Genomic DNA, 42,986 nt, shown 5'->3' with positions numbered 1-42,986 from the left:
TGATGAACCAAGGGTTTGACTTGAACGAGTTTGTCGGTTAACATCAGGAATTAAAAGATATAAGGGCTGACGCCCTTATAATTATGCAAGAGGTCTAATGTTTGAGTTCTTAATTTTTCCAATGAAAATATTGGAACAATAGACCTTCGTAAGTTTTGATTTTCTCCCCCCTTTTTTTCGCTAATATATCATTAAAAGACATATTGCGCGCCTTTTGCGGATTTTGTCGCGATTAAGAATCATTTCGCCTTCTCAACTTCAGCAAGAACGCGCGTTATTTTTTCATTTTCTCGATGTATTTTTTCAGTTCGTCCTTAGAAATAACCCAATTTCTCGAGATTTTTATTGCGCCGAGTTTTCCGGTTCGCGCAAGAAGGCTCAGATATTCTGCGCTGTAAGGCGTTCCTTTTGCAGCTTCACTGAGCGGAATGAGCGCTTTTTCTTCACCTGATTTTGATGGTTCCAGAGCCTCTAAATACAAGTCAAGCGAGCGCTCGACAGATTGCGCCATCATATTTACAAATGGCATTAAATCGCCAGAATCCGCTTTTTTTAATCTGTCGCAGTATTTTTTCCTTTCAGCATTAAGAACTACTGCAGGCGGAAAACCGTTTTTCATTAATATCAGGTTCATCAGAAGTCTTGATGTTCTTCCATTTCCGTCGATAAAGGGATGTATTCGAACCAGTTTATAATGCGCTAAAGCAGCAACTTCTACAGTAGGTGATTTTTCATTTTTTAGCCAATTAATCAATTCGGACATGAGTGCAGGAATTTTTAGCGGGTCCGGCGGAGTGAATATTGCTTCAAGGATTCTGACGCGCACGCTGCGATAAATTCCTGCTTCAGAATCGTCTATTTCTTTCAATATTAAAGCATGCAGTTTTTTAATCAAGTCTTCAGTTATCGATTCTTTGTTTCCGGCAATGCTCTCAAGATGTGCTATTGCATTCTTATGATTTATTGCTTCAAAGTGCTCTCTTAAAGATTTGCCTTTTATGGTTAGTCCTCTTTCAAGAACAAGTTTTGTTTCGTTTAGCGTCAGCGTATTGCCTTCTATTGCATTTGAATTATAAGTCCATTCTACAACGAAACGTTCTTTTAGTTTTTCAAGTGCGGATTTTGAAAGAGGTCGTATATTGTCTAAACGGCGCTTCTTTTCTTCAATGCGCAGGAATATTAAATTATCGCGCAGTTCGTTTTGCATAAAATTCCTTCAATATCGGATAGTATATTTATTTTGTTATCCGATATTTATAAGCTTTCAAATTCAATATATCATTAAAAGATATTTATCAAACCTTTAAATACACCTTTCACGAATATATCTGTAAACACGGTTGTAATTGACGTTTGTCTTAAGTCCTATTGCTGCGTCTTTCGTAATTCAAAAATGTGATGCTTATGGTTCGCCCTCCAAAAGAAGTTGCTGATCTGACAAAGCGCTACATCAAGCCGCAGGACGACTATCGTGAACTTGAAGAGCCCGAGCCGCAGCAGTTTCTTGAAAAAGAGGAGCCCTATCTTGAAAAGGAGCCAAAAGAGAAGATAATCAAGGTGCGCGAAAGAGAAACAATGCCTCGTGCAGAAGACGAGGAAATAAAGTCGCTTCAGCGCATCAGCCCGATAATAATCGGAAATCTGTTTGACCGCGTGCGTTTCTTGGGCGAGCGAATCGCAGAATTGAAAACGGCTGTTGATGATAGAAAGCGCGTCAATCGCGAGATAATTGCCGAAGTGAATGAGGATATTGTGCAGAGAAAGGAGTTCATGCGCACGCTTTCGGAACTATCAGACAAGCGCGATTTTATGCTGGATATATCTCTTCTCGCACGAGAAAAACGCAAGGAAAACGTGCAATTCTGGCGCGACCTGCTTGAGATAACGACTGAACTGCGCGAGCTAGAGGAGCGGCATGAGATGGAGAGCAAGATTGCGGGAATTTTTGAAAGTATTGGGGTAAAGTGATGTTTATGGTTATAAGCGCAAAATATTCAAGATATCGAAGCCTTCCTTACTGTATATATTGCGACATAAAAGAGGATGTAGAAAAGGCCGTGCGCAAGCTCATAAATCGGCTAAAAGGAAAGAAGGAGGAAAAGCCTCCAAAGAAGAAAAACGATGGCTATCGCCGATGGGCAAGAACAGAGTGGGGCGGGGGAGAAGTTTGAACTATTCCTTATTTAATTCGCTATAGGCTTTTGAGCTTATCTGTTTTAAACAACGCAAAGATTTAAAATGTTTAAATACATTCGCTACGCTCTTGGCTTTAAAACTTCGCATTTGCGTTGGCGAAGTTTTAAATACTTCTATCCACAATATGTCTTAAGTCCTACTGTTATGTCTTTTGTAATATTGTGATTTTAACCCAATGCAGAGGTAAATGGTTAAAAATCCGTTCGCTCTCGGCTTTTTGAACGAATGTTCAAAAGCTTCGAATTCGCTGTCAGCGAACGAGATGATTTTTATCCAAATAAAATCCTTTCACTTCGTTCAAGGCTTTCAAACCCAATGAATATTGTGAATGGCTAAAAATGGAGAATGATAAAAAATGGCTGATTTTGTCCGCATCGAAATTGCAAACGAGATAAAAAAGCTCGTTCCTGTTCTTGGTAAAGATAACGCGCTCAAAATTGAGCAGGCGTATCTTTTGGGCGATGAAGAGACAAAAAAGCGCGTAATAGAAATGCTTGATGCGGTCAAAGCAGCAGCGTTTGCCGACGAAAGCTTAAAAGACAGCGTGCTGATTGAGGCGCCGTCGCGCGAAACAGCAGCAAAGGGCGATGTTTTTATAGGCACTGCGCTTTACGGAAAGCGGGCTCTTTATCCTTTTAATCTTGACAGCAGTATGTTCTTGACTCATATAGGTATTTTCGGCTCCTCGGGATATGGAAAAACTAATGTGGTTCACAGCCTTGTCAATCAGCTTTCGGAAAAAAGTGTGCCTGTTCTGATATTTGATTTCTCAAAAAGAAATTACCGCGATTTGATAAATATTCCGGAATTAAAGGACCGTGTCCAGATTTTCACTGTCGGAAGAAATCTTTCGCCTTTCAAGTTCAATCCGCTGCGCCCGCCGGCAGGCGTTGAAGTTTCGCAGTGGATAAAGGAGTTTGCAGAGATTTTTGACCATGCTTACTGGCTTTTGGGCGGCGGGAGGCACATCATATTAAAGGCTCTTGATACGGTTTTTAAGAACCCAAAATCATTTTCGATTGCAAATCGAAAAGCCGAGAGCGGAGCGAACGGATTTGATTTTCCGCAATTGCGCGGCGTAAAATATCTGCTTGACGAGCTTGAAAGCGATAAAAACTCGGCAAGAGAGCGGAATTGGATCGTGACTGCACAGAGGCCGCTTGAATCGCTTTGTTTCCGTGAAACGGGCGAGATTTTTGACACAAACGAAGGTGTTCTTCCATCGAGTTTTTTCGAAGGCAATAAAATTACTATTCTTGAGCTTGATTCTCTTGCAACGAACGACAAAACCTTTTTCATTGAAATCCTGCTGCAGTGGATCCGTGATTGGCTGATTGTAAGAAACACAAAGGAGCAGCTGCAGGGCGTGATTGTTTTGGAGGAGGCACACCATGTCCTGAATCGCGAGAAGTCGAAAAAGATGGGTACTGAAAGCGTTATTGACCTTGTTTTCCGCGAGGTAAGAGAGCTCGGAATGGGCATAATTTATGTTGACCAGCACCCGTCCCTTATTAGCTATCCTGCTCTTGGAAATACCAGCACTCATATTTACATGAACCTCGGGCTTGACACGCAGTATTCTTCAGACATTCAGGACGCATGCAGCATGCTTGGCCTCGATTACCGGACAGAGGGCACTTATCTGCGCCAGCTTCCTGTGGGCGACGGCTTTTTGCTTGCGCGCCGCCTTAGTTTTCCGCATCCATTCCTTATACGATTCCCGCATGCGAAAGTGAATAAAGGCACAATTACCGATGAAATGGTTGCGCAAATTGCGCCGGAGCTTCCTGAAGAAACTGTGATTGAGCCGCCGCTGTCTGAGGCCTCGCGCATAAGGGACCATATGAAAAGAAAAAAGCATCATCATGAAAAGCCGAAGCATGCCGAAACAGAGCCTGTTGAAATTATGGAAGAAAAAGAGGATGTTTCTTCACCGACTGCGCCGCAAATTCCGCGCGAGCAGTTGGAAATACGCGAACCGCAAGTGCAAAAGGATGCCGGGAAAATCGATTTGCCTGACGCATGCCTTAAGATTATGCGCGTTCTTGGCAGATTCGATGCATCCGCAACATCAGAGATTTACGGCGGAATTTCGATGTCGGGCAGCACATTCAAGAAGAATGCGAACCGCTTGGTATCTGACGGATATCTTGGATTCCGCAGCGCAAAAGTGTACCGCCAAAATTCTATTTTCTACTTTTTGACAAACAAAGGTGCTGCAGCATTTTCAAGGACTTTCGGGATGCCGCGTGAGGAAATCAACGCCGCGGAATTTGCCGTTGCAGCAGAAAAGCTTTTCAGGAGTGAAGGATGGGCAGTTAATCGGGCTGACAGTGTTTGGATTCTTTCAAAAAAAGACAGGCAGCTGAAAGCCGTTCTTGCGTCAAGCCTTGAGCGCGCCATGCTTGAGGGTAATGTGGCGAACGAGGGCGCATATTTTGTTGCAGCAAATGTGAGAGTTAAAAACGCGCTTATGCAGATGGCGGCAAAAAGGATTAGCGAAACAAACAGGCCGTTTGTGCTTTCTATTGCGGATTTTGAATCTTTGCACAAGGGCGAGAAGTTCAAAAAAATCGGGTTTGAGTAGCGACGTTGTGGCGCAATAGTGATAAAAACATTTTTATACTCCGGATGCCATAATATCAACTGTATTGGGTAGAACGCAATATTTGCCGAATTATTCGGTAATTTATTCATGTTTCAAAACACTTTTTTAAAAATAATGTCATTCAATTATTTTAATTGAACGCTTTGATGCTTGTCTTCACAAAAGACAGCAAGACATTGAGGATATTGTTATTCTTGTAAATTTCTTGTAATGCGCTTGCTCCGGCGTTTACATCCGAGAGTCGATGTGTCGGCATTGGCTCTCACGCGATTATTTTCAATCATCAAAACGCTTTTTGCGTTATGATGGGGCAACGATCTTTTTTAAAACCCCCACACTCCCGCTCAGTCTTCGCGGGTTGTCGTTGCCTGCTTACTAAGTAAGCTTCCCGCGGAGACACTATATTTATGTCCGCTTGCCGGTTCTTCCCATGCTCTTGGGTAGGTCTTACAGGCAGGCGGCTTATACTAGTATTTACTTTTTTATATTATGAGTCATTAAAAGATATATAATGCAATAACATATTTAAATCTTTGCAACCAAGATAATTTATGAAACGCGAAGAATCATTTATCACAAATCTCACAAAGCTTTATGTACTGTTTATTTTATCAAAAGGCCCTGCTCATGGCTATGACATAATGAAGGAGTTCAAAGCAGCAACAGGAAAGGTTCTCAGCCCCGGCCAGATATATCCGCTTCTTTCTGCAATGCAGAGAAAAGGATTTGTCGAGATGGCAACAAAAGTCGAGGGCAAGAGGCAGAGAAAAATATATGCTTTGAATGATAAAGGAAAAGAATTTGCAGGAAATTTGCGCGCAAAGATTGTAAGAGTTCTGGGGCTTTAACGCGCTATTTTAATATTTGTACTTCTCCTCCTCCCACTCTTTCGCCTTTCCTTTTTCATGCGCAGCCTTAGAAAAAACTCCGTGGTCGACTTCAGGCACCATTATCATGCCTTTTAGTGGGTCTAAGCCGTGGTTTCTTATTGCAACGTGCTGTGCAGCCCATAAAGTGTCGTCAATGCCATAGAATTCCTGCGGAAGGTCTTTCGGGCCCGTGCCTTTAGCAAGTTCAATAACCATATTTCTGAAAGCTATTGCGCTTTGGTCAATGCCAAATCCTCCCATTTCCCAGATGAAATATGCGTTCTTCATGCCTTTTTTTCGCAGATCAAAAAGCCATTCGTATATGACAAACATATCGTGCGACATGAGCGGTATGGGGGCGTGAGCTCCAATTATTGGTCTTGGAGCATTGATATGCATCATTTTGATGTATTTCGCATCGCCTTCTTTAAGGCTTTTTATATCATCCGTAACTCTCACAAAGTTTACTGTAAGATGCTCAAAGTCCATTGTATATCCGGTGATTTCGCCTTTGTCAAGATGCTTGACCAATGTAACATGGTCGTGCGCAGACATAATCCTTAGTTCTCCTTCCTGGCCTTCAGGCGGCATTGAGGTTTCGATGAAAATCATCATTTTTGCATCTTTTGTGTATTTGTAAACTGATTCGTCTTTTAGGTGCTTGAATTCAGGGAATTCAGCGGCCATGCCCAAGATATCGCCGCTGACATACAAATGCCCTTCAATATACTTGCAGGCGACTGCGGTGATCATCTTTTCAACAAGTTCATCGACAGTAGTTTTCTTTTTTTCGCTGTGGGATTTTTTTTCTTCAAAATGCTTTTTTTCACCGGTTATGTCAAATTCCTTGAAAATATCTTTGTTGTATTGTGATCTTCCTAAATCCGCACATTTTATTATGCTATCCGGATCGTAATCGCCTACGATGTCCATCCAAATAGGATCCTTTATCCAGTACATATATTTTGCTACAGCCCTGTATGCAACCTGTTCTTCACATTCAGAACCCTTTGTTGTCCAAAAATCGAATACTTTGTCAAAATCCGTACGCTGTACATAATGTATTACTTCTTGATAGGTCTGATGCTTTTTGTATCTTGGCGAGAGTTTTCCTAAAGTTTCGTCTGGGCGCACACCTTCATTTACCCATTGCGCCATTAGTTCTTCTTTTTCACGTTCTTGCTGGTAACCGAATGACAAATCTTTTTCATGCACTGCACGTTGTATTTCTCTGATTATTGGAATAGTTCCCTGAATCTGATCAAGAGCACTATTATATTCTCTATCGGTTCTTAGCTGCTGATCGATTACCTGCTCTAATTGGGCACCTGAGAACTGATTAGAATATAGCCTACGGTAATACTCTCTTCGGCTATTAATGATTGATTGCGCATTTTCTGCGTTTTCACTATATTTTTCAAGCATTTTGTTCTTCACAGTACTGAACCAAATTTTGTCGCGTAATATGCCCAGTTCTTTTCCAGCTTCTTCTGCACCTTTTCTAAAATCTTCATGCCTCTCAAGGAAAGTCAGCATCCCTACATCTCCTGCAAGCCCCATAACATGGAAAAGTACCTTTGTAAATCTCGCCTTGAACCATTGCTGCATGCTTTTTCCAGAAGGTAATTTTATATTGTTTCCGGTTTTTGGGTCCGTGAAATTGCCTTTGTCAACTTCACTCATCCACTGCCCGAGATTCATTCCGCTGAATGAATTCTGCTGCACACTATGTTCCTGATGCCCTACAGTAAACGTAACATGCGGCCTTATTCTTGATGATGTGTGGAATAGGAAGAATTTTGCGCCGATTACTTCTCTTGCCGAATATGCACCTTTGCGCAGAATTTCATGCATCTCTTTCCATTCGAATGCATTCGCTATGCAGAGATCCACTTTTACAGGAAGGTGAAGGCCGACCTCCATGTTCTGCACTTCCTTGACGTGTTTTATCAGCTTGTCGACATACGGTTCATACATTTCAGAAAGCGCTTCGTAATCGATTTCGGTGAAGTCGAAGCCAAGGCGCGCGGCTTTCACTATCTTTCTTGCCAAGCCCATGTTTATCAGGCGTTCTTCACCCTGTCCCATTTGCGAGAATCCCGGGCTTACTCCAAGAATATATCCGACAGGATGGTTTGTAGGATCCCATCTGCTACTTCCACCCTCTATTTCCGCCAATAAAGGATCCCATTTGCCAGCGGGTTTATTCGCGCCATGATTGCCGGAATGTTCGGACATAGTATACTATTGGTGAAGGTTGTATAAAAAAACGTTTGTGAAACATAGCTTTAAATAATTAGTCTTTAATAGTAATGACGATTCATCGCAGTTATGCTTTCACAAAATTCACTTTTTAAAACGAGGTATGCACTATCTTGTTTTTCGCTTTCGCGGTTTTTTTTGAGCCGTCTGAATCATTTTTGAATAAAGAATGAGGAAGGCGCGCAAGAGAAATCATGCCTTGCGGCAAGCTTTTCAGCCTTCGGCTGAAAAAGACAAAACAGATAGCATTGGCTTTGTTTTTATAAAATTAGGTGTCTTGCGTGAAATGAATTCTGAAAAGATAAAAATAAGGAAGGAGATGAAACATCTTGAAGAAAGAAATAGGTATGATATTGTTTGTGTTGCTTTTTGCAACATTTTTTCTGGTGGGGCTAAAAACACCTGTTGAAACGAACGTCTCGTCGCTAACGGTTACACCAACCGCGACACCAATCGCGATGTCGCCAAAGGTGGTAACATCAATCCCGAAACCAATTGGTTGGGGGCTCGAAACATGCGGCGTTTGGGCTCGCAATCCATCCAGCGATTTTGCAAGGATGGATTTATGGTTTGCGGGTACGAAGCTGTACCGCTTAGACCTTAACCCCAATGAAAAGAGAAGCGCAAGCTTCAATGAAATATTTGGGGGCAAAAAGGTTGATGGAGAACTTCTTGTAAAAGCCAACTTGCAAGAAGTCGCTCGTAAACTGGTGCAGTTTGACTGTACTAGCCACAGCGAGCGGTCTGTTGTGGCGCAGCAGCAGACAACAACAACAACACCAACGCCAACCCCCACAGGAACTCCGCCGAACCCAGTTCCTGAATTCCCAAATTTGGGGTTCGTGATACTCGGAATATTTAGTTTAGTTTTTCTTTTTCAGCGAAAGAAGAACTAATATTTTTTTTCTTTTCCAAATAGGTCATTAAAGGATATGTTATTCTCGCGAATCATTATATACTCGAAATTCCAATAATATCATTGGTGATATTATCGGAATTCTAGGTAAGCTAAAATCCAGTTTCGGTGGTGGTGGGGACAAAAACGATATTGATTCTAAAATCGATTCTGCTTTTTCGCGGCCTTCTGCATTTGGAAAGTCCTTTCAATCGCCTCAAGTAGGCATAGCCGGTTCATCTGTGTCTGAGCGCGTCCTTGCCGGACAGGAAAAATTCGGCAATCAGTTCAATCAAAGGCATGTTACTCAGGCACCCGCGCCTTCAACAGCCCAGTTTGGACGCACTGATGAATTCGGAAGATTTGGAGATCCCGACACAGAATTTAATGCAAACCCCCTTGATTTTAATGACGATCTCGATCGCATGGAACCTCCAAGACCGCCACCTCCATTGCAGGTAAGACAAGATGCTTTTGGACAGCAAGAAACTAGTTCAAATATGCCACCCCCATCTCAAGCGAGCAGCTTTCAGAATATGAATACGCCTGTCGGGTTTCCTGATTTAAATAGCAATATTCCTGAAAGAGCTGTTGATTCTGCAATAAATTCTAGCCGAGAATTGACATATACAGAGAAGCGGCTTTTTGACGAGATAGAGGATATACGTGCACAGAATAACGAAATTCTAAGAAGAATACAAAGGATGGAATCGAAATTACGATGAGGATGTCTTTATGAAAAAAACAGACCGGAAAGCAAGCAAAGGAACTGCAGCAAATGAAGGGCAAAAACCAATCAAAAGGTTATACCGTTCAGGAAAAGAGAAGATTCTTGGCGGCGTGTGCGGAGGGATTGCAGAATACTTGAATGTTGATCCCGTTATAATTCGGCTGATATGGGCGGTTTCAATATTGGTTTACGGCAGCGGTTTTTTGCTTTACATAATTGCGTGGATAATAATTCCGCGAAATCCTGAGCATAAATGGGGGGATTGAGGTTATTTATTTTTTAATGTGGCGCTTGTTTTGAAGATATGTGTCTATTAATGATATATTAAGGAAGAAAAAAATTAGCGACGGCGCAGCAAAAAAATAACTGCTGCCAAAACAATGCCGCCAAAAACATAGGGTATGTACTCCTCGGCAAATTCGCCTCCTCCAAAGTTTGTCAGGCTCCAGAAGAAAAGAAAAATGCCGAGAATTAGAACCAATAATGATTTTATGTTCACCTTTTCCTCCTTCCCCAGCGCTTTTTTCACCCAAAGTTTGGGTAAAAATTGAAAAAAGCTAACAAGCGGCTGAGGAGCCGCCGTGTTTATGTGTTATTCTTTCACTCCCTCAAAACCGCAAGCCAGACACGGCAGAATGCGCGCCTATTTTCAAATATTTTCAGAACTAGTGCGAGCGTCTTCAATGTCTTACAAGACGTGACGCCTAGCATATGCATAATTTGATTAAAAATCAGCATACGGCTTTGGATTAATGAGAGTTTGGAAAAAATGAATGTTTGTAATAATACATTGTTAGTACTATAACAAAGTACTACTATGCACCCAATAGTATTTAAATCTTTGGGTTGTTTATTACTCTATAGAAGTTATTACCTATTCAGTTAATAATCCAAAACTCACATTTGGCGTTTGATATGGATGAAAACTCAGATTTTTTGGAAAACTCCGTTAGAAAGTATCGCTATCAGACTCGCGATGGCGAACTGACGATTAAATTATTTTTCGACGGGCCTGCGATATATGTAATATCAGGGTGTTTTAAGCAAACGAATGCTTCAAAAACATCTGAATTCCGTTATCTTGGCGCGATTCCAAATGTTTTGCATCTTGGGACTCCGCTCAATCCCTTTTTATTTGTGTGCGATTTAGAAAGGCTTTTTGAACAGGATCCTTCAAAATACGGCTCTATTGGAGCTAAGGAGCGCACGTATTTGGATGAAGTTCTTGAAAACGGCAAGATGTTCAATCCGGATAATCGTTTGTTTTTAGAATGTTATAATGAAGTTAAGCCAAAAGAAAAAAAGCCTTAAGACATTTGTCTTTGCGGCCTAAGAAATAAATGATTGGTGTGGAGAGTAAGCCCCCTTTTGTTCAATCCGTCTTTACATCCGGCGCAATTGCCGGTGCTGATAGATTTTATCGCATTAGACTCCCTCATTTTCAACCATGGGTTGAAAAGCTTGAAACACTCACTTTCGCAAGGTTTCAAGACTTTCTGAGGACGCGAATTGCTTCGCGCGCGTCGTTCGACTTGCACGCATGGACGTTACGTTTCATCAGAATGGCAGAAACGTCATAAACATTCATCCTTAACTGCCTTCTGTATCGTTTCTAATACGTTGCCGCGCCTCCCGGCGCCCTAGTTTTCTGGGATTAAATGCATCTCTGCATCCGTGGGGGGACTTTCCTCAATCTTTGATATGAATAATCGCTAACATGCGCTATGAACGCATGCATGCGACAAGACACACAAAAACCATAGCAATCCTTCCACACCACGCCCTTATTGTTTCTTCAAGTATTTAAATGTTTTTTTTCTCAATGCGTTCATTTATCTTCTTCTAAGTCGTTGCTGTCTTTCATGTCTTTTGATGTCTTTAGTATGTCTTTACTGGCTCTAAAGACGCAAGACATTTTTTAAAGGCTGATTTGAGCGTTATTTTGTATTTATTGTTTTGTCTGCAAATATAATTCAGAATAAAAATATTCGAAAAGGCATTTTATGGCATCAATAAAAAAGAGTTACAATAAATTTGCCGGTCAGTATGACATTCATCCATATTGCAGACAAGATTCGCTTGGTTCAGCAATAGAATTTGCTTCGCAAAAGTATCTTTTTAGAAAATATGAGATATATTTGAAGGGGAATTGTGTGCTTGACATTGGTACTGGCACTGTCAGAGTGGCTGAAGCATTCAAAAGAACATGGAAAGCGAAAGTTTTTGCATCTGATATTTCAAAAGGAATGATAAAGTTTGCAAAAATACGCCTGAAAGAGAGAGTTATTGCAGAATATGCCTTGTATTTGTGCTGGAAGAGCAATGTTTTTGATCTTGTGAATTCAAGTTGGGCTATAAACCACATAGAAAACTACAAAAAAGCGATTGTTGAGATGGCGCGCGTGACACGTAGTGGCGGATATGTCATGATAACTGTTGTCAATCCACCTAAAGAGTCGGATTGCAAGAAAGATAAAAGAGGCAATTTGCGCTATAACGTAAGTCTTTTCAACGATTCCCGCGGAAAGCCTGTGTTTTTGGAGCTTTACCGGCGCTCAAAAGAGGATTATTTGCGCGCAATCCAAGCCGCAGGCCTGAAAGTGCTTGAAGTTTCAGACAAAACGCTTGATGAGCTACAAAAGTTGGGCGCGATTGAGGAGAAAGACGCGGGAACGTTTGATAAACGCGCTAGGAAGGTCATGAAATCCTTGGGCGATTGTGAGGATTTCAAGCTTTCGAACCCAAAGCTGAATAGTGGTGGGTTCGAAATGAGGATTAACCTTACAATTCTTGCGAGAAAGCCCGCGGATTCTCCTTAATCCATTTAATTAGCTTCTCAATCGCCTGCTGCCGATGCGAGTGAATATTCTTTATATCGGGCGCTTCGCCCCATGTTTTTGTGCTGCCGTCAGGTATGAATATAGGATCATAACCAAAACCTTTTATACCCTGCTCTTCATTTGCGATGATGCCGTGTTCTTCGCCCTCAAATATCATAATCTCTTTGCCTGGAATTGCGAGCGCAACCGCGCACCTGAAAGCGGCGGTTCTTTCTTTTTTGCCTTCCAGAAGCTTTAATATGCCCGGATAGCCGATTTTTTTGAACACCCAGTTTGAATTTGTGCCGGGAAAGCCGTTCAGGCAGTCAATAAAGAGACCCGAATCGTCGACAATAAAGGGTACATTTATCGTTTTTTGAGCGTCTTTTGCCTTCTCCTTTGCGATTTCTGCCAATGATTCGCTTCGGGGCTCGACTAAGTCAAGGTGTTTGTGTATGAGGGTGATGCCGGAGTTTTTAAGAAATTGCGCAATTTCATCTAATTTGCCTTTATTTCCAGTCACGAATAGAATTTCCATGCGCTATATTGTTATTCAGAATGTTTTATAGCTTAGTCCTTTCCGCCACCGCCAATGAAAGCGGCTGCGCCAAGAAGGGCGATTAGAATAAGGACTGTTGCTACAGTATCACCGTCTATTGATGTCTTGAATAGTTCCTCAAACGCGCCGGAAGCAATGAATACCATTAGAATTATTATTGCAATGCCTATGCTTAGTGCTGTTTTGTTCGAGCCAAGAGCCTCTTCCGGCTTTATTCCGAACATTGCAAGAGAGATTATCAATATCAAAAATACCGCAATTACCCCTCCGAATATGCCGAAAAATTGGGTATAAAACATTCCGCGTGCTATGTATGCGATGAAAAATGCCGCGACTATTGAGATTACGCCGTTTACTGCAGGGTCTTCGCTTATTGTTTTTTTGTTTTGCAGAAGCCCGAAAATTATTGCAAGAAACATGAGCCATGGAAGCACGAAGTCGTAGAATCCAAGGTTTGTGAGGTTTGCCAGCATTTTTGAAAAAATATTAGCCATAGTTATCTTATCCCACTTAAGCATTTATTTGTTGATTTATTGTGAATGAAGAAATATAAATATCTAAAAAAGTTTAAAGGAGCGGATTTTACTCCGCTCCGAATGAATTTGTTAGTTTAATTTATTTGTCTTTCTTACCTTCGCCAGCAGCTGCAGGAGCGCCTTCATCAGCGTACCAAATTGCGAGCAGCACAAAGACAAGTATAAATATTATTGTCCACGTGTCGCTGTCAAGACCTGGAAGGTCAACTGAGACATCTGTTCCTGTTGCTGCGCCAAATGCAAGAACTGCAAGAGCAATAACTACAAGACCGATGAGGGGTTTTACCCAGGCACTGGTTTCGTAGTCTTTTACCTTATATCCAAGCGCACCGCCAAGCAGCACTATTACTAATAGTACTGCGATAGTCATTGCACCTACACCAAAGAGTGTGGTGAAGTACGTTGCAAGCGAGACGCCTGCCGGAGTGAATGCAGTTATAAAAAATGCGATCACAGCAGAGATTATTGCGTTAATTCTTTTACTGCCGAAGATATTAGTCACGTTCAGTACGCCGAGAATTACGGCGAAGAACAACAGCCAGGGAAGGACAAAACTATAGAAGCCCAGGCCGGCAAGTTTACCAACAATTCCTGTAAAGTTTATAGCCATTTTTAACACCTAAATTTTTAATTTACCCTGTTTAAAAGCCTCGTTTTCTCGAAGCTGATGAGCAGGATTTTTATTACTTCCTTTTTATTTGTCACTACGAGTATATAAGCTTGTTCTCTTGGTGTTGTTTATATATTCCTCTTGAGTTGCACTGGCTTATGCAACTGTTGAGTTGCTCATTTAATGTAATGACTACTCTTAAATGGTTACTGGAGTATTTAAAGCTTTGCTTTAAAGCTTCGAGTGCCAACGAGATGATTTAAAGCTTGCATGCCTTGATATGTCTTCATAGATCCCTATAAACGTTTTGTGCACTGATTTAAGATGGATGCATGGGCATATTCGTTGGGAAGCGTTATTCTTGTGAGCCTGCTATCGTTTATAGGGCTTTTTACGTTTCCGATGAAAGAGCGGACTCTTGAAAAAGTGCTGCTTTTTCTTGTTAGTTTCTCGGCCGGAGCTTTGTTTGGCGATGCGTTTTTACATCTATTGCCTGAAGCCGTCGAGGCGCAGGGTTTTAGCATGTCGGTTTCCATCAGTCTTCTTGGCGGAATAGTAGTGTTCTTTATTTTTGAGAAATTTATCCACTGGAGGCACTGCCATATTCCGGCGTCGGAGCATCATCATCATCCCGTCGCATTCATGAACCTGATCGGAGATGGCGTACATAACTTTATCGACGGGCTTGTTATTGGCGCAAGTTATCTGGCGTCAATTCCTGTTGGCATTGCTACAACGCTTGCAGTTATTTTGCATGAAATCCCCCAGGAAATAGGTGATTTTGGTGTCCTTCTTCACGCAGGATATTCTAAGAAAAAGGCGCTCTTCTTCAACTTTATGTCTGCGCTTGCCTCTATTCTTGGCGTTGCGGTTGTTTTGGCATTCGGTACAAAAGGGGCAGATCTTTCAATATATTTAGTGCCTTTTGCAGCAGGCGGGTTTATCTACATCGCAGGTTTTGACCTGATACCCGAGCTTCATAAGGAGACAAATCCTGCAAAATCAGCGGTTCATCTTATTGCCTTTATTGCCGGAATTACAGTGATGATATTACTTTTTGAACGTTGATTTGGGCAAGAAACTGTTGGGATCTGTTAAGTACGCATTCAAATTTTTATCGCGCTTGCAGGGCACATTTCGGCGCAAATTCCGCATTTTGAATCATTTGCAATACTTTTTGGATTCAAAAGCTTGCCGTCTGAGCGGTATGATTTTTTGCATTTCTTATTGTCAAATTTCGGGCCTTCGGGCGCATCAGAAATCGCATCATTCGGGCACGCACCGACACATGCAAAGCATTTCATACAAAGATTCATATCAACAGTTGGCATAGAATATCCCCTAAAAGATATATTAAAATGAGAAACAAAGCTTTTATAGATATTTATGGGCGTCAAGATTAGCGACATTGTCACAAAAGAAGAAACATCTGCAGAAGCGCTTGCAGGAAAAACCCTGGCAATGGATGCATTCAACACGCTTTATCAGTTTCTTACAATAATCCGCCAGCAGGACGGCACGCCGCTCATGGATTTTTCAGGAAATGTCACGTCGCATCTTTCAGGCATATTTTACCGCAGCATAAACCTGATGCAGCATAACATCAAGCTGGTTTATGTTTTCGATGGTCCTAGGCCACAGTTCAAGAGCGCGACAGTAAATTCCCGCGTCGCAGCAAAACAGATTGCAGAAAAAAAGCGCGAGGAAGCCCTTGAATCGGGCGACGAAGCAGAGGCGAAAAAGCAGGCGCAGATGGCGACAAAACTAACGTCTGAAATGATTGATGAGGCAAAGGAGCTGCTTCGCGCGCTTGGAATACCGATTATTCAGGCGCCGTCAGAAGGCGAGGCGCAGGCTGCATATCTCGCAAAGAACCGCGACGCTTATGCTTCGGTGTCGCAGGATATGGATTCAATGCTTTTTGGGGCTCCACGGCTTGTGCGCAATTTGAACATCACCGGCAAGCGAAAGATTCCGGGCACAACAATTTATCGCGAGATAAAGCCTGAGATGATCTTTCTTGACAAGACTCTTGCCGACCTTAAAATCACTCATGACCAGCTCATAATTCTTGGCATTCTTGTCGGAACAGATTACAATCCCGGCGGAATTCTTGGCATTGGCCAAAAAAAGGCGCTCAAGCTTGTTTTGGAGCACAAGGAATTGGATAAAGTCCTTGAAAAAGTTGAATGGAATTATGATCTAGACCCGCGCGACATTTTCGATTTCTTTAAAAGTCCGCCGGTCCTGCACAATTATTCGCTTGATGCGCCTGCATTTGACCGCGAGAAAGTCCTTGAGATTATGGTCCAGAAGCATAATTTCTCGCGCGAGAGAATGGAATCCATGTTCGCAAAGCTTGACGAGGCGGCGAAAAAGAGAAAGCAAACGACACTTGGTGGGTGGGGGAAATAAATTACGATTCAATGACTCTTCATTTTCACACGCCTTTTAAATCCGTGTCCTCTATGATGGATTTTATTGGATTGTTTGCCGCGCCGTCTGCTGCCGAATTGCATTTCGTTTATTGAAAGCACGGTAAACGCGCTGAATATCGCAATCATTCCGCCTATGAAAAATAGTGTTGAGAACCCGAGGTATTTTGCAACCGCGCCGCCGATAAGTGCTGAAAATCCCGCGCTGTATCCTGCGACCATGTGGAATACAGCCCAATCGAATCCGCTTTTCTTTTTCGGGATTATATCAGAGAACCAGGCATCCCAGGAAGGGTCGCCTATTGCAAACGCTATACCCATAAGGATCTGCAGTATGAACAGCTGCATCACGTTTTCTACAAACATATATCCGAAAATAACGACAGTCGCAAGCAGATATCCGGAAAACAGGAAATATTTCTTCCCGTATTTGTCCATTAGTTTTCCTACAGGGTATTCAAGCGTTGCCATGGAAATCAGAAAAAGCGCATACGCAGCCCCTGCATCAAGTATGTCGCCGCCTATTTTTTGCACGAATATTGCGTAGATTGGCCCGTATAGCCCTGAGCCGAAAAGAAAAATGACTTCTGCAAGAATGAGCAGCTGGACCTCGCGCTTCATATGTTTTATTGCCTTTTTTAGCTATATATAGGTTGCGCAGATAATTGTTCTTGTTTTGTTGTTTTTGATGCGTGTTTTCGGATTCTGTGGTTTTATGCTTGCGAATATCAAAAAGATGAATTTGATTCAGTTTTTCATCAATATGCACTTTCTCGCAGCCGTGACAATACCGTTTTTTACCGTTTGGGGTGGCCTGACCTTTTCGGAAACTATGCTTTTGCAATCGCTTTTTATCTTCGCATGGGCTGTTTTTGAGGTTCCGACAGGCGCGTTTGCAGATAAATTCGGCAGGAAAAAATCGATAATTATCGGCTGTTTTTCAATAGCCCTTGCGGCGTTCATATATGGCAGCGTTCCGAACATCTACGTTTTTATGCTCGGCGAAGTTCTCTGGGCTCTGGGCTTATCGTTTATTTCAGGAGCTGATGAAGCGATAATTTATGATACATTAAAGACATTGCGCAGAACAAACGATTCAAAAAGCGTGTTTGCGCGCTATTCTATGGCGCTTTCTCTCGCATTCATAATCGCATCGCCGATTGGAAGCATTATTGCCGTAAAATTCGGCATGAATTATCCGATGATATTTACCGGAATCCCTGCTGTTTTTGCAGGGTTTGTTGCAATGACATTAAAAGAGCCAAAACGTAAGATTTTGCGTGCGAAAAAGCATTATTTCAGAATAATTGCTGAAAGCATATCATACATTCAAAACCATCCGAAATTACGGCCGCTTGTTATTGATTCAATTCTTGGCGGAACTATGCTGTATTATATATTATGGCTCTATCAGGTGATGCTTGCGAATTCCGGCGCCGAGATATTTCAATACGGATGGATTTCGGCGGGAATGAATATTTTTGCGATACTGCTTCTGTCGCAGATTGCGCGGCTTGACGCATTTTTCGGAAAAAGGAATTTGATTCGGGCAACGGTTTTAATTCCGGGCATTGCATTTATTGCCGGAGCGTTTACGCAAAATTTTGCAATTACGATTATCCTGATTTTTGCAATAATGGGATTTCGAGGCCTTCGTACACCGCTTTTTTCATCATATTTTAACATCCATATTCCTTCAGGCAAGCGCGCGACAATGCTTTCAGCTATTTCGATGCTTGGGCGCTTTTTAGCAGCCGCGCTGAATCTTGCTGTCGGTATAATGATGGACTGGAGTGTTCAGGGCACGATGGTTTCAATAGGTGCAGTTCTTCTTATTCTCGGAATTTTTTCCGGCGTAAGAGAAACTGACCTTTAAAGATATTCTTCATTATTTGTCGATTTCTATGATGTGCTATTGCATGGAATTTAAAAAAGTTTACTTTAATTTATTTTATGGAATACAATCTTTCAAGAATATATGAGGTTTTGACTGATGGCGGAATTCTTGAAGATGCAAAACTCGGAGAATCTGTTGAGATTAAAGGAAATAGTGACGGCTTTCGCATACCAACGGGTGGAAAAATAACTTACTTGCCGCAGAACGAAATAGGATCGGAAATCAAAATAGAATATGGCGAGACGGTTATTGAAATCGGAAAGAAGTATATGTTGTTGTTTAAAGTTCCTGAAAGCATGGAGCCCCTTCTGAAATTTTTGGACAATAATATAATTGGCGAACTTGATGAATGACGCGCTTGTCAAATAATGCTTGCGCTAAATTAATGATCTGTAAAGAAAAATTTTATTTCTTGATTTCAGTATACCCGCAACCGCCACAATAGATTCTATTTTTCATCTGCGCGAGGTTCTTTTTGCACTTCGGGCACTGCTTGTTCTTGCGGACTATGCCGCCGTCTTTGACTTCGTACATTTTCCACATTTGCACGGATTTGTGCTTGCTTTTTGATTTTGCTTTTTTTGGCATTTTAACACCATAAGTATATTATCTATACGTCAATTCGCCATCGTGAGATGGCATATTTGTAATTCTTGAAATATATAGTTGATTAGTTGCAATGTTTAATTCTTCATGAAGCTCTTTGAACTCTTTGCTTTGCCCATTTAACGTGCCTTGTATTCTATCCAACGTAGCATCAATACGATCAAATCCCTCTAATTTTTTATTAATTCGAGTAATTTGGTCGTATACTTGTTTACGAAATTCTTCGGGGCTCATATGAAACGCATTCTCTGATTTATCTATTTCTTTTCCGCAGGCACTGCCGCATCAGCAGGCGTTGCAGATCCTTTCTTGTCCTTCTTTTTCGGAACTTCCTTGTCGTAGATTTTTGCAATTATTTCCGAGTTTGGAGTGCCGTATTTTTGATAAATATGTTCAACAACTATTTTATTCTCTGCAGCTTCGGCAGCTTTTGCGATTTCTTTTATGGTCTCCGCAATGCTCGGAGTTGCACCGATTTTTGTAAATATCGCTTTTATCTCGCGCCTTGCGAACAGTTCGTTTCTTTTGTCTGATGTTATTTTTAATTCTTGCATACTATGACCTTTTTTTATTTTGTCCTTATGTTTCAGTCAAGTTCAATTACATAAAGCCCGTTTGTTTCAAGTTGCTTCGGGGTATAGAACTTTGAAATGTCAAGTTTAAAAACCTTCATGCACTTCTTTGTGATTTTTCTGCCAGTGTATTTGTTTGTTTTCGGGTCGAATTCCTCAAGGACGAGAATATCGCCGGCTTTCAGGTCGAAATCAGCAAGTCGCAACTCGAATTTCTTTTCTCCTCGCTGTATCGCATCAAAAAACTCGGACCAGATTTTTTTCTTTATTTCTGCCATAAAATCACAATAATTTTAATAATTCATCCACGCTTAATTTGGCATCTTTTAATATTCCGTTAAGCGTTCCTTTCTTTAATTCTCTGTGGTTTGGCACAGTAATGCGGTTGTATGGTGAATTGCTGTTCTTCAGGCAAATATGGCTTCCTTTTTGATGGTGAACAAAATAGCCTATTCGCACCAATGCCTTTATAACTTCCTTGCCCGATACTGCCGGAAGTTTTGCCATTTAAACCAAATCCCCTACGCGCCAACATTATTTGAAACGCTTACTGCAGCAATCTGGATGTGTGACGGCGCTTTTGGAATTTCGTCTTTTTCAGCGCTTTCTAAATAGCATTCTATCGCTTCTTTTGCATTTGCAAGAGCCTCATCTATTGTATCGCCTTGTGTGTGGCATCCTGGAAGCGCAGGCACTTGAACCGAATATCCCGTTTCTTCCTCCATTAAAATTACTATGAATTCCATAACAATCACGGAATATTTTGGTCGGCTGAATTTAAAAACATCAGTTTTTGCAAGGCAATGAGTTTTTTATGGCGTATTGTTGCCATCTTTCTCCTTTTTTGTGCGAATCTATCAATTCTTTTTTAATATCTGCTTGCATTTGTTCGATATTGGGTTTTCCGTTATTATACCAGTTTTCAGGAACTTCAACATTACTTATATCGAGTTCAATCCAACCAAAGCGTGCCCCTTACAACATTTGAATTATATGGTTCTTTTGCCATATTCATCAATTTAAAATATGCTTCACATAACCTGCATAGCGTATTTTCCAGGCACCGCTATTCCCGCCTTTTTCGCAACTTCGGAATCGGCATTAAAAATCATTATTACGCCTTTCCAGTTGTTTGTGAGATCGGTTGATTTGCATACGTCGCATTCGTTTCCTTCTTCAACGAGCCTTTTGCAGACCCTGCATGCACGTTCGTTCATATCATGACACCTTTTTTTAAAATTTGCGCCCTCAACGAAGTTAAGGTCGCTTCAGTGCTCGAGGTTATGTGGAACCTCGAATCACTCTTTCTTTTTAGTTTTTTTCTCAGGCTTTGCTTCCTCTTCTCCGCTTGCCCTTTTCGCTTTCTTTTCTTTTTCTTTTTTGTCTGCAGCAATCCAATCAAGCGAGCCGAGGCCATCTTGGCGCATGGTGATTGTTATCTTGTTTACCTCGCGCTTTTCAAGGCTTATCGCTGTGATGCGCGCTCTTACTAGGTCGCCGATTTTTAGCAATTTTCCTGATTTTTTAGCTACAATGACATTTGCTTTCTGGTCACGGCTTACGTAATCATTAATTACCTGTGAAATGTGGCACATGCCGTCAATCGGGCCGAAGCGCACAAATACTCCGAAATCAGTAATGTCAATTACTGTGCCTTCAACGATTTCATGCAGTTTTGGGATAAATAACATTGCTTCGAATTTCGAGCTGTAAAATACCCCCGGATCATCTGCTTTTATTGCACCTCCTTTTACATCGAATGCTTTAGTAACTGCAAGAACAACGCCGACATCAGGAATTATGTGGTTTTCGTATTTCTGGACAAGGCTTTTTAGCACTACATCTTCCTTTTTTCCGCCGATATTTTCCGGCGGGACTCTTATTTCGTCTTCAAAAGTTGCGATTTCGAACATTATATTTCACCTTATTTTTCAAGATATTTTAAAACATATTTGCAGAAATCTGTTAGTTTGTCTAAGTCATTTTTTAGTGTTTGGCGCAATTCCTCAAAACTCACTTTCCAGTATGCATGGACCATGCGATTTCTAAATCCGCCGATTTTTCGAAACTCTTTGGCAAATGGTTCCGGAATTATTTCGTTCTGCCCGAGTATGTCAATTATCTGCGTGTAATCTTCCGGATGCGAAAAGCCGCCTTTCGAAATGATGTGCCTGCCAATATCAAGCACAGCTTCGGATGCCCTTCGTAAATGATGCTCCGCAATTGCGTAATTGTCCGGATTTTTTTTAAATTCTGAAAGAGGCATATTTTATAAAGCTTCAAGTCTTTTTATATCTTCCCTTATTGTTGCTATAGTTAATTGCACATCTTTTGATTGATATTATATTAGCGATTAACTAGATTGTGAATTCAAGCACTCGAAAAGATTATTATCAAAAGTTCTTGAATTCACTTTATTCTATCAACAACAAGCTTTTTATCGACAGCCATACGCGATTACGCCTCAAGTTCCATCCTTTTGCCGGTTATTTCCTCGGCAACTTCTTTGAGATAAAGATCATCGGCGTATTTCCAGTCCAGATACCGCATTGTGGCATAATCTTCGTAGTCTGTCCTGATATCTTCGCTTTTTTGATATAGCACCTTGCCGTACTTAATTGCGTTCATCTGAAGCCTTAGCGGCGCTTCCTGAAGATAAACCAAATCAAGGCGCTGTTCGAAAGGCATGTTAAGCGCGTGCCTGAACGCCTCGTAAAGCTCTGTAAATATGCCTGACGGGTCTTTGTTTTTCGCGCGAATATCTTTGAAAACAATGCCAATATCGACATCGCTTAGCGCGGTAGTCTCGCCTGTTGCGGCAGAGCCGAAAAGATAAACTACTTGGGCTCTGTATTTTTTTAGTATTTTCTTGAGCGCCGGAGTCACTTTTAATTGAAGCATATTTAGAGTTATTGCGAGGATTCTTTATAAAGGTAAGTTCCGTTACTGTTGTAAATTTATTATTTTGTATCTGTTATGCTTATAACTCTGTCAATCTCCTCTGCCAACATTAGCGTGATAGGCAGTTTTTTAAATGATAATTTTTCGTAATATGGACACGACTTCTCGGTCGATGTAACAGAGACCGTTGGCGCGCCATCTTTTCTAAGCCTTTTGCAGACCTCAAAGATAAGCTTTTTGCCGATGCCTTTTCTTTGATGCGTTTTCTTAACTGCCATTTGCTGTATCAACGCCCTTGAGCCATCATATGTGGCTCGTATGAATCCCAAGACGAGATTATTTTCTTTAGCTGCAAGAAAATATCTGCCCATCCGCTTTTTTATCATTTCCATGGCTTTTTTGCCGTCTATTGCCGGAACAAGCATATGGTTTTCTGCGAGTATTGCCTCAATTTGCGCAAAATCACATTCTTCGGCTTCATTAATAGTTATCATGTCAATACCGGTAATCATTTCTTTTATAGCATTCATTTAATACAATTTCAGTAAAGCTTCTAAGATTTCTTTAGCGATATTGCCGGGCATACATATAAGTGAATCATCACTCACACAAGCGCAATCAACCCGCCGTGCGCTGCAATGCTTGCGGCAAATATCAGCGCGATTGTGTTCATGACCTTAATAAGCGAGTTGAGCGCAGGCCCTGCGGTGTCTTTGAATGGATCGCCTACAGTATCCCCGACAACTGCTGCTTTATGCGGATCTGATTTTTTTCCGCCGTAGTTGCCCTTCTCGATATACTTCTTTGCGTTGTCCCATGCAGCTCCTCCGGATGTCATTTGTATTGCAAGGAGCAGGCCTGTGACAATCACGCCTACAAGAAGGCCGCCAAGAGCAACAGGCCCGAGTATGTAGCCAACTGCAAGAGGCGAAGCAATTGCAATTATTGCAGGAACTGTCATTTCCTTCAGTGCCGCCTTTGTTACTATGTCAACGCATTTGCCGTATTCCGGTTTTGCAGTGCCTTCCATTATGCCTTTTATCTCGCGGAACTGCCTTCTTACTTCCTCGACGACTTCAAAAGCCGCTCTTCCTACTGCGCTCATTAAGTATGAGGAGAAAAGGAATGGAAGCATTCCTCCAAGGAAAAGGCCTGCTATAATCAAAGGATCGCTGAGGCTGAAAACAAGGGCTTTTTTTATGCTTGCTTCATGGACGTATGATGCGAAAAGCGCGAGAGCCCCAAGTGCAGCAGAGCCTATTGCATAGCCTTTTGTGACTGCTTTTGTCGTGTTTCCGACAGCATCAAGAGCATCTGTTATCTCTCTGATGTCTTCGGGAAGCGCAGACATTTCTGCAATTCCTCCGGCGTTGTCTGTTATAGGGCCGAACGAGTCTATTGCCACTATCATCCCTGTTGTTGAAAGCATTGCAACAGCCGCTATTGCAACAGCATATATTCCATATCCTGCGCCAATTGCTTCGCCAAAACCGTATGATATCAGGGTTCCTGCGACAATCGCAACCACCGGCATTGCCGTGCTTTGAAGCCCTACTGCAAGCCCGGTTATTATATTAGTTCCGGGACCTGTCTGTGATGCTTTTGCTATGCTTCGAACAGGATTGTATTCAGTTGATGTGTAGTATTCGGTTATCAAAATTATCGATACAGTGACGCCAAGGCCTATAAGCCCTGCATAAAACAGGTTCATGTTAAGCGCCATGTATTGCGTTACTGCGTAAAAACCTATTGCAGCAAATATGCCTGACGCAATCGCGCCTTTGTAGAGTGCGCCCATGATATTCTTTGAGCTTCCGAGCTTTACGAAAAATGTGCCGAGAATGCTTGCGAATATTGCCACCGCTCCAAGAAGCAGAGGGTAAAGCGAGTATACGGCGTCCTTCAATATGAGGGAGCCGATAAGCATTGCCGCAATCAATGTGACTGCGTATGTCTCGAAAAGGTCTGCGCCCATTCCTGCGCAATCTCCGACATTATCGCCTACGTTGTCTGCGATGACTGCCGGATTTCTAGGATCGTCTTCAGGAATTCCAGCCTCGATTTTTCCGACCAGGTCAGCGCCAACGTCTGCTGCTTTTGTGAATATTCCCCCACCGACTCTTGCGAAAAGCGAAATCAATGATGCACCGAATCCGAATCCGACAATCATCAACGGGTCGCCATATATATAATAGAACGTTGTTACGCCAAGCAGCCCCAGGCCGACAACAGAAAGCCCTGTTACTGCGCCGCCTTTGAATGCAAGCGATAGTGCGCTTCCAAGGCCGTCTTTTGCAGCTTCGGCTGTTCTGACGTTTGCGCGTACCGAAATATTCATTCCGATGTATCCGGCAAGTGCCGAGGAAATCGCCCCTGCCACAAATCCTATGGCAGTTGGCGCGTTTATTATATAATATAATACTATTGTGAGTATTACTGCAATGACCGCAACAGTGCGGTACTGCCTGTTAAGGTATGCGGTTGAGCCTTCCTGTATCGCACGCGCGATTTCCTGCATTTTTGCATTGCCCGCAGGCTTTCGGAGAACATCCATCGCCAGAATCCCGGCAAAAACAATCGATAAAATGCTTGCTATAAATGCTAAAAGAACTGGTTGCATTAAAACACACCAAAAAAAACACATTAAAGTGTTATTTCATTTGTTAATTTCTAATTGAATGTAAGTTTTATAAATGTGATGGAAGTAGCGAAGATACTTATACCATCACGCCTATTATCTAATATGGTTTTTGATTTTGTTTCCGAATCCAATGATGCGGATATTCTTGACAAGCCCATTTTACAGAAGAAAACCGTCCACCCTATGGCAAAGGCAGAAATCGTGAAATTATACGGTGAAGGCGAGCGCGACTTTTCCGATATACTCGCTCCGAACTCTGATTTTTCCGGCCTGAATCTTTCTGGAATTATTTTGACGCGCGCGAAACTCATTAATTCATCGTTTAAGAACTGCAAACTAAACGGTGCGGATTTCTCATCTGCAGAAATGCAGGATACAAATTTCGAGGGCGCAGATTTAGGGGGCGCGAATTTTTCCGATGCAACCGCCTTTAATTCGAATTTCAGGAATGCGAAAATCAATGGCGCGAAATTCATACGCGCGAATATTTCCGAATGCATTTTTGACGGCTGCGATAAAAGTTCCGCCGATTTCTTAAATGCGATTACTGCGCCGTTATTTTTAGGCAGGAAAATGACTGCGGCAGACATAATAAAAGAATACAAACAGGGCGCGCGTGATTTTTCCAGAATCTTTGCGCCGAATTCGGATTTTTCAGGGCAGAAGCTTTCAGGAATAATTTTGCGCAAGGCAAATCTGCATTATTCCTCTTTCGGGCATACTGATTTGACCGGTGCGGATTTGTCAGGAGCTGAACTTACAAGTTGCGCATTTGACAGCACGATTTTGCGGAATGCGAATCTTTCGAAAGCAAATCTGTACTGGTCGCGCATAAGCGGCGCAACAATGGAAGGCGCGAACCTGAAGGAGTCAAACATGAGCTGGTGCGATATTTCAGGAACTGATTTTTCAGGCTGCGACATATCAAAGGCAAATGTCCAGTGGGCGCTTGCCCTGAAATCGAAATTCTCAAACGAGCAATTTTTCGGCATGAGTCCTGATGTTTTATTGACGGTAAGATTCGCGCCAACGGATGCCGGATGTTCTGATGTGAAAAGAACTTTTTCCGGCGCGTCATTAAAGCCCTATGTTGTTGTAGATTCCGGCGCGAGGCAGTATGTCCGGAAAGGCGAAAATATAACTGTCTATTCAGAGCCTTCTTCTGCTGCAATCGGCGCGTATTCGCCGAAAAAGAAGGATTTGGAAGGGTATAGGAATTCATGATAGTTTCGTGATGTTTTCTATGCGTATGATCCGCCCCATTATAAATTATAATAAATACACGTAAGTTATCAAAAATGATAACTTTTATATATTAAATATATAAAGAGCAGAAGTGCATACTACGCTATGAAAACCCTTGAGCTTCTAAAAAAGCTGGAAGAATACCCTGTATTTGATATAGCAACAATTAGGAATTTGACTCAAAACAATTCAGAATATGCAAAGCTATGCCTTCACAGGCTAAAAATTAAAGGATATATATTCGAGCTTCAAAGAAACAAATACACGGTGCATAAAGATCCGTTTATTTTAGCGTCAAATATTGTTTGGCCATCTTACATTTCTCTTTGGAGCGCAATAAGGCATTACAATCTTACCGAACAATTGCCGCGCGATATATGGGTGATAACAACACGGAACATTTCGAGAAAAGAAATATTGTTTAACAATACGCGGATTCTATTTATACGCACTCGGCCGAAATATTTTTTCGGATACCGAAAAACACAGATCTCAGGTTTCGAAGCATTTATTGCAGAGCCTGAAAAGGCATTGCTGGACGGGATACTTTTTAAAAAAATCTCTTTCTCTGAGATTGCTTACATAATAAAGCACAATAGGAAAATATTGCGCATGAACTTGCTTGCAGATTTTGCTATCGAATCTAGCAATCAACCGGCTATAAAGCGGCTCGGCTATCTGCTTGATGCATTGGGTTTTGACTATTATAATAAATTCAAAAAACATCTATCCGGCTCTTTCGTCCCTTTGGAATATGCCATTCCTGCAAAAGGAAAGAGAAATGAAAAATGGCGAGTCCTTGAAAATACGGTGATATTATGATAAGAAAAGAAGAACTAGTGCGAATTGCTGATGCGAAAAAGCTTTCAATGAAAAATGCTGAAAAAGATTATCTTCTGGAATTGCTTTTGTTTGCCATCTTCTCTGAAAGCGGGGATTCTTTATTGTTCAAGGGAGGAACCGCGCTGTATAAGTTCTACAGCCTGAACCGATTTAGCGAAGACCTGGATTTTACAATAAACAAAAGGCGTGTTGATATCGAAAAAGTTGTGCAGGTTGCGCTAAGAAGGCTGTCTGCTCTTGGAATCGAAGGGAAATCAGATATGGAGAAATACGGCAACGAGATAAATGCAAGATTATTGTTTAAAGGCCCGCTTTACAATGGAAGCAAGGAAAGCATGGCTTATGTTGCCATTAACTGTAGTCTAAGGGAAAAGCCGATTGCAGCAAAAAAAGAGCTTTTTGTTCCCTTTTACCGCGAAATCCCGTCTTTTGATGTTTTTGTAATGGGCGCCGAAGAAATACTTGCCGAAAAAGTCAGGGCGATATATTCAAGAAACAAGGCGCGCGATGTTTACGACATTTGGTTTTTGATTAAAAGAGGCGTTGCCCCTGATATGAGAATGATTGAAAAAAAGCTGAAAGTATGCAAACTTTCTTTTTCAAAAAAAGCATTTGCCGAAAAGCTTGAGGAAAAATCAGGGCTTTTTGTGCCCGATTTATCGGGCTTGATAATGGGCGAGCTTCCTGATTTTAAGAAAATAAAAGCAGAAGTTCTCAAGAAATTTTAGGAAAAAACGCGCGTCAGCCGCGAAAAGAGCCTCCGCCAAAGGGATTTAGAGACATCTTCAGAAGCACTTGGCGCGTATTCGCCGAAAAAGAAGGATGTTGGCGGGTATAGAAGTTAATGAATAACGCCTCAAAAAAGGTCTATATAAATACTATGAACTCATAGAAAGCATGGGTAAAAAAATATTGGGTGTGGATAAAAAACTATTTCTTGATGCTCTGATTTTTGTACTGCTAATACTTGGCATTTCTTTAGTTTACTTTAAATTCTATGGAGATTTTGGCGCTCTATTATTATTCATAGCGATATTTATCTCGTGGAATCGTCGAGCAATTTATAGGACGATAAGGTGAGTGTATGGAGATACCAAACTCAATAAAATATAATATTCTTCTTCTTGTGATGGGTATTGCTGTTTTTTTTGACACCTATCTATCTTAATAACACCGCTATGGAACTGCCAACGCCTTATTCTTTACTTCTTAATCCACAATTGCAGATACTTTTTTTTGTGGCCGGCATCTATTTTTTTCTCTGGGGATTTTTTTCAATGAAAGGAGAATATGATGTAGATATAGAAGTTAAAAAACTTGATGCTGCGAAGCGAATAATTAAGAGAGTAGAAGATTTTGACGAAGTGAACAAGAAATATAATGTACTGGATGAAAATGTTAAATTACAATTACTCCAAGATGCGAAAGACCTCATTAAACAGAACTAGCAAGTCTAATCTTCCAAACACCCATATCCCTGCTTCCAGTTAGTCTATTTTGTATAACGTCCGTCTTCAAAGTATCTTAATAATCCCCGGCTTCGGCTCATAGCACGAGCCTTCTTCCAACAATTCGTTCATTGCGCTTTCTGTGACGTTTTCGGGAAGATTTGCTTTTTCTACTATCGCGCTGTATGAAACACCTTCGCCTTTGTCAAGTTCGCCTATGACTTTCAGTACGATTTCGCGGCCGCTTCTGTTGTCTATTGCTGCTGCTTCCACTTCTCCGCCGCTTTTCATGTTTTCCTCAGCTTCAAGAATTCCTTCAACATCATTTTCGTCGATTTTGTATTTTTCAAGCATCTCTTTTTTTAGTTCTTCAATTGGCAGGTTTTTGTTTTCAAGAACTATCTTTCTCTTTGCAGCCCACCTTCTTAAAAAGAGCATTATCTCAAGCTTTCTCATTGATTCAAAATTCGGATCGTTTATCGGTACGACTACTTCCGGAACAAGGTATCGCTCGTCGTTGTACTCCCTGACTTTTCCGATGAAGTCCACGATGTCGCCGACTTTAACGTTTGCAAGCGGCGCAGTGTCCTGGAAAGCTTTTGAGCGGATGATGCCTGTGCCGTCGTCAATGACTATGAATGCGTATTTCTTGTCTTCTGTAATATATGTGTTTATTACTGTTGCAAGAATGTGTATGCGCGACAATTTCAATCCGTAGCTTGTCAGCGCGTAACTGGGGTTGAATCCGCCGAGAGAAACGAATTTCCCTTCGACAACGTCTTTTATCCTTGTCTTGTATGCGGTCAGGCGGCGCTTTTCTTTTTCGATATGAATCAACTCGTAATTGCGATTTTTGTTTTTTATTTACGATTTTTAAATCGTATTAAATTTTTTTAATCGCTTGAGTGTATTCGTCAAGATATGTTTAAAAAGATAACTGCTATGAATTGCCGATAGAACACTTTGCAAAAAAGAAATGATTTGTAATACCGTTTGTATGGAGTTATTCTGCCGGTATTTCAAGCCCAAATATCTCCATATATGCATCTTCATATGACTTGAGATTTTCTTTTAACTCGCTTACTTTTTCAGAATTCATTTTGCCGCCAAAATTTTGTAGTATATCAACTATGTCTTCGCATGATTCTTCGAGATATTTTTTAAGAGCTTCGGCATCCAAGAGATATCCCGGGCCGCTTTCAATTTTTTGTCCGTCTAATGTATCTAATTCATATACTGGTATGTGGCTATTATACTGCTCTAAAAATACATAATTTTTTTGACTTTGGTTACCGCCAGTTATGGGATCGTTTCCAATACCGAGAGCCGTTTCTTTAGAAAATCCTACGTAGGCCTTCACATCTCCGTTCAGTGCGACCTTGCAAACCGGCCAAGAAGGTGTCTTAAATGTTGTCATAACTTTCGAATGGCTATAAAACTATTTAAATCTTTTCTCGCGCCAATAGGAAAAGGCGCCATTATGAAAATCAAACCACTTAAAATCGGAAAGCTAAAGATAGCTACGCCGCTTATTCTTGCCCCGATGTGCGACGTATCACGCGCGCCTTACCGGCTTCTTTGCAAAGAATTCGGCGCAGGGCTATCATATTCCGAAATGCTTGAAGCCGGAAAATTCAAAATGGACCGCGCGCAGTTCGATGATTTTATTGAAGAAGAGCGGCCTGTCGGTGCGCAGATTGTCGGAAACAACACAGAAAATATCCGATGGATTGCAGAATCCCTAGAAAAAAAAGTTGATGTGATTGACTTTAATGCCGGCTGTTCGAAAAGGCATTACATCGGGCGCAAATGGGGTGGTTGGTTTTCAGGCCATCCAAAAGAACTTGAGGCTGTTTTGTCAAAAATGCGCGAGTTTGTCAAGATGCCGCTTACTGTCAAGGTGCGCCTTGGGATGAACAAAAAAGAGCCGGAGATTTTTGAAATTCTGAAAGTCTGCGAGAATGTAGGAATTGATGCGATTGCAATTCACGCGCGTTTCGTTGTGCACAATTATCTGGACAAGGCAGACTGGGGCTTGCTCGCGAAAATAAAAGAAGCCGCAAATATTCCGATTATCGCGAACGGCGATGTGTTTTCTGCTGCGGATGCGATGCGCGCGTTTAGTGAGACGGGATGCGACGCATTAATGATTGGCCGCGGAGCAATGGGAAATCCGTTTGTTTTCAGTGATGCGAAACTCGCGCTGGCTGGAAAAGAATATCCTGCTTCGCATTCTTTGGAGGGGCGGCTTTCCGCCTTTTCGCGATTTTTAGCATATTACAAAAAATATTCCCGCAAACAGGGCTTTGCGGAAATCAAGGCGCAGGCAACTTGGTTTACTATAGGCGCGCCAGGAACGAGAAAGTTAAGGGTGGATATACAAAAAACGAAAGACGAAGAAGAGCTTCTCAAAGTTTTGGAACTAGGATATTTGATGGACCTGCCGCGAATCGAACGCGGAGCCTCTGCCAATATATAAGGTTCTGAGGAATTTTCAAACTCGAAAGAGTTTGGAAAGCTTGAAAATCTTGGATTTTCAAGACCTTGTGCCATGGCAGCGTCATACCGTTAGACCACAGGCCCGTTTTTTGTTTGCAACATTTTATACATGGCAAACAAAAAAGCCGAGAGTTCCGCGAATAATGGTTAGTAATGCGGAACGAACGGATTTTTCGCCATTCATGCTGTGCATTGGGCGAAAATTATATCTTTTTTGCATGAAATTTTACTTTGCTTCCGCAATCAGGGCAGATCTTCTCATTAGTTTTATGTCCGCATGCAGTGCATTTTCCAGACCACGCAATAGGCTTTTTTATGCCGTCCTGGCTCAGGCCGGAATAATTTATTTTCAAAACTTTTGCAAGGTTCTGAACGCCGTAATCATCAGTTATTATAATATAGTCCTTATTTTTTTTCTTGAAGTCAAGCGCAAGTGCGACCAGCATCATGTCTGTCTTTGACGTTTTGTCCTGCGTTTTTTTCTGCGCGCGCAAAACATCATCTGCGCTTTCTTTTGACGGTTCAAGTATCTGGAGCCCTGAGAGCATGAACCTGTCTATTTCAATTTCAGATGCACTTGATTTCATTTCCTCCACAACGCCGTAAACCGTGACGCAGGGCTTGTCCGCGAAAATGGATTGCGCGCCGTGCAAAAATACGTTTGAATCAAGGATATAAATTCTTTCATTTTGCATTATGCTATTCGGGCGGGAAATTATAAAAAACAATACCTAATTAATATATAAACTTATAACGCCGTTATATTAATTATGGTGAAGATATACCTAGACCACGGTGCAACAACGCCGGTCGATTCTGAAGTTCAAAAAGCGATGATGCCGTACTTTTCAAAAAAATTCGGCAACGCTTCAAGCCTGCATCAGTTCGGGCAGGAGGCTGCAGTTGCGCTGGCAGATTCGCGAAAAATAATTGCGAAAGCATTGAATGCGGAAGAGGACGAAATATATTTCACATCAAGCGGCACCGAGTCAAACAACACAATACTTAAAGGAATCGCATTTGCAAATCGCAATAAAGGAAAGCATATAATCACTACAAAGATTGAGCATGATTGTGTCATTCATTCATCGCAATGGCTTGAGTCTCAAGGTTTTTCTGTAACTTTTCTTTCTGTTGACAAATACGGTTTGGTTAATCCAGATGATGTAAAAAAAGCAATACAAAGCGATACAATATTAGTTTCAGTTATGCATGCGAACAACGAAATCGGAACAATTGAGCCGATACGCGAGATTGGAAAAATTTGCCGCGAAAAAAATGTTTATTTTCATACTGACGCGTGCCAGAGCTTTACAAAAATTCCGCTTGATGTCAGGGCAGATAATTTGGATTTAGTTACTATTAACGCGCATAAAATTTACGGCCCTAAAGGCGTCGGTGCATTTTACAAAAAGCGCGGCATAAAAATCGAGCCGCTTTTTCACGGAGGCGGACACGAGCGGGGACTGCGCTCAAGCACTGAAAATGTCGCAGGAATTGTCGGTTTTGCAAAAGCCGCAGAAATCGGAATGGCGCGAATGGACACGGACGCAAAAAAACTTTCTTCTTTGCGCGACAAACTTATCAATGGATGTTTGCAGATAGAAAACACTTGGCTTAACGGCCATCCGTCAAGCCGCCTGCCCAACAATGCAAATGTCGGATTTGCATTTATCGAAGGCGAATCGATAATTCTTAATCTTGACTTGAAAGGAATTGCTGCATCAACCGGCTCTGCATGCTCCTCAAAATCTCTTGAGCCTTCGCATGTTTTGCTCGCGCTCGGGCAGAAGCATGAAGAAGCCCACGGTTCTGTGCGGTTTAGTTTGGGAAGAAGCACTACTGAAAAAGATATCGATTATGTTCTGAAAGTTCTGCCGCCGATTATAAAAAGACTTAGAGCGATGTCGCCGATGGGGAAATGATGTGATTGTAAGGCGCGAACTCGGCTTTAAAAAGACATCATCTGTCTGGGCGTTCTTGAAATGATGTGATTGTAAGGCGCGAACTAACAGCACAGATGCCGGCAGAGGCTCTAGTCATTTTAACTTATTTTGATTTAGAGCATTCCTTTTTTCTTTCCAATATTGGAAACGGTTTCTCTGAAATTTCTAATTTCGAGGTTATCCTGTTGATGTTATAGTTGTATTTTTTATACGAACAGCACGTATTGTAAATGGTTTCATAATGCTTTTTGTTTAGTTGGCGTCATATTAATCTGTGGGCTTTTTGTCTTGCGCATGATTTTTCGATTCAGAAAATGCGTAGCTTTAAAAGTATTTGTTACTACACCGTTACTTGCAAATGTAATCACTTGTTATACATTACTTTTTGTGTTGCTTATGTCTGAAACCGAAGCGTTCCGCGAGAATCTGGAAAGAATCATAGTGTCAGACATAGTTCTTTCAGGCGACTCAGGCGCGGCAATACGCAAATGGCGCGACATTTTCAAAATATCCCAGTGCGGGCTTGCGGAAAAGATAGGCATCCGCTCTTCAATAATTTCCGATTATGAATCAGGGCGCAGGAAATCGCCGGGGTCTGCGATGATAAAAAAAATCGTCAAGGCGTTTTCTTCTTTCGATATCGGGATGGGCCGCGCGGCATCCGAAAGCGCAATTAATTCAGCAGAAACTTTTCACGACTCTGTTATTGATGTGCGCGAGCTGAACGCCCCGAAGACTTTGGGCGATTTTGCAAATGCGCTTGGCGGAACAGCAATGTTTTTTAATGGCGATGCGGAAAAAAATATCGGCGCGTATGTAATCATTGATTCGATTAAAGCCATCATATCTTTTTCTCCCGCGGAATTTTCCGAGATGCACCATTTTATGTCCGGCAAGGCGATTGTGTTTACCGGAGTCAAGCGCGGGCGCTCGCCGCTTGTCGCAATCAAGGTTGCAAATGTCAAGCCCGCTGCTGTGATTTTTCACGGTCTGGAGGCATTTGACAAAGTGGCGGAAAGAATCGCGCGTACAGAAAAAATTCCCGTAATACTTTCCGGCACGAAAACAGTTGACGAGCTGATTGCCGTTCTGAAGGCGATGTAATTTTTCTTGTTTTACAGCATTTGACGTACTTTTTCTGACAGATACCAAAAGATTTATATAGATTCAGTGGTGAATACCTAAAATACTGCGGGCATTCATCCAAAATGAAACCATTATTCCGCCAAATCACATCCTAAGGGGGGTAGAATTGTAGGTGAACCTTATGTTTGTGAATAAATTCTTCGGAAGTTTATGGCGCTGTTGTGCCGTATTTTTAAATAGTTTTTCTTTTCAAAATTCCTCTTTTTTAGTTCATCAAAAATTTATTTCACTGCGTTTTCATTAAATAAAATTTCATTGCAGAGATTATGCTGAATCCGCGGCAGTGCGATTAACTGTCGCATAACAAGAAACACCATATTTATCAGTATGGTTGAATTGGAGTTGAGAAAAATGAAATCTACATTTATATCCGGAGCCGGAAAGACAAATGCTGCCAGCAATATGGCAAAAATTTCATTCTTATTTATCTTCGCTATGTTTTTAGCTGTTAGCGCGAGCCCTGCGTTTGCTCAGCATGATCCGATTATCACATTATCTCCAGATATTGCAAACTGTAATCAGCTTGGCGATACATTCACAGTAAATATATTGAATAACGTTTCCAGCAGTGACAGCATTTATGAAGTAAGAATATATAGCGGAACTCTCGGAATAACTAATTTCTCATGCGGTTCAGCTCCATCCGGTTGGACATTGTTTGATCACGTTCAGCAATATGGTTACTGTGAATATAAGACTGAATGGAATAATAATTCAACCATAATTAAGCCAGGAAACAGTAAGATATTCACCTTTGATGCCGTAATGTGGAGCCAAGGATGTATAAGCGAATTTCTGATTTCGACATTAGATAATAATCGACCGATAGGCCAACAAAAATTTACCTGGCCGCAAGTAAGAATAGATTGCTCAAACCCGCAAATTTCCAAGATTGTTGGAGATCCAAAATTACTCGGAACCGGGTTTGACTGGTGGGTAACCACAAATACTAATATTCATTTAGATGCTTCTGATAATAATGAAGACTGTGATTTAGGTCTTGACTACTGCAGGTGGAGAGTTACGCTTGACGGAGTCCCAGGCGATTGGAATACTGTTGAAAACGGAGAAACACTTGACTGGGATTTAAAATTTGTCGGAGACTCAAACCACTATCTTGAAGTCGAATGTTATGACCTTGCCGGAAATAAGAAAGTTTTGACAGAGACCGATAAAGTCGACTCGACACCGCCGGTGACAACAAAAATAATCAGCGAGCCAAAGAAAATAGATGGCAATGTTGAATGGATTGACACTGTAACAACAATTACGCTTAACGCTGTTGACCCGGACCCGACAGGTCATTCATGCAACATAGGTGTTGACAAGACATGGTACAAGAATGTTCTTGCAGAGGGTGAGGATTCTTGTTGGGATCCTGCTCAATACTGTAATGCTATTGAGGTCTCAACACCATATGGCAATCCGAAAACAGTTTATTGTATTAACGAAGCGCAGGCATATTGCGATGAAAACTGGGAGTCTGAGCAGGATCCTAATTGGGAAGCATGCGTCGAGGACTATGTTCATGAAGAGTGCCAGGTCGATCCGAATTGGCATCTCTATGACGGAAATCCAATAAACAAGGACCAAGAATCATGCCATGAACTATATTATTTCAGCGTAGATAATCTAGGTAATGTAGAGAATACTAATGTCAACTGCTTCTTTGTTGACAAGAAACCACCTGTTGTGGATAAAGAAGTAGGGGACCCTAGTGTTACTATATGCGGACCAGGAGAAGGCAATGAAATAACGGTCTTTTCAGAAGATTTTGAAAGCGGCGCCACAGGATGGACTCATGGCATGCTGGAACCACGAGAGGGATATAATAGTTCAGATTGGTGGGAAATAAGGACAACTGCCTATGGAATAGACAACTATGATTTCGGCACAACTGTTTACGGAACGACAAATCATGGAAGCCATGGAGGATACGAGCACAGCTATCTTATGTCGCCGGTGATAGCCCTCCCGGGAGATGACATAATTACACTGGAATTTGATTCCTACACAGCAAACGAAGGCGGATGCCCTGATTGGTACGATGTCGAATGGATTGAAATTTCCAGTGACGGCGGCCAGACATGGGCAACGCTTAATACATGCGGCGGTGTAAATGTTGGCAGCATAGGTACATTATCAAATGAGCCGCCAGTTAGAGGTGTCGGAATTAGTGATGTCCAGACAAGCAACGGAGACGACCCCTTGCACAATGACTCCGACATGCAGTGGAGAACTTTCTCATATGACATAAGCGCCTATGCTGGAGAAGATGTGCAGGTAAGATTCAGGTACGATACAGGCGACGGTTGCTGCGGTCCTGATAATCAGGAAGGCTGGTACACGGACAATATAAAAATATATTCAGAAATGTCCTGTGAACATTATGTAACTCAGGAAACACCGATAACATTTACTTGCACGGATCCGGAACCACATCCATCAGGTGACGAAGAGATTTGCTTCAAGGTATCCTATGATTATGTAGAAGTAACCCCTGGCGTCTATGAGTGGGGCTATAATACAGATACATACTGTGATCCTGAAGATATGACAGCTGACGACTACTGCTGTGTTCCTGCAACATCGCAAAATCCGTTTGTATTCAACTTTCAGGAAGAATCAATGCACAACCTTGAATATTATTGTAAAGATGCTGTTGAAAAGAAAAGTGAAACGCACATACAATATTATAAGGTAGACGATACTCCGCCTTCTATCGAGAAGACAATGATTGGAACTGACCACCTCGGTTACACTGACGGAGAACTGAATGAGGATGCATGCCCGCCGAAGAGCGAGGATGACGATTGTTATGTTAGGGACAACGACGAAAACGGAGTGCACATTGCAGTCAAGGACGGCGGAGAGATTTGCGCCGTGAACAATGTTCAGTGCACATACAAGCTGATATGGCAGACAACAGAAGAAAACTGCGCAGGAAGGCCGTATGAGAACGGTTGGTGCACTGTGGAAGCAGGTCAGTTCGGTGAAGATGGACAGGACATACTATTCCAGGAAGACTCGACGCACAAGCTTGTCATAAACTGCAAGGATGCCCTTGGCAATGCAATGGCAGAAGACGTTGAAACATTCCTCGTCGATTCAACACCGCCGGAAACAACCAAAACCTACGGAGAGCCATTCGTTGAAGAATGGTATCCGAAAGAGTGTTATTTAATTGATGAATTGAATATCGCCAATGGGGACTTTAATGAAGTGTTTAATGAAGTATCTTGCGGATGGGCTCATTGGATAACCTCAAATACACCCGTAACTCTTGATGCAACAGACGAAAAAGTAGGGGTTGATAAAATATATTGGAGGAATATGCTCGTAACGAATAATGAAGAGGGTGAGATAATCTGCCAGAATTCAGAGGCTGATGGAGCTCAGTTTGACGGATCTAATCATTGCAATCCGGAATACTATGATCAGTATGTAAATCTGAACACGCCGTGGAACGAATATGACGGGTCATTCTACAAGCCAGAAGAATCTTGTCATGTTATCGAATACTACAGTGTTGACAAACTTGGAAATGAAGAGCCTGTCAAATGGCAGTGCGTCTTTGTAGACAATACACCTCCCGAGGTCAATAAGACAATCGGAGAGCCGAAGGTAGTTAGAAGCGAAGGGCAGGATGTCAATCAGATAACTTACATAACTAACCAAACACCGATAACACTTACTTGCAAAGACGCATTTCCACATCCAGTTGACCATGTCTCGCTATGGTACAGATATCGTTTTAACGAGAGTTGCGACAATTTAGATGGTAGTGAATGGACCGCGTGGGTTGATCCAAACGGAGGAGATTTGAACGGTAATCCATACCTCCTTGAGAAGATAATTCACTTCCCTGAAGACTCATGCCATGAACTTGAGTATTACTGTGTTGACGGACTTGGAAATACGGGACCGATAAATAGCGAAATCGATATCGTTGATACACAGCCTCCGGTTATAAACAAGACAATTGTCGGGCCAAGAGCAGGTGCATGTCCTCCTGAAAATCTAATAGAAATTGAATCTCTGTCGGATGTATGTGCTGATGACTTAAGCGTAGAATGCGCCCAAAAGCCGAAGTGCTATATTGACGGCGTGACTCAGATACATGTCGAAGCAGTTGATCCTGAACCGCACCCGGTGAATAACGTTACTTGTGACTGGGATTACACAGTATACGGCGGCCAAAAGATTGGCAGCGGACAAATCGGAGTAATTGCTCCGTTTGACATTAACTTTCCGGAAGAGTCAAAGCATAAGCTGACAATTACCTGCAGGGACGAGCTTGGAAACTCTGTAACTGACCGCGAAACATTCTACGTCGACAAGACGCCGCCAGTAACATCAAAGCACTATGGCGAACCATATTATAACAATGAAACTTCGAAATGGGTGACTTCAGAGACAAACATTGCACTCTCTGTTGAAGACGCAGGACCGCATAAATCTGGTGTGAACGAAACCAATTATAAGGTAACATTGATGGAAGGCAATCTGCCTTGCTTAAGCGATGATATCTGCCAAGAGCAAAGCGGAGATGGCGAATGGAACACGTATACAACACCATTCCAGATTGATGAACAATCCTGCCATCTCATTGAATACTATAGCATAGACAATGTCGAAAAGACAGAGGATGTTAAGAAGCAGTGCGTATTTGTCGATAATACCGCGCCAGAAACAAACAAAACAGTTGGCGAGCCAAAGGCAATATGGGATGGAGTAAACGAGAAGGACGAAGTGACTTACTTCCCCAACCTTCCGGAAAGATGCGCAAATGAGACCTGCTGGAAAGTTACTACGCTCACACCCATAACAATGAGCTGCAACGACCCAGAGCCGCATCCGGTAGACCATTCAGAAATATCCTTTAATATAAACTTCGATAACCTAAAGGACCTCACACCATACTACTGCGGAATGCTTGGCGGACAGATTGGCCCTGACGGATACTGCACAGTAGGTGATGAATCGTCAGTAACGCTATACCTCAGGAATGAATCAAACCACAACCTGAAGTTCTACTGCACTGACGCGCTTGGCAATCAAGGTCCTGAAGACGATGAAATGTTCAAGGTCGAAGGCACAAGATTTGAGCTTAACCTTTATCAAAAATGGAACCTCATATCCGTGCCATTTGTGCTTTTGAACAACAGCATCGAAAACCTGTTTAAGGATGTGAAGGACAACATAATTGCTGTATGGGCTTATGACAATGGAACGTGGTCTGTATGGACTCCGGGACCTGCGCCAGATACATTGAACACTGTAAAGCCTGGTTGGGGATATTGGGTGCTTTCAAAGAGCCGCGAGAAAATATGGATTGGCGGAAGTTTGTTAAGCCCAGTAACTATTCCACCTGCTAGACCTTTGACTGCCGGTTGGAACCTTATCGGATTTTACGGTACAGAATGGCAACAGTATGGCGAAGACCCTGAGTGCTCGTATGATGTAGGCCCGATATATTGGGACCACACTTACGATTCATTGCATTCACTCGTTGATTTGCATAACGGATACCCGCGATGGGAATCGCTATACACACGCGTAAACTGCATGAATGACCAGTGGGTCATACAGTTCCAGAACGATGTATGGAATGAACCGCACAACGGCAAATACAGAATGGTTGCGGGATACGGATACTGGATACACATGGATGAGCCGGATCAATACGCGCCATAGATAAAACAATAATTAAACAAACAATGCCACGGACTTCTGTCCGTGGCCCTTTATTTTTTTGAGTTTGTTAGAAACAAGGCTTTATAAGTTTTTACTTATAAGTATTAACATTTGATTGAATCAAGCGATTGTGATTATATTATGACACTAAAATATTTTTTGCTTGCGTTATCTATGTTGCTGTTAGCTGCACAGCCGTCGTTTGCAGAAGTAACTGCTCCAACTATGCCTCCGCATCAGTTTTGGGGCATAGCGACCATAAACGGCGTTCCTGCTCCTGTCGGAACATCCATAACAGCTACCATCTACGGAGATTTGGCAGGTTCGGCTAAAACAACTTCTGGCGGAGCATATAATCTTATTGTAGAGAATCCGAATAATCAGGGTGACACAATTCTTATATTTGTTAATACTGTTCAGGCAGCAAGCGATATTTTCGCAAACGGAAAATCAACAAATCTTGATCTTGCGATAACTGTTAATGTACCACCTGTTGTCACCGCTATGATTTCGCCAAGTTCTGCAACTTTAAATGATTCTCTTAACTGTACATATACTTATTTTGATGTGAATTCCGATACAATGAGTGCACATTGGTTTCAGTGGTATGTTAATGATTTGTTAAAACCAATTACTGGACAAATTCTTGGCGTCGGTAATTATTCTTTAAATGATCAGGTTATCTGTTCTATTCGCGCTTACGACGGAACGTATAATAGCACGTGGGTTAATTCAAGTACTGTGACTATATCAGATACAATAGCGCCAGTACTGCATAATGATTCTATTTCAGCTTTAAGCGGAAATACTAATAATCCATTTACAGTTTATGTTAATGCAACAGAGGCAAACAACATGGACTGGGTAAAACTGGAACTTCAAGATCCCAATCAAGTAAAGACAAACTATACCTTGGCACAAGTTAGCCATATTGGAAATGAGTATTATTACAGCGTGTCCGTAACACCATCAATAGCAGGAGGTTATAAGTTCACATATTACTCAAGAGATGGAAGTGGAAATATGAATTCACTTATTAGCAATCTGACCTACATTGCATCCACACCCCCTGGCGAAGGCTCTGGCAGTAGTGGCAGCGGCGGAAGTTCCGGAGGATCAATACAAACTACATCAACAAATAATACTAAAATAATTCCACCTACAAACAATTCCGTAAGTAGTTCTTCTTTAACAACATCAAGCGGTCTGTGTAACGAACGATGGACCTGCAATGCATGGTCTGAATGCACTGGCGGAATCCAGAAAAGAAGCTGTACTGATGCGAACAAATGCGGTTCAATAGAAGACCTTCCCCTGACAACACAGCCTTGTGAGATCATATTGACAAGCGCAGATGCATCCGATGATAGCGCGTCTAAATCCAGCGGTTTGTCAGGAATCACCGGCAGAATGTTCGCCTTTGCATCCGGCAGCACATTATCAATAATAGGTCTTATAGTGCTTGTCGGTTTGGGCGCGTATTTCTTTAAACGCAAGCCGGCAGCTAAGAAGCGATAATGTTTTGATTAGACGCTATATGCAGTGTTATGTTACTGTAAAACGTATTGGACGCATCGTCATTAAACATACGCTTATTTTACTCAGGTATGTCTACCAAAACATATTGGCGACGGTCTATACATCCCCATAAAGCGTTAGATGCGCGCGATTCTCCGGTTTCTTCACTTTCTTTACTGCGTCAAGAAGGTCATCCATTGCGATTTCTGTCCTGCTTGCGCGTATCGCAAAATATCCTGCTTCGGTGCATATTGCTTTTAGCTCTGCACCTGACAGTTTATCGCACATGTGCGCGATTTTCTCAAGAGAAACATTTGCGCCAAGATTCATATTGCGCGTATGAATCTTTAGTATTTCAAGGCGCTCTTCAATTGTAATTATTTCGACTTTTATCAATCTATCAAGCCTTCCAGGGCGCGTTACCGCCGGGTCAAGGATGTCAAGCCGGTTTGTCGCGCCGATTACTTTTACATTACCGAGCGGTTTAAAGCCGTCGATTTCTGAGAGCAATTGCATGAATGTGCGCTGGACTTCTCGCTCGCCGCTTGTTCCGACATCGATTCTTGTTGCAGCTATTGCGTCGAGCTCATCGATAAATATGATTGCCGGGGCTTTCTCTCGCGCCAAATCGAATATGGATTTCACGAATTTGCTTCCCTCGCCTATGAATTTCTGCACAAGCTCCGAGCCTACGATTTCGATGAATGTGGCGTTTGTTGTTGCAGCCGCAGCCTTTGCAAGAAGGGTTTTTCCGGTTCCTGGAGGCCCATAAAGAAGCACGCCTTTTGGAGGGTCGATTCCGACTTTCTTGAAAAGCTCAGGCTTAAGCAACGGCAGTTCTATTACTTCCTGAAGCTCTTCTTTTACGCTTTTCAGGCCGCCAATATCGTTCCATGAAACTTCGGGCTTTTCAATTATGACATAATTTGAGACGTCAAAGTGTTTTGTGACGCCGATTTTTCTAATTACTGTGAGTGATTTCTGATCGACCAGGACGCGATCAAGAATCGTGAGTTTTCCCTCAAGTGCGCGAGAAACCGCGACTTCAAAATCACCGCTGTTGAGGCGTATTATTACCTCCCGCGGGCTGATGATGTCGACAATTGATGTGACTATAAGAGGCGGCTTTGAGAACTTATCCATTTCTGTTTCAAGGTCGATGACTCGCTTTTTGAGAACGCGATTTTCTGTTTCAAGATTAATTGCGTGCCAGTCCTGCGCAGGCATCTGTTCTGCGCTCGAGATATCTTTTTCTTTGACGTCTTCCATGGCAATAAATTATGTGGGGGGGTATTTATATTTATGTATTTCGTGATATTGTCTACTTATCGTCATCCATATCAACAACATAAGTTATCAAATTCAACAACTTCATTCGCCCTAATTTCAAATGTATTTCAGCTTCTTCAGCAGGCGTTTTTCCTTTCAAGCTCATATGCGGATTAACGAAATTGTGGATTATTCGCCTCAAATTCAGAAAATCCTTTGCGCCTTCATGACATCCAAAG

Annotated in this window: 47 protein-coding genes, 1 tRNA gene, 1 other RNA gene and 1 pseudogene; 23 read left to right on the top strand and 27 right to left on the bottom strand. The window is 41.9% G+C overall.

Annotated elements, in window-relative coordinates; all coding sequences use genetic code 11:
• Window positions 1-274: 274 nt before the first annotated feature.
• Window positions 275-1,207, bottom strand: coding sequence for a Fic family protein (locus KKB09_00350; GenBank protein ID MBU4299647.1), 933 nt, complete (start codon window positions 1,205-1,207; stop codon window positions 275-277).
• A 197-nt stretch (window positions 1,208-1,404) separates the two neighbouring features.
• Here KKB09_00350 and KKB09_00345 point away from each other — a divergent pair, with 197 nt between their 5' ends.
• The 4 genes from KKB09_00345 to KKB09_00330 all read left to right on the top strand — a co-directional run bounded on the left by KKB09_00345 (window position 1,405) and on the right by KKB09_00330 (window position 5,652).
• Window positions 1,405-1,968, top strand: coding sequence for a hypothetical protein (locus KKB09_00345; protein ID MBU4299646.1), 564 nt, complete (start codon window positions 1,405-1,407; stop codon window positions 1,966-1,968).
• Window positions 1,969-1,973: 5 nt separating this feature from the next.
• Window positions 1,974-2,171: a hypothetical protein gene (locus KKB09_00340; GenBank protein ID MBU4299645.1), complete on the top strand. Its 198-nt coding sequence runs from the start codon at window positions 1,974-1,976 to the stop codon at window positions 2,169-2,171.
• A gap of 380 nt (window positions 2,172-2,551) precedes the next feature.
• Window positions 2,552-4,783: a DUF87 domain-containing protein gene (locus KKB09_00335; GenBank protein ID MBU4299644.1), complete on the top strand. Its 2,232-nt coding sequence runs from the start codon at window positions 2,552-2,554 to the stop codon at window positions 4,781-4,783.
• Window positions 4,784-5,355: 572 nt separating this feature from the next.
• Window positions 5,356-5,652 carry a PadR family transcriptional regulator gene (locus KKB09_00330; GenBank protein MBU4299643.1) on the top strand — a complete coding sequence of 99 codons (297 nt, stop codon included), beginning with the start codon at window positions 5,356-5,358 and terminating at the stop codon, window positions 5,650-5,652.
• Window positions 5,653-5,661: 9 nt separating this feature from the next.
• Here the strand turns inward: KKB09_00330 and KKB09_00325 are convergent, their stop codons facing one another.
• Window positions 5,662-7,911: a hypothetical protein gene (locus KKB09_00325; protein ID MBU4299642.1), complete on the bottom strand. Its 2,250-nt coding sequence runs from the start codon at window positions 7,909-7,911 to the stop codon at window positions 5,662-5,664.
• Window positions 7,912-8,264: 353 nt separating this feature from the next.
• Between KKB09_00325 and KKB09_00320 the strand changes: the two genes are divergently transcribed.
• The 3 genes from KKB09_00320 to KKB09_00310 all read left to right on the top strand — a co-directional run bounded on the left by KKB09_00320 (window position 8,265) and on the right by KKB09_00310 (window position 9,826).
• A complete protein-coding gene (locus KKB09_00320) occupies window positions 8,265-8,831 on the top strand; it encodes a hypothetical protein (GenBank protein ID MBU4299641.1) in 567 nt (188 codons plus the stop codon).
• A 241-nt stretch (window positions 8,832-9,072) separates the two neighbouring features.
• A complete protein-coding gene (locus KKB09_00315) occupies window positions 9,073-9,555 on the top strand; it encodes a hypothetical protein (protein ID MBU4299640.1) in 483 nt (160 codons plus the stop codon).
• A gap of 10 nt (window positions 9,556-9,565) precedes the next feature.
• Complete coding sequence (locus KKB09_00310) at window positions 9,566-9,826, top strand: PspC domain-containing protein (GenBank protein ID MBU4299639.1); 261 nt, start codon at window positions 9,566-9,568, stop codon at window positions 9,824-9,826.
• Between the two features lie 74 nt (window positions 9,827-9,900).
• Here the strand turns inward: KKB09_00310 and KKB09_00305 are convergent, their stop codons facing one another.
• A complete protein-coding gene (locus tag KKB09_00305) occupies window positions 9,901-10,059 on the bottom strand; it encodes a hypothetical protein (GenBank protein MBU4299638.1) in 159 nt (52 codons plus the stop codon).
• 416 nt (window positions 10,060-10,475) lie between these two features.
• On the opposite strand from KKB09_00305, the gene KKB09_00300 reads away from it, so the two are divergent.
• Window positions 10,476-10,871 (top strand): hypothetical protein, encoded by a 396-nt coding sequence (locus KKB09_00300; protein ID MBU4299637.1) that lies wholly within the window; start codon window positions 10,476-10,478, stop codon window positions 10,869-10,871.
• Window positions 10,872-10,905: 34 nt separating this feature from the next.
• On the opposite strand, the gene rnpB is transcribed toward KKB09_00300, so the two are convergent.
• An RNA gene (rnpB, locus tag KKB09_00295) (RNase P RNA component) lies at window positions 10,906-11,339 on the bottom strand.
• A 224-nt stretch (window positions 11,340-11,563) separates the two neighbouring features.
• On the opposite strand from rnpB, the gene KKB09_00290 reads away from it, so the two are divergent.
• Complete coding sequence (locus KKB09_00290; protein MBU4299636.1) at window positions 11,564-12,379, top strand: methyltransferase domain-containing protein; 816 nt, start codon at window positions 11,564-11,566, stop codon at window positions 12,377-12,379.
• Here the strand turns inward: KKB09_00290 and rdgB are convergent.
• The 3 genes from rdgB to KKB09_00275 all read right to left on the bottom strand — a co-directional run bounded on the left by rdgB (window position 12,342) and on the right by KKB09_00275 (window position 14,084).
• Entirely contained in the window at window positions 12,342-12,917 is a 576-nt protein-coding gene (rdgB, locus tag KKB09_00285) for an RdgB/HAM1 family non-canonical purine NTP pyrophosphatase (protein ID MBU4299635.1), read from the bottom strand. The genes KKB09_00290 and rdgB overlap by 38 nt on opposite strands.
• A 32-nt stretch (window positions 12,918-12,949) precedes the next feature.
• A complete protein-coding gene (locus KKB09_00280; protein MBU4299634.1) occupies window positions 12,950-13,432 on the bottom strand; it encodes a hypothetical protein in 483 nt (160 codons plus the stop codon).
• Between the two features lie 121 nt (window positions 13,433-13,553).
• Window positions 13,554-14,084: a hypothetical protein gene (locus KKB09_00275; GenBank protein MBU4299633.1), complete on the bottom strand. Its 531-nt coding sequence runs from the start codon at window positions 14,082-14,084 to the stop codon at window positions 13,554-13,556.
• Between the two features lie 324 nt (window positions 14,085-14,408).
• On the opposite strand from KKB09_00275, the gene KKB09_00270 reads away from it, so the two are divergent.
• The gene (locus tag KKB09_00270) at window positions 14,409-15,152 is read left to right on the top strand and encodes a ZIP family metal transporter (protein MBU4299632.1); all 744 of its coding nucleotides are present in this window, start codon (window positions 14,409-14,411) and stop codon (window positions 15,150-15,152) included.
• 38 nt (window positions 15,153-15,190) lie between these two features.
• Here KKB09_00270 and KKB09_00265 read toward each other — a convergent pair whose 3' ends face one another.
• Window positions 15,191-15,415 carry a 4Fe-4S binding protein gene (locus KKB09_00265; protein ID MBU4299631.1) on the bottom strand — a complete coding sequence of 75 codons (225 nt, stop codon included), beginning with the start codon at window positions 15,413-15,415 and terminating at the stop codon, window positions 15,191-15,193.
• A gap of 55 nt (window positions 15,416-15,470) precedes the next feature.
• On the opposite strand from KKB09_00265, the gene fen reads away from it, so the two are divergent.
• Complete coding sequence (gene fen / locus KKB09_00260) at window positions 15,471-16,499, top strand: flap endonuclease-1 (protein ID MBU4299630.1); 1,029 nt, start codon at window positions 15,471-15,473, stop codon at window positions 16,497-16,499.
• Window positions 16,500-16,507: 8 nt separating this feature from the next.
• Here the strand turns inward: fen and KKB09_00255 are convergent, their stop codons facing one another.
• Window positions 16,508-17,140, bottom strand: coding sequence for an MFS transporter (locus KKB09_00255; protein MBU4299629.1), 633 nt, complete (start codon window positions 17,138-17,140; stop codon window positions 16,508-16,510).
• A 94-nt stretch (window positions 17,141-17,234) separates the two neighbouring features.
• Between KKB09_00255 and KKB09_00250 the strand changes: the two genes are divergently transcribed.
• Both KKB09_00250 and KKB09_00245 read left to right on the top strand, forming a co-directional pair.
• Window positions 17,235-18,395, top strand: a complete 1,161-nt coding sequence (locus KKB09_00250; GenBank protein ID MBU4299628.1) for an MFS transporter — start codon at window positions 17,235-17,237, stop codon at window positions 18,393-18,395.
• Window positions 18,396-18,472: 77 nt separating this feature from the next.
• On the top strand, window positions 18,473-18,769 hold the full coding sequence (locus KKB09_00245; GenBank protein MBU4299627.1) for a hypothetical protein: 297 nt from the start codon (window positions 18,473-18,475) through the stop codon (window positions 18,767-18,769).
• Window positions 18,770-18,821: 52 nt separating this feature from the next.
• On the opposite strand, the gene KKB09_00240 is transcribed toward KKB09_00245, so the two are convergent.
• The 12 genes from KKB09_00240 to KKB09_00185 form a co-directional block, all read right to left on the bottom strand.
• Entirely contained in the window at window positions 18,822-19,004 is a 183-nt protein-coding gene (locus KKB09_00240) for a 30S ribosomal protein S27ae (GenBank protein MBU4299626.1), read from the bottom strand.
• 18 nt (window positions 19,005-19,022) lie between these two features.
• A complete protein-coding gene (locus KKB09_00235; GenBank protein ID MBU4299625.1) occupies window positions 19,023-19,256 on the bottom strand; it encodes a hypothetical protein in 234 nt (77 codons plus the stop codon).
• 23 nt (window positions 19,257-19,279) lie between these two features.
• Window positions 19,280-19,576, bottom strand: a complete 297-nt coding sequence (locus KKB09_00230) for a hypothetical protein (protein MBU4299624.1) — start codon at window positions 19,574-19,576, stop codon at window positions 19,280-19,282.
• Window positions 19,577-19,608: 32 nt separating this feature from the next.
• Complete coding sequence (locus KKB09_00225; protein MBU4299623.1) at window positions 19,609-19,872, bottom strand: DUF3850 domain-containing protein; 264 nt, start codon at window positions 19,870-19,872, stop codon at window positions 19,609-19,611.
• A 4-nt stretch (window positions 19,873-19,876) separates the two neighbouring features.
• On the bottom strand, window positions 19,877-20,101 hold the full coding sequence (locus KKB09_00220; protein MBU4299622.1) for a type II toxin-antitoxin system HicA family toxin: 225 nt from the start codon (window positions 20,099-20,101) through the stop codon (window positions 19,877-19,879).
• A 14-nt stretch (window positions 20,102-20,115) separates the two neighbouring features.
• On the bottom strand, window positions 20,116-20,340 hold the full coding sequence (locus KKB09_00215) for a type II toxin-antitoxin system HicB family antitoxin (GenBank protein MBU4299621.1): 225 nt from the start codon (window positions 20,338-20,340) through the stop codon (window positions 20,116-20,118).
• A 285-nt stretch (window positions 20,341-20,625) separates the two neighbouring features.
• Window positions 20,626-20,811 carry a DNA-directed RNA polymerase subunit E'' gene (locus tag KKB09_00210; GenBank protein MBU4299620.1) on the bottom strand — a complete coding sequence of 62 codons (186 nt, stop codon included), beginning with the start codon at window positions 20,809-20,811 and terminating at the stop codon, window positions 20,626-20,628.
• Window positions 20,812-20,892: 81 nt separating this feature from the next.
• Complete coding sequence (locus KKB09_00205) at window positions 20,893-21,507, bottom strand: DNA-directed RNA polymerase (GenBank protein ID MBU4299619.1); 615 nt, start codon at window positions 21,505-21,507, stop codon at window positions 20,893-20,895.
• A gap of 11 nt (window positions 21,508-21,518) precedes the next feature.
• Window positions 21,519-21,860 (bottom strand): DUF86 domain-containing protein, encoded by a 342-nt coding sequence (locus KKB09_00200; protein ID MBU4299618.1) that lies wholly within the window; start codon window positions 21,858-21,860, stop codon window positions 21,519-21,521.
• A gap of 191 nt (window positions 21,861-22,051) precedes the next feature.
• The gene (locus KKB09_00195) at window positions 22,052-22,495 is read right to left on the bottom strand and encodes a nucleotidyltransferase domain-containing protein (protein ID MBU4299617.1); all 444 of its coding nucleotides are present in this window, start codon (window positions 22,493-22,495) and stop codon (window positions 22,052-22,054) included.
• A gap of 59 nt (window positions 22,496-22,554) precedes the next feature.
• Entirely contained in the window at window positions 22,555-23,025 is a 471-nt protein-coding gene (locus KKB09_00190; GenBank protein ID MBU4299616.1) for a GNAT family N-acetyltransferase, read from the bottom strand.
• Between the two features lie 74 nt (window positions 23,026-23,099).
• The gene (locus KKB09_00185) at window positions 23,100-25,115 is read right to left on the bottom strand and encodes a sodium-translocating pyrophosphatase (GenBank protein MBU4299615.1); all 2,016 of its coding nucleotides are present in this window, start codon (window positions 25,113-25,115) and stop codon (window positions 23,100-23,102) included.
• Window positions 25,116-25,238: 123 nt separating this feature from the next.
• On the opposite strand from KKB09_00185, the gene KKB09_00180 reads away from it, so the two are divergent.
• The 5 genes from KKB09_00180 (at window position 25,239) to KKB09_00160 (ending at window position 28,672) form a co-directional block, all read left to right on the top strand.
• On the top strand, window positions 25,239-26,360 hold the full coding sequence (locus tag KKB09_00180; GenBank protein ID MBU4299614.1) for a pentapeptide repeat-containing protein: 1,122 nt from the start codon (window positions 25,239-25,241) through the stop codon (window positions 26,358-26,360).
• Between the two features lie 126 nt (window positions 26,361-26,486).
• Window positions 26,487-27,203, top strand: a complete 717-nt coding sequence (locus KKB09_00175) for a hypothetical protein (protein MBU4299613.1) — start codon at window positions 26,487-26,489, stop codon at window positions 27,201-27,203.
• A complete protein-coding gene (locus KKB09_00170; protein MBU4299612.1) occupies window positions 27,200-27,952 on the top strand; it encodes a nucleotidyl transferase AbiEii/AbiGii toxin family protein in 753 nt (250 codons plus the stop codon). The genes KKB09_00175 and KKB09_00170 overlap by 4 nt, the downstream gene beginning before the upstream one ends.
• 169 nt (window positions 27,953-28,121) lie before the next feature.
• On the top strand, window positions 28,122-28,304 hold the full coding sequence (locus tag KKB09_00165) for a hypothetical protein (protein ID MBU4299611.1): 183 nt from the start codon (window positions 28,122-28,124) through the stop codon (window positions 28,302-28,304).
• 68 nt (window positions 28,305-28,372) lie between these two features.
• Complete coding sequence (locus KKB09_00160) at window positions 28,373-28,672, top strand: hypothetical protein (protein ID MBU4299610.1); 300 nt, start codon at window positions 28,373-28,375, stop codon at window positions 28,670-28,672.
• 66 nt (window positions 28,673-28,738) lie between these two features.
• On the opposite strand, the gene KKB09_00155 is transcribed toward KKB09_00160, so the two are convergent.
• Both KKB09_00155 and KKB09_00150 read right to left on the bottom strand, forming a co-directional pair.
• On the bottom strand, window positions 28,739-29,509 hold the full coding sequence (locus tag KKB09_00155; GenBank protein MBU4299609.1) for a hypothetical protein: 771 nt from the start codon (window positions 29,507-29,509) through the stop codon (window positions 28,739-28,741).
• Window positions 29,510-29,675: 166 nt separating this feature from the next.
• Window positions 29,676-30,089 carry a hypothetical protein gene (locus tag KKB09_00150; GenBank protein ID MBU4299608.1) on the bottom strand — a complete coding sequence of 138 codons (414 nt, stop codon included), beginning with the start codon at window positions 30,087-30,089 and terminating at the stop codon, window positions 29,676-29,678.
• Window positions 30,090-30,098: 9 nt separating this feature from the next.
• On the opposite strand from KKB09_00150, the pseudogene KKB09_00145 reads away from it, so the two are divergent.
• Window positions 30,099-31,094 (top strand): annotated as a pseudogene (locus KKB09_00145) (tRNA-dihydrouridine synthase family protein).
• A gap of 13 nt (window positions 31,095-31,107) precedes the next feature.
• Here the strand turns inward: KKB09_00145 and KKB09_00140 are convergent.
• Both KKB09_00140 and KKB09_00135 read right to left on the bottom strand, forming a co-directional pair.
• Window positions 31,108-31,255: transfer RNA gene (locus KKB09_00140), tRNA-Ala, on the bottom strand.
• Window positions 31,256-31,374: 119 nt separating this feature from the next.
• Window positions 31,375-31,866, bottom strand: coding sequence for a ribonuclease VapC (locus KKB09_00135; protein ID MBU4299607.1), 492 nt, complete (start codon window positions 31,864-31,866; stop codon window positions 31,375-31,377).
• A gap of 75 nt (window positions 31,867-31,941) precedes the next feature.
• Here KKB09_00135 and nifS point away from each other — a divergent pair, with 75 nt between their 5' ends.
• From nifS to KKB09_00115, 4 genes are all read left to right on the top strand, one after another.
• Entirely contained in the window at window positions 31,942-33,096 is a 1,155-nt protein-coding gene (gene nifS / locus KKB09_00130; GenBank protein MBU4299606.1) for a cysteine desulfurase NifS, read from the top strand.
• Between the two features lie 417 nt (window positions 33,097-33,513).
• Window positions 33,514-34,221 carry a helix-turn-helix domain-containing protein gene (locus KKB09_00125; protein ID MBU4299605.1) on the top strand — a complete coding sequence of 236 codons (708 nt, stop codon included), beginning with the start codon at window positions 33,514-33,516 and terminating at the stop codon, window positions 34,219-34,221.
• Between the two features lie 393 nt (window positions 34,222-34,614).
• Window positions 34,615-39,960 carry a hypothetical protein gene (locus KKB09_00120; GenBank protein MBU4299604.1) on the top strand — a complete coding sequence of 1,782 codons (5,346 nt, stop codon included), beginning with the start codon at window positions 34,615-34,617 and terminating at the stop codon, window positions 39,958-39,960.
• 141 nt (window positions 39,961-40,101) lie between these two features.
• On the top strand, window positions 40,102-41,478 hold the full coding sequence (locus KKB09_00115) for a hypothetical protein (protein ID MBU4299603.1): 1,377 nt from the start codon (window positions 40,102-40,104) through the stop codon (window positions 41,476-41,478).
• Between the two features lie 117 nt (window positions 41,479-41,595).
• Here KKB09_00115 and KKB09_00110 read toward each other — a convergent pair whose 3' ends face one another.
• Together KKB09_00110 and KKB09_00105 are read right to left on the bottom strand one after the other, a co-directional pair.
• Entirely contained in the window at window positions 41,596-42,705 is a 1,110-nt protein-coding gene (locus KKB09_00110; protein ID MBU4299602.1) for an AAA family ATPase, read from the bottom strand.
• 94 nt (window positions 42,706-42,799) lie between these two features.
• On the bottom strand, window positions 42,800-42,986 hold a 187-nt coding region (locus KKB09_00105), incomplete at its 5' end, for a hypothetical protein (protein MBU4299601.1).

The organism is Nanoarchaeota archaeon, assembly GCA_018897155.1.
GTDB lineage: Archaea > EX4484-52 > EX4484-52 > EX4484-52 > LFW-46 > LFW-46.
Note: the sequence above shows the minus strand (reverse complement) of the source record. Positions and strands in the feature narration are given on the sequence as shown.

Bases quoted from the DNA above. Each gene is read 5' to 3' on its own strand.
- KKB09_00200 (MBU4299618.1), bottom strand. From the start codon at position 21,860: ATGCCTCTTTCAGAATTTAAAAAAAATCCGGACAATTACGCAATTGCG.
- KKB09_00335 (MBU4299644.1), top strand. From the start codon at position 2,552: ATGGCTGATTTTGTCCGCATCGAAATTGCAAACGAGATAAAAAAGCTC.
- KKB09_00205 (MBU4299619.1), bottom strand. From the start codon at position 21,507: ATGTTCGAAATCGCAACTTTTGAAGACGAAATAAGAGTCCCGCCGGAA.
- nifS (MBU4299606.1), top strand. From the start codon at position 31,942: ATGGTGAAGATATACCTAGACCACGGTGCAACAACGCCGGTCGATTCT.
- KKB09_00150 (MBU4299608.1), bottom strand. From the start codon at position 30,089: ATGACAACATTTAAGACACCTTCTTGGCCGGTTTGCAAGGTCGCACTG.
- KKB09_00245 (MBU4299627.1), top strand. From the start codon at position 18,473: ATGGAATACAATCTTTCAAGAATATATGAGGTTTTGACTGATGGCGGA.
- KKB09_00325 (MBU4299642.1), bottom strand. From the start codon at position 7,911: ATGTCCGAACATTCCGGCAATCATGGCGCGAATAAACCCGCTGGCAAA.
- KKB09_00255 (MBU4299629.1), bottom strand. From the start codon at position 17,140: ATGAAGCGCGAGGTCCAGCTGCTCATTCTTGCAGAAGTCATTTTTCTT.
- KKB09_00250 (MBU4299628.1), top strand. From the start codon at position 17,235: ATGCTTGCGAATATCAAAAAGATGAATTTGATTCAGTTTTTCATCAAT.
- KKB09_00270 (MBU4299632.1), top strand. From the start codon at position 14,409: ATGGATGCATGGGCATATTCGTTGGGAAGCGTTATTCTTGTGAGCCTG.
- fen (MBU4299630.1), top strand. From the start codon at position 15,471: ATGGGCGTCAAGATTAGCGACATTGTCACAAAAGAAGAAACATCTGCA.
- KKB09_00225 (MBU4299623.1), bottom strand. From the start codon at position 19,872: ATGGCAGAAATAAAGAAAAAAATCTGGTCCGAGTTTTTTGATGCGATA.
- KKB09_00280 (MBU4299634.1), bottom strand. From the start codon at position 13,432: ATGGCTAATATTTTTTCAAAAATGCTGGCAAACCTCACAAACCTTGGA.
- KKB09_00215 (MBU4299621.1), bottom strand. From the start codon at position 20,340: ATGGAATTCATAGTAATTTTAATGGAGGAAGAAACGGGATATTCGGTT.
- KKB09_00210 (MBU4299620.1), bottom strand. From the start codon at position 20,811: ATGAACGAACGTGCATGCAGGGTCTGCAAAAGGCTCGTTGAAGAAGGA.
- KKB09_00240 (MBU4299626.1), bottom strand. From the start codon at position 19,004: ATGCCAAAAAAAGCAAAATCAAAAAGCAAGCACAAATCCGTGCAAATG.
- KKB09_00275 (MBU4299633.1), bottom strand. From the start codon at position 14,084: ATGGCTATAAACTTTACAGGAATTGTTGGTAAACTTGCCGGCCTGGGC.
- KKB09_00190 (MBU4299616.1), bottom strand. From the start codon at position 23,025: ATGAATGCTATAAAAGAAATGATTACCGGTATTGACATGATAACTATT.
- KKB09_00345 (MBU4299646.1), top strand. From the start codon at position 1,405: ATGGTTCGCCCTCCAAAAGAAGTTGCTGATCTGACAAAGCGCTACATC.
- KKB09_00195 (MBU4299617.1), bottom strand. From the start codon at position 22,495: ATGCTTCAATTAAAAGTGACTCCGGCGCTCAAGAAAATACTAAAAAAA.
- KKB09_00310 (MBU4299639.1), top strand. From the start codon at position 9,566: ATGAAAAAAACAGACCGGAAAGCAAGCAAAGGAACTGCAGCAAATGAA.
- KKB09_00350 (MBU4299647.1), bottom strand. From the start codon at position 1,207: ATGCAAAACGAACTGCGCGATAATTTAATATTCCTGCGCATTGAAGAA.
- KKB09_00220 (MBU4299622.1), bottom strand. From the start codon at position 20,101: ATGGCAAAACTTCCGGCAGTATCGGGCAAGGAAGTTATAAAGGCATTG.
- rdgB (MBU4299635.1), bottom strand. From the start codon at position 12,917: ATGGAAATTCTATTCGTGACTGGAAATAAAGGCAAATTAGATGAAATT.
- KKB09_00115 (MBU4299603.1), top strand. From the start codon at position 40,102: ATGACACTAAAATATTTTTTGCTTGCGTTATCTATGTTGCTGTTAGCT.
- KKB09_00185 (MBU4299615.1), bottom strand. From the start codon at position 25,115: ATGCAACCAGTTCTTTTAGCATTTATAGCAAGCATTTTATCGATTGTT.
- KKB09_00125 (MBU4299605.1), top strand. From the start codon at position 33,514: ATGTCTGAAACCGAAGCGTTCCGCGAGAATCTGGAAAGAATCATAGTG.
- KKB09_00110 (MBU4299602.1), bottom strand. From the start codon at position 42,705: ATGCCTGCGCAGGACTGGCACGCAATTAATCTTGAAACAGAAAATCGC.
- KKB09_00135 (MBU4299607.1), bottom strand. From the start codon at position 31,866: ATGCAAAATGAAAGAATTTATATCCTTGATTCAAACGTATTTTTGCAC.
- KKB09_00265 (MBU4299631.1), bottom strand. From the start codon at position 15,415: ATGCCAACTGTTGATATGAATCTTTGTATGAAATGCTTTGCATGTGTC.
- KKB09_00300 (MBU4299637.1), top strand. From the start codon at position 10,476: ATGGATGAAAACTCAGATTTTTTGGAAAACTCCGTTAGAAAGTATCGC.
- KKB09_00170 (MBU4299612.1), top strand. From the start codon at position 27,200: ATGATAAGAAAAGAAGAACTAGTGCGAATTGCTGATGCGAAAAAGCTT.
- KKB09_00330 (MBU4299643.1), top strand. From the start codon at position 5,356: ATGAAACGCGAAGAATCATTTATCACAAATCTCACAAAGCTTTATGTA.
- KKB09_00120 (MBU4299604.1), top strand. From the start codon at position 34,615: ATGAAATCTACATTTATATCCGGAGCCGGAAAGACAAATGCTGCCAGC.
- KKB09_00290 (MBU4299636.1), top strand. From the start codon at position 11,564: ATGGCATCAATAAAAAAGAGTTACAATAAATTTGCCGGTCAGTATGAC.
- KKB09_00230 (MBU4299624.1), bottom strand. From the start codon at position 19,576: ATGCAAGAATTAAAAATAACATCAGACAAAAGAAACGAACTGTTCGCA.
- KKB09_00165 (MBU4299611.1), top strand. From the start codon at position 28,122: ATGGGTAAAAAAATATTGGGTGTGGATAAAAAACTATTTCTTGATGCT.
- KKB09_00180 (MBU4299614.1), top strand. From the start codon at position 25,239: ATGGTTTTTGATTTTGTTTCCGAATCCAATGATGCGGATATTCTTGAC.
- KKB09_00340 (MBU4299645.1), top strand. From the start codon at position 1,974: ATGGTTATAAGCGCAAAATATTCAAGATATCGAAGCCTTCCTTACTGT.
- KKB09_00235 (MBU4299625.1), bottom strand. From the start codon at position 19,256: ATGAGCCCCGAAGAATTTCGTAAACAAGTATACGACCAAATTACTCGA.
- KKB09_00175 (MBU4299613.1), top strand. From the start codon at position 26,487: ATGAAAACCCTTGAGCTTCTAAAAAAGCTGGAAGAATACCCTGTATTT.